Consider the following 46,623-nt stretch of genomic DNA (forward strand, 5'->3'; position numbering starts at 1 on the left):
CGCCGGGCGCCCCGGGATGTCGTACGGAAGTCGTCGTACGGTCAGTCCTTGATCTCGCAGATCGCGGCGCCGGAGGTGAGGGAGCCGCCGACCTCGGCGGACAGGCCCTTGATGGTGCCGGACTTGTGGGCGTTCAGGGGCTGTTCCATCTTCATCGCCTCGAGGACGACGATCAGGTCGCCTTCCTTGACCTCCTGGCCCTCCTCGACGGCCACCTTGACGATGGTGCCCTGCATCGGGGAGGCGAGGGTGTCGCCGGAGGCCGCGGGGCCGGACTTCTTCGCCGCGCGCCGCTTGGGCTTGGCGCCGGCCGCGAGGCCGGTGCGGGCCAGCGACATGCCGAGCGAGGACGGGAGGGAGACCTCCAGGCGCTTGCCACCGACCTCGACGACGATCGTCTCGCGGTCCGGGTCCTCGTCCGTCTCGGTGTCGGCGGGGGCCGCGAAGGGCTTGATCTCGTTGACGAACTCGGTCTCGATCCAGCGGGTGTGGACCGTGAAGGGGTTCTCGCTGCCGGTGAGTTCGGGGGCGAACGCCGGGTCGGTGACCACCGCGCGGTGGAACGGGATGGCGGTGGCCATGCCCTCGACCTGGAACTCGGCCAGCGCCCGGGCCGCGCGCTGCAGGGCCTGCTCGCGGGTGGCGCCGGTGACGATCAGCTTGGCCAGCAGGGAGTCCCAGGCCGGGCCGATCACCGATCCGGACTCGACGCCCGCGTCCAGGCGGACACCGGGGCCGGTGGGCGGGTCGAAGGTGGTGACGGTGCCGGGGGCCGGCAGGAAGTTGCGGCCGGGGTCCTCGCCGTTGATGCGGAACTCGAAGGAATGGCCGCGCAGCTCCGGGTCGTCGTAGCCGAGCTCCTCGCCGTCGGCGATACGGAACATCTCGCGGACGAGGTCGATGCCGGCGACCTCCTCGGTGACCGGGTGCTCCACCTGGAGACGGGTGTTGACCTCCAGGAAGGAGATCGTGCCGTCCAGGCCGACCAGGAACTCGACGGTGCCGGCACCGACGTAGCCGGCCTCCTTGAGGATGGCCTTGGAGGACGAGTACAGCTCGGCGACCTGCTCGTCGGAGAGGAACGGCGCGGGGGCCTCCTCCACGAGCTTCTGGTGGCGGCGCTGCAGCGAGCAGTCACGCGTCGACACCACGACCACGTTGCCGTGCCGGTCGGCGAGGCACTGGGTCTCGACGTGGCGGGGCTTGTCGAGGTAACGCTCGACGAAGCACTCCCCGCGCCCGAACGCGGCGACCGCCTCGCGCACCGCGGACTCGTACAGCTCGGGCACCTCTTCGAGGGTGCGGGCGACCTTCAGGCCGCGTCCGCCACCACCGAAGGCGGCCTTGATCGCGATGGGCAGGCCGTGCTGTTCGGCGAACGCGACGACCTCGTCGGCGCCGGAGACCGGGTCCGGGGTACCCGCCACGAGCGGGGCACCCGCGCGCTGGGCGATGTGACGGGCCGCCACCTTGTCGCCGAGGTCGCGGATGGCCTGCGGCGGCGGGCCGATCCAGATCAGGCCGGCGTCCAGGACGGCCTGGGCGAAGTCGGCGTTCTCGGACAGGAAGCCGTAGCCGGGATGGATGGCGTCCGCGCCGGACTCCCGGGCGGCCTTGAGGACCTTGTCGATGTCCAGGTAACTGGTGGCCGGGGTGTCACCGCCCAGGGCGAACGCCTCATCCGCGGCGCGGACATGCAATGCGTCCCGGTCCGGGTCCGCGTAGACGGCCACGCTCGCGATCCCGGCGTCCCGGCAGGCCCGGGCCACGCGGACAGCGATTTCGCCACGGTTGGCGATGAGCACCTTGCGCACGATTGAGGCTCCCTCCTTGAAACAAGCCGAGTTTAGGGACTGCCGACACGCCACATCGACCCGTCCCCGGTGGTGAGCTTGCCCACACGGAGCGTGATTCCGGGCTTGCTCAACCTGCGAAATCCCATGTCGCGCCTCGGCACGCAGGTCTCTCCCGGAAAACCCTAGCCCTCCGCTGTGGTCAAGGTCTCTGTCATCACGTGCTGCGGGCCACTTGGTTTCTTTGTGGAATCCCTACGAATGGCCCAATGATTCTTTGCCCCTGCTCGAACCCTTGTCCCGGGGTTTACCCGTTAGTAGCGTTCGCGGTGCCTCGAACGTACTTGTAGTAACAGGCGTCAGGCTCGGACGGCAGTCGAAAGTGGGTGGGGGCCGGTGGTGCGCAGGCCGTTGGCGTGGGTGTTGGCACTCGTGCTCTTCGTCGAGGCGCTCGGCATCGCGGGGCTGAACTGGCTCCTCGGGAACGTCGTGGACAGCCAGGACATGTCCCTGGCCGGTCTGGACCCGGACGTGATGTCGCTGTCCTCGAAGATCGGCGGCCTGGTCTTCGGTGCCTACTTCGCGCTGTGCGGCCTGGTCGCCCTGCTCGTGGGCCTGCGCAACCGCGCCCCGGCCGGCCTCGGCCGCGTCCTGCTGATCAGCGCGGCCGTGGTGCACGGGCTGCTGGGCGCCTTCAGCTGGGGGCTGGTGGGCTGGACGGCGTTCGTGTTCATGATGGTCGTCCTCGGCCTCATAGTGCTGCTGCTCATGACGTACGACGCCCGGAGCACCCCTGAGGAGCCCGCCGACGCCGTTCCCGACGGGGACAAGGGCGGCGACGGCTCCCCGGCCGGGGGCGCCCCGGTCACCCCTCCGCCGGCGCCCACAACTCCGTGATGCCGATGCCCAGTTGGCCGAGCAGCCTCCGCACCAGCGGCAGGCTGATGCCGATCACGTTGCCGTGGTCGCCGTCGATCCCGTCGATGAACGGGGCCGAGCGGCCGTCGAGGGTGAACGCCCCGGCGACGTAGAGCGGTTCGCCGGAGGCCACGTACGCCGCGATCTCCTCGTCGGTCGGCTCGCCGAAGCGGACGACCGTGGAGGCGGTGGCGGACGTGTACCGCCCGGTGGCGGTGTCGTAGACGCAGTGGCCGGTCTGCAGCGTGCCCGCCCGGCCGCGCATCGACTTCCAGCGGGCCGTGGCCTCCTCGGCGTCGGCCGGCTTGCCCAGGGCCTCGCCGTCCAGGTCGAGGACCGAGTCGCAGCCGATCACGATCGCGCCCTTGACCTCCGGCTTCGCGGCCACGACGGAGGCCTTCGCCTCGGCCAGGGCCAGCGCCAGGTCGGCGGGGGTGGGCGCGGTGACGGCGTCCTCGTCGACGCCGCTCACGATGACCTCGGGGTCCAGCCCTGCCTGGCGGAGCAGGTTGAGGCGGGCGGGGGACTGGGAGGCGAGGACGAGTCGGCGGCGCGGCTGATCAGTCATGCGGTCAGCGTATCGGCGGGCCCGGCCGGACTCACCGCGACCGGACTCACCACACTCCGAGCACGATCATCGTCAGCACCATGGCCAGCGCCATGAGAACGCCCAGCCGCCGCAACATCTCCTGCATCTCGCGCAGTTCCTCGGGCGGCTCGTTCTCGGGGTCGGACCACAGCATGCCTTCCATCGTCGGTCGGGGGGGCGCGGCGGCGCCTGAGTACGCGTACTCAACTTTTCTCCAAACGGTGCTAGCGTTCCATTAACTAAAGGGACCTCGGTCCCGTTTGATGGATGTCTGGAGGATGCGTCATGTTCACCGCTTCCTGGACCGCGTCACCTCAGCCGCCCAGCGAGGGCTTCACGCCCAACTGGTCCCGCGAGGGCTTCTGGCGCCAGTCGCTGCGGCAGGTCGTACGGCTGTCGGCGGGGGGTGGCCGGGTGCGGGTGCGGCTCTCGCACGCGTACGGCACCTCGCCCGTGCGGGTCGCGGGGGCGAGCGTGGGGCGTACGGCCGCCGGGGCCGGCGTGGAGCCGGGGTCGCTCACGCGGCTCACCTTCGGGGGTGCCGGCGAGGCCCGGATACCCCCGCGCGGGGAGATCGTCAGCGACGACGTCCCGCTCGCCGTCGCCGCCGGGGAGTCGGTGACCGTGACCCTGTACTTCGACGCCACGACCGGCCCCGCGACCTTCCACGCGCAGGCCTTCACCACCGGCTACCGGGGCGAGGGCGACCTGTCCGCGGACACCGGCGGTGAGGGCTTCGACGCGATGACCGAGTCCTGGTACTTCCTGACGGCCGTGGAGGTCGACTCCGGCCGCGCGGACGCCGTCGCCCTCTTCGGCGACTCGATCACGGACGGGTTCGGGTCGACACCGGATGCGGACCGGCGCTGGTCGGACGTGCTCGCCCGGCGGACGGGACGGCCGGTTCTGAACGCGGGTATCGGCGGGAACCTGCTGCTCAACGACTCCGCTTGGTACGGAGAGCGGGGCGTGGGCCGGTTGCGCCGGGACGTCCTCGACCAGGCCGGGGTGGACACGCTCGTCGTGCTGCTCGGCCTCAACGACATCGGCTTCAGCGAGACCGACGAGCAGCCGACCTACAAGCCGGCGCCGGTGGTGGAGGCGGAGGAACTCGTCGCCGGGCACCGGGAGTTGATACGGCAGGGCAGGGCGGCCGGGTTGAGGGTGATCGGGGCGACCCTGCTGCCGTTCGGGGGCTCGGACCACTGGGGTGAGCATGCGGCCAAGGTGAGTCACGAGCTGAACGAGTGGATCCGCTGCTCGGGGGAGTACGACGCGGTGGTGGACCTCAACCGGGCGCTGGCCGACCCCGCGGACCCCGACCGCCTGCACCCGTCGTACGACTTCGGCGATCACCTGCACCCGAACGATGCCGGGTACGAGGTGATGGCCGAAGTCGTGTCAACGCACCTTTAGGGCCTGTCGTTCGGATCATGCCGGCGTCGCGGGGCCTGGCACGCACATCTGCCGCGTTGTCGTCGGTTGCCGACGCTCCGCGTCGCCGCCCTCCTCCGCCTTGCAGCTGCACGCACCAGGCCCCGCTCGGGTCGGCTGAAGGGCGCAGTCTCTCTTAGCCGACCTGATCCGAACGACAGGCCCTAGCCAGGCCAGTAGGTACGGGCCCAGGTCGCCGGGCCCGGCTGCGGCAGGCGGTGTGCTGCGATGCGGGACGGGTCCGACCACCCGTCCCGCGGCTTGGGTGCGCCGGGCGGCGTGGCTGCCGCCGCCGCGGCGCGGGCGCGGACCACCGCCAGTGCGGCGGCCAGCTCCTCCGGTGTCGGGTTGCCCCGTACGACCTTGATGTTCATGACGGCTCCCAGCAGGCCTAGAGGGGGATGTTGCCGTGCTTCTTCGGAGGCAGTGATTCCCGCTTGGTACGCAGCTGACGCAGGCCGCGTACGACATGACGGCGGGTGTCGGACGGCATGATCACCGAGTCGATGTAGCCGCGCTCGGCCGCGATGTAGGGGTTGAGGAGGGTGTCCTCGTACTCCTGGATCAGCCGGGCCCGCACCGCCTCCAGATCCTCCCCGTTGGCCTCCGCCTCGGCGATCGTGCGCCGGTGCAGGATGTTGACCGCGCCCTGGGCGCCCATGACGGCGATCTGGGCGGTCGGCCAGGCGAGGTTGAGGTCGGCGCCGAGGTGCTTGGAGCCCATGACGTCGTAGGCGCCGCCGAAGGCCTTGCGGGTGATGACCGTGATCAGCGGCACCGTCGCCTCGGCGTAGGCGTAGATCAGCTTGGCGCCGCGGCGGATGATGCCGTCGTGCTCCTGGTCGACGCCCGGGAGGAAACCGGGGACGTCGACGAAGGTGATGACCGGGACGTTGAAGGCGTCGCAGGTGCGCACGAAGCGGGCGGCCTTCTCGCTGGCCTGGATGTCGAGGCAGCCGGCGAACTGCATCGGCTGGTTGGCGACGATGCCGACCGGGCGGCCCTCGACCCGGCCGAAGCCGGTGAGGATGTTCGGCGCGAACAGCGGCTGCGTCTCGAAGAACTCGGCATCGTCCAGGATGTGTTCGATCACCGTGTGCATGTCGTACGGCTGGTTCGCGCTGTCCGGCACGATCGTGTCCAGCTCGCGATCCTCGTCGTTGATCGCGAGGTCCGCCTCCTCCGGGAACGCCGGGGGCTCGGACAGGTTGTTGGACGGCAGGTACGACAGCAGCTGCTTGACGTACTCGATGGCGTCCTTCTCGTCCCCGGCCATGTGATGGGCCACGCCGGAGGCGGAGTTGTGGGTGCGGGCGCCGCCCAGCTCCTCGAAGCCGACGTCCTCGCCGGTGACCGTCTTGATGACGTCCGGGCCGGTGATGAACATGTGCGAGGTCTGGTCGACCATGATCGTGAAGTCGGTGATGGCCGGGGAGTAGACCGCACCTCCCGCACACGGGCCGACGACCAGGCTGATCTGCGGGACGACCCCGGACGCGTGCGTGTTGCGGCGGAAGATCTCGCCGTAGGCGCCCAGCGAGGCCACGCCCTCCTGGATGCGGGCGCCGCCGGAGTCGTTGATGCCGATGACCGGACAGCCGGTCTTCAGCGCGAAGTCCATGACCTTGACGATCTTCTGGCCGTAGACCTCGCCCAGCGCACCGCCGAAGACGGTGAAGTCCTGGGAGAACACGGCGACGGGGCGGCCGTCGACCGTGCCGTACCCGGTGACGACACCGTCGCCGTACGGGCGGTTCTTCTCCAGCCCGAAGTTGGTGGAGCGGTGCCGGGCGAACTCGTCGAGCTCGACGAAGGAGTCCTCGTCGAGAAGGAGCTCGATGCGCTCACGGGCCGTCAACTTGCCCTTGGCGTGCTGCTTTTCGACGGCGCGAGCGGAGCCGGCGTGCGTCGCTTCCTCGATACGGCGCTGGAGATCCGCGAGCTTGCCCGCGGTGGTGTGGATGTCGATCCCTTGGGGCTCTTGGATCTCGTGACGCTCTTCCGGCTCGGACATCGGGATGGCGCTCCCTGCCTGCTCAAAAGGGGGGACGGTTACTCATCCGTAGCGTAGTGGGGTGCCTACGAATCAGCAGTGCGGCGTTTACCACACCTAGGGTGGCTTGCATGACGCCGCGAGATGCATCAGATGACAGCCGTTGGTCCGATCTGGACCGTCCGCCGCTGAACGCCGCCGCGCTGCGGCGCGGGCTCGTGCGGGAGGGCGGGCTCTGGCGCGACGTGGAGGTGGTGCAGGCCACCGGCTCCACCAACACCGACCTGGTGGACCTCGCGACCGAGGGCAAGGCGGGCGAGGGCGCGGTCCTGGTCGCCGAGGAGCAGACGGCCGGAAAGGGACGCCTGGACCGGCAGTGGACGGCACCGGCCCGCTCGGGGCTGTTCTTCTCGGTGCTGCTGAACCCCGCCGAGGTGCCGGTGGCCCGGTGGGGGTGGCTGCCGCTGCTCACGGGCGTCGCCGTGGCGACGGGGCTGTCGCGGTCGGCGGGCGTCGACACGGCACTCAAGTGGCCGAACGACCTGCTGGTGACCGTCGGCGGCGAGGAGCGCAAGGCCGGCGGGATCCTCGCGGAGCGGGCCGGGAGCTTCGGAGTGGTCATCGGGGTCGGCATCAATGTCACCCTGCGTGAGGACGAGCTGCCGGTGCCCCAGGCGGGGTCGCTGGTGCTTGCCGGGGCGGTGAGCACGGACCGCGATCCGCTGCTGCGGGCGGTGCTGCGGTCGCTGGAGGAGTGGTACGGGCGGTGGCGGGCCGCGGTGGGGGATCCGGTGGTGAGCGGGCTGCAGGAGACGTACGCGGCGGGGTGCGCGACCCTGGGGAGGGTGGTGCGGGCCGAGTTGCCGGGGGAGCGGGCGATCACCGGGGAGGCGGTCGCGATCGACGGTGACGGGCGGCTGGTGCTGGCCACGGGCGAGGGCGTGCAGGAGCCCGTGGGGGCGGGGGACATCGTGCACCTGCGGCCGGCGTGACGTGCGTCGACCACCACGAAGACGCCGGTCATCTCACCAGCGCCGGTAGGTCACCGTCGGTCTTCCCTTACGGAGTGAGGTGGCCCACACCTGCCGTACAGTGAAGGCCGGTCGATTACTGACCGCGGCAGATCGGAAGGGCAGCAGGCGTGACCGTCGACGATTCGGGCTCCGGCACGGGCGCGGACGGCCGGGTGGACCCCCACGCCGCCGACCCCGGCGAGGATCCGCTCGCCCTGCGCCTCGAAGGCCTCATCCTCGGCGCAGAGCGGCGCTACACCCCGTTTCAGGCGGCCCGTAGCGCCGGTGTCTCCATGGAACTGGCGTCCCGGTTCTGGCGGGCCATGGGGTTCGCCGACATCGGGCAGGCCAAGGCGCTGACCGAGGCCGACGTACTGGCGCTCAGGCGTCTCGCCGGTCTCGTCGAGGCGGGGCTGCTCAGCGAGGCCATGGCCGTGCAGGTGGCCCGGTCCACCGGACAGACCACCGCGCGGCTCGCCGAATGGCAGATCGACTCCTTCCTGGAGGGGCTGACCGAGCCGCCCGAGCCGGGCATGACGCGCACCGAGGTGACGTACCCGATCATCGAACTGCTCCTGCCCGAGCTGGAGGAGTTCCTCGTCTACGTCTGGCGGCGCCAGCTCGCCGCCTCGGCCGGCCGGGTCATCCAGGCCGCCGACGACGAGGAGATGGTCGACCGGCGCCTCGCCGTGGGCTTCGCCGACCTGGTCGGCTTCACGCGGCTGACCCGCCGCATGGAGGAGGAGGAACTCGGCGAACTCGTCGAGGCCTTCGAGACCACCGCGGCCGACCTGGTCGCCGCGCGCGGAGGGCGGCTGGTCAAGACCCTGGGCGACGAGGTCCTGTACGCGGCCGACGACGCGGGTGTCGCCGCGGAGATCGCCCTGCGGCTCATCGAGACGATGGCGGGCGACGAGACGATGCCCGAGCTGCGGGTCGGCATCGCGTTCGGCACGGTGACCACCCGGATGGGCGATGTCTTCGGTACGACCGTGAACCTTGCCTCCCGGCTGACGTCGATAGCTCCGCGGGACGCCGTGCTCGTCGACAGCGCGTTCGCGGAGGAGCTCGTCCGAACGGGTGAAGCGCCGGTCTCCGAGGCGGAGGCCGCGGAGGCCGCTGCCGCTGCGGAGAAGGAGGGGGAGGAGCCGCCGGTGTACCGGTTTGCGTTGCAGCCGATGTGGCAGCGGCCTGTGCGGGGGTTGGGCGTGATCGAGCCGTGGCTCTTGACGCGGAGGGCGTCGACGGCGGACTGAGCGCCGTGGGGCTGACTGTGGATGGTCGGCTGCGGGTGCGTTGTGGCTGGGCGCGCCACGCGGCGAAGCCGCATATCGATACAGCCACGCGCCCCTGAACGTCAGTCGGTGGTGGTCAGGGGGTCCACACAGAGGCCGATGACCGGGACGCACACATTGCCGTCGTCCGGCCGATCCGGTTGTGGGGCTGGGGGATTCGGGGCGGTCTGGCTGGGTGCGGGCGTCGTGGTGGGGGCTGGGTGCGGTGCCTGGGTCGGCGGCGTCGGTGGGTGGGGTGTGGGGGTGAACGGCGCGGCGTCGCCCGTCGTGGGGCCTCGGCCGCCAGGCAGCGGCGTCGCCTTGGCGTTCGTGGTCGGTACGACGATCGTGCCCGTGGTCGGTGTCGCGCCCAGGCCGCCCATGGCCGAGGTGGCCGACGGGCTTGGATTCGGGGTGGTCGTCGGGAGCGTGGCGGCTGTGTCGGCCGAGCCGTCCGTGTCCGTGTCGCCGATCGCCAGGTCCGGGGTCGGGTCGGTCTCCGTGGTGCCGAGGCCGGTGACGTGGGAGTCCGGCGTCGGGCGTACGAGGCTCAGGGCGCCGGCCGCCAGGGCGAGGCCTCCCGCGGCCAGAAGGACCTTGCGGGGACGCGGGCGGCGATGGCGGCCCCGAGGGCCGAAGAGCGGCGACGCCTTCGGCGCCTCGGCTTCCCGCGCCGTCTCTCTCGCGTGCGGCCCTTCCGCCGTACCACCCATCACAACCCCTCCCAACACGCTCGCGCCCCCAATGCGCCGTGGTTCGCGCACGCTATGCGCTGTCGTAGGCGGTAGGGCGGGAGTTGGGCGGGATGTCACTCGAACGGGGTGTCGGGCCTCGGCTCGGCACCGTTGCGGAGTCGCTCGTGGTGGGCCTTTTCCCGGCGGGGCCCGGCTGCGATGATCGGGGCGAGAGTTGTTAACCCGCGTTAACCGGAGGGTGTCATGAGTGAGGAGCGGTACGGGGAGTTCGTGCTGGTGCGCCGACACGGCGACGGGGGAGACGGGGCCGTCGGGCCTGTCGCCGAGCTCGTCCTCGACCGGCCGAAGGCCATGAACGCCGTCTCGACGGAGATGGCCCGTTCGATCGCGGGGGCGTGTACGGCGCTGGGTGCGGACCGTGACGTACGGGTGGTGGTGCTGACCTCCACCCATGAGCGGGCGTTCTGCGTCGGGGCGGATCTGAAGGAGCGGAACTCCTTCAGTGACGCGGAGCTGGTCCGGCAGCGGCCGGTGGCGCGGGGGGCGTACACCGGGGTGCTGGAGTTGCCCGTGCCGACGATCGCGGCGGTGCATGGCTTCGCACTGGGGGGTGGCTTCGAGCTGGCCTTGGCCTGCGATGTGATCGTGGCCGACCGGACGGCTGTGGTGGGGCTGCCCGAGGTGTCGGTCGGAGTCATCCCCGGGGGCGGGGGGACGCAGTTGCTGCCGCGGCGAGTGGGGGCCGCTCGGGCGGCGGAGCTGATCTTCACGGCACGGCGGGTCGAGGCCGCCGAGGCTCGGGAGCTGGGGTTGGTGGATCAGCTGGTGGAGGAGGGGCGGGACCGGGAGGAGGCGCTCGCCCTCGGTGCTCGGATCGCGGCGAACTCGCCGGTCGGGCTGCGGGCCGCCAAGCGGGCGTTGCGGTTGGGGCAGGGGCTGGATCTGCGGGCCGGGCTGGAGGTCGAGGACGCGGCGTGGCGGGCGGTGGCGTTCTCGGGGGACCGGGCCGAGGGGGTGGCGGCGTTCAACGAGAAGCGGAAGCCGGAGTGGCCGGGGGAGTAGGGGAGCTGCCCCCACCTGGGCGGACACGGGAGTTCGGCGGCCGGCCCGGCCGCCGCGAGGGGCAGGGCGAAAGCGGGCGGCGTGCCCCCGGAGGTGTCGTGGCGCGGGTGGCCTCCGTGAGGCTGTCATCGTGCCCGGCGGCAGTGGCAGCGGCCCGAGTGCGGGTGCGGGTGCGGGTCCGGGTCGATGGTGCGCGTTCCGGCCGTCCGGGTGGTCGGTGCGATGTCGTACTTCTTCGGCGGGCCGTGGGTGAGCGTTCGCGTCGGCTTCCGTGGGCTTGCCCGTCACTCCAGCGCCGTATCAATGTCCCAGTTCGCCCTAAACCTCCTAGCCTGGAGTGATGGGTGAGGACAGACGGCTCGCGGCCGTGGTGGCGCTGGCGCAGGGGATGGCGGCGGCGCACACGCCGCGTGAGTCCTGGCGGGCGGCGGCGCTCGGGGCGTGTCGGGCGTTGGCCGGCAGCTTTGCCGCGTTGTCGGTGTGGGAGCGGGAGCTCGGGCGGTTGCGGGTGCTCGTGAACGTGGGGGACCGGGCGCAGGGGGAGGAGGAGTTTCCCGGCGACGAGGCCTATCCCGTGCATCAGTTTCCGGAGATCACCGAGTTCCTGCACGAGCGGTGGGCCTCCGGTGGTGAGCCCAACGCCTGGGTGGAGACGGCCGACGGTCCCGCCGCCGGTCAACCCGGGTACTGCCATCAGCGGGTCGCCGCGCTACGGCGGCGTGGGCGGGGGTGCTGTGTCGTCGCGCCGATCGTGCTGAACGGGCGGGCCTGGGGGGAGCTGTACGTCGCCCGTTCCGCCGGTGCGCCCGTCTTCGACCGGGGGGACGCCGACTTCGCCACTGTGCTGGCGTCCGTCGTGGCCGCCGGGATCGCGCAGAGCGAGCGGCTGGAGGAGGCCCGGCGGCTGGCGTTCACCGACGCGCTCACCGGGCTCGCCAATCGGCGTGCGGTGGATGTGCGGTTGGAGGAGGCCGTCGAGCGGCATCGTCGTGAGGGTGTCGTCGTCAGTCTCGTGGTGTGTGACCTCAATGGGCTCAAGCGGGTCAACGACACGCGGGGGCATGCCGTGGGGGACCGGCTGTTGGAGCGGTTCGGGTCGGTGTTGTCGCTGTGCGGGGCGATGTTGCCCGGTGCGCTGGCCGCGCGGCTCGGGGGGGACGAGTTCTGTCTGCTCGTTGTCGGGTCGCCTGCCGATGATGTGGTGAAGGCCGCCGATGAACTGTGCCGTCGGGCCGGTGAGTTGGAGCTCGGTGAGGGGGTCGCGTGCGGGGTGGCGTCGACCGGGGATGCGGTGGGGCCCGTTCGGTCCGCGCGGCGGTTGTTCCGGCTTGCCGATGCGGCGCAGTACCGGGCGAAGGCGGTGCGGGCGGACAGGGCGGTTGTCGCGGGGCGGGAGGGGCCGGACGATCCGGTGGTGCGGCTCGCTGACGCGGAGCCTTCGGAGGAGGGGGTTGTGGAGCGGCGGCGGTTCCGGGGGCGGGTGCCGTGACCTCGCCGGTGCGGCTTTGGGTGTTCTCGCCCCCGCCGCCCCTACCCGTCCCGTCTCTGGGGGCTGCCGCCCCCAGACCCCCGCTTCGGCCCTGAACGGGCCTCGTCCTCAAACGCCGGACGGGCTGAATTTGCCTGGGCCGGCGCCGAGGAGTCGTCCTCGCCCAGCTGGCGCCCTTGCCCGTGCGGCGTTGTAAGGGGTGTACCCCCCACCCACTAGTGACATCTTCGTCTTCAGTGCGTACGCTCCTGAATATGGATATGCACACTGTGGTGGTGGGGACCTCCGGGGTCACCGCGTCCGACGTTCTCTCCGTGGCGCGGGGTGGGGCGCGGGTCGAGTTGTCGGTGGAGGCTGTCGCGGCGCTGGGCGCCGCTCGCGAGATCGTGGACGCGCTGGCGGCCAAGCCCGAGCCCGTGTACGGCGTCTCCACCGGTTTCGGTGCCCTGGCGACCCGGCATATCAGCCAGGAGCTGCGGGCCCGGTTGCAGCGCAACATCGTCCGCTCGCACGCGGCGGGGATGGGACCCCGCGTGGAGCGGGAGGTCGTACGGGCCCTGATGTTCCTGCGGCTGAAGACCGTCTGCTCGGGGCGCACGGGCGTGCGGCCCGAGGTCGCGCAGACCATGGCCGATGTGCTCAACGCCGGTATCACGCCCGTTGTTCATGAGTACGGGTCCCTCGGCTGCTCCGGTGATCTGGCCCCCCTGTCGCACTGCGCCCTCACGCTGATGGGGGAGGGCGACGCCGAGGGGCCGGACGGGGTCGTGCGGCCCGCCGGTGAGCTGCTTGCCGCGCATGGCATCTCGGCCGTCGAGTTGCGGGAGAAGGAAGGGCTCGCCCTGCTCAACGGCACGGACGGCATGCTCGGCATGCTGATCATGGCCCTCGCCGACCTAGACACCCTGTACAAGTCCGCCGATGTCACCGCCGCCCTCAGCCTGGAGGCCCTGCTCGGGACGGACAAGGTCCTCGCGCCCGAGTTGCACGCCATTCGGCCGCATCCGGGCCAGGGTGCCTCCGCCGCCAACATGCTGGCCGTGCTGAAGGGTTCGGGGCTGACCGGGCATCACCAGGACGACGCGCCCCGCGTGCAGGACGCGTACTCGGTGCGGTGTGCTCCGCAGGTCGCCGGTGCCGGGCGGGACACCATGGCGCATGCGCGGCTGGTCGCGGAGCGGGAGCTGGCTTCGGCGGTCGACAACCCGGTCGTGCTGCCCGACGGGCGCGTCGAGTCCAACGGCAACTTCCACGGGGCGCCGGTCGCTTACGTGCTCGACTTCCTCGCCATCGCCGTCGCCGACCTGGCCTCCATCGCCGAGCGGCGCACCGACCGGCTGCTCGACAAGAACCGCAGCCACGGGTTGCCGCCGTTCCTGGCGGATGACGCGGGGGTCGACTCCGGGTTGATGATCGCCCAGTACACCCAGGCCGCCCTGGTCAGCGAGCTGAAGCGGCTGGCCGTGCCCGCGTCCGCCGACTCGATTCCGTCCTCCGCCATGCAGGAGGACCACGTCTCCATGGGCTGGTCGGCCGCGCGCAAGCTGCGTACCGCAGTCGACAACCTCACCCGTGTGCTCGCCGTCGAGCTGTACGCCGCCACCCGCGCCATCGAACTGCGGGAGGGGCTCGCCCCGGCACCGGCCTCGCGGGCGGTCATCGACGCCGCGCGGTCCGCCGGAGTCCGGGGCGCCGGGCCCGACCGGTTCCTGGCCCCCGACCTCGCGGCGGCCGACGCGTTCGTGCGCGGCGGGGAGTTGGTCGCGGCGACGGAGAAGGTCACCGGCCCGCTTCACTGACACGGAAGGGGCCCTGCCCGTCATACGAGAGGTGTGTGTCGTACGGCGGACAGGGCCCTGCTGTCGTTACTTCAGTTTGGCGCCCTGGGCGTCGACCACCGCGGCCGGGACCGTGTAGGCCTTGCCGGTCATCAACGCGCCGAGGTTCATCGTGTAGTACGTCGCGACGGTGTTCCCGTGGCGGACGACCTCGGCGTGCGCCTGGCCGCTGTCACCGTCCTCCAGGTCCGAGGTCAGGGCGAACGCCACCGACTCGTCGCCGGCGCCCGCGCCCTTCTCGGCGGTGACCTTGGTGAACTTGCCCTCGTCGCTCTTCTCGCCGGCGGTGAAGCCGCCCGCGCACTTCTCGACCGCGTCGGAGACGGACTTGAACGCCTCCTCGGCGCCGCCGCCGTCGTAGGACGAGAGCCCCACCACGGTGACGTCGACGCTCATCGACTCGTTGAGCGCGTCCTCGATGTCCCCCTCGGACAGGTCCTCCAGGGACTTGGAGGCGGCGTCCGTGGGCTTCTTCTCCTCCGTGGCCACGGTCCTCGTCTCGGCGGCCGCGTCGCCCGGGGCGAGGCCGCCGATGACGTAGACGAGCGGCTTGCACTGCTCGTCGCCGGTGATGGCGCTCTTCGCGGACGGAAGCTTCTTGGCCTCGACGTTCGAGACCTTGTGCCCGTCGACATCGCCCTCGGCGATGATCAACTTCTTCAACTCGGCGGAGCTGAGCGCCTTCGCGTCAGAACCGCCGGAGTCCCCGCCGCAACCCGTGACAAGGGCGAGCGACAGCGCGCTCACAACAACCGTGGCGGCTGCACGCACGCCCGATGATCTCTTCATGCGCGGACTATGAAGCCCAGGTGAAGAGAGCGTCAAGTGATTTCAAAACCCGAGACGTTCGCGGCGCACGGAGTAGGCGACGAAGCCCGCGCCCAGCGCGAGGGAGACGGTCCCGCCGACGATGTACGGCGTGGTGTCGAAGCTTCCGGTGTCGGCGAGCCGGGTGCCGTCGCCGGTCGTGTCGCCGGAGCTCACGGAAGCGGCCCGCGCCTGCTGGACGGTCTGCCCCGTGGGGGTCGCCGAAGGCTCCGTTCTGGCCGGCTCGTCGCCCGACGCGTTCGCGGAGGGCACGAACCACAGGGCGCCCAGCAGGGCACCCGCGGCGGTGGCGGTCAGCAGCGATCGGCGTGCGGTGGACGACGATCGGTGAGCGGCGGACACGGAATATCGATCCCCTTGTGGTGCTGGCGAATTGGCCGTGTGGGGCGATGTTAGTGAAAGTCGCGGGTCACGGGAAAGTCACGGGGGAAAAGTGCCGTACCGAGCCGTACTCTCCGGGCATGAGCAATCCAGAATCATCACGGTTTGTGCGGCTTCGCGTGGAAGTCGTCCTGGAAGTGGACGACGAGGACGCACTGACTCGGGCCGCGCTGCGACGCATCGCCGACGACAGCACCATGCCGCCCGACGAACGGGCCCACGCCGAGAGCAGTGTGACGGAAGACACCGCGGAGGCTCTCGCCTACCTCGTTGATCCGTTCGACCTGGTCAGCGAGGTGCCGGGGATCGAGCTCGCGCAGGCCTCCTGGTCCAGCGAGCGCATCGGGCACGACCCGGATTCGCCCGAGTGGGACTTCGACGACGATGATGTCGACGAGGACTTCGACGACGAAGCGGCGAGCAGGGTCGGCTGAGGCGTCTTGGGGAAATCGTGACCCCGGGCGGCAACCGCCGCCCGGGGTTTCGTCGTCTCATGGTGAGCACTGGCCGACACCCGCATCATCCGTCACGGCGAATGTGACGTGGTGCGCCCCACACATACCCGGTATGTGGAACGGGACGAACCGGTCGTAGCGTTGAAGATTCTTGACGGGGACTCTCGGGGTTTTTGGGATTCGGGAACTATGGAGAAGCGTGTGATGACGAACAGTAAGCGGCGCAAGGGCCTCGCGGTCGCGTCCGCACTGCTCGGCGGTGTCCTGGTGCTCTCCGCCTGCTCCGGCGGCGATGACAACGCCTCCGGAAGCGGCGACGGCGACACCTCGCAGTCCAAGGTCGACGAGGCGGCGGCCAAGAAGACCTCCGAGGCCCAGATCAAGATCACGCCAGAGGACGGCACCGACAACGCCTCCATCAACAACTCGGCCGCCGTCACCGTGAGCAAGGGCACGCTCACCGAGGTGTCGATGACGACCGCCGAGGGCGCCGCGGTCGAGGGCGAGATATCCGCCGACAAGACCAGCTGGAAGCCGAGCGCCCAGCTGGAGCGCTCCACGACCTACAAGGTCGCGGTGGCCGCGAAGGACTCCAAGGGCCTGGAGGCCCACGAGAACGCCTCCTTCACCACCGTCTCCCCGAACAACAGCTTCCTCGGCTACTTCACGCCCGAGGACGGCTCCACCGTCGGTGTCGGTATGCCTGTCTCGATCAACTTCGACAAGGCGATCAGCAACAAGGCGGCCGTCCAGAAGGGCGTCACCGTCTCCTCCACCAGCGGCCAGGAAGTCGTCTGCCACTGGTTCAACGACACGCGCATGGACTGCCGGCCCGAGGACTACTGGCAGGAGGGCGCCACCGTCACCCTGAAGATGGCCCTGGACGGCGTCGAGGGCTCCGACGGCGTCTACGGCGTCCAGGAGAAGACGGTCACCTTCAAGATCGGCCGCAACCAGGTCTCCTACGTCGATGCGAAGACCAAGCAGATGAAGGTCACGCAGGACGGCAAGACCATCAAGACCATCCCGATCTCGGCCGGTTCGCCGGAGAACAAGACCTACGAGGGCACCATGGTGATGTCCGAGAAGTTCAAGGAGACGCGCATGAACGGCGCGACCGTGGGCTTCACGGACGACGACGGCAAGGGCGAGTACGACATCAAGGACGTGCCGCACGCCATCCGCCTCTCGACCTCCGGCACCTTCATCCACGGCAACTACTGGGGCGCGAAGTCCATCTTCGGCAGCGTGAACACCAGCCACGGCTGTGTGGGTCTGTCGGACACCAAGGGCGCCAACGACAAGGGCACGGCGGGCTACTGGTTCTACAACAGCTCGATCGTCGGTGACGTCGTGGTCGTCCAGAACACCGGCGACAAGACGATCGCGCCGGACAACGGCCTCAACGGCTGGAACATGGACTGGGCGCAGTGGAAGGCCGGTTCGGCCGTCTGACGTACCGCCGTCCGACGCCCATCCGCGCGTAGGAGTCCTACAGCTGCCTCACAGCTGACCGATGCCGCCCCCAGGGGCGGCATCGGTGTTTCCTGGGGGCGTCTCAGTCTTCTCATCCATCTCTTATTTCGGCCTTATCCCTTCATCACGCGCCGTCCCTAGCTTGCGGCGCATGTTCTTCACCTACCTGAGGCGCGAGCTGCGCCGCCGCAGAAAGGCGGCCCTCGTCGTCGCCTCCGGACTCGCGCTGGGCATCGCGCTGGTCATCGTGGTCACCTCCGTGTCCTCCGGCATGAGCAAGGCCCAGGACAAGGTCCTGCAGTCCCTGTACGGCCTGGGCACGGACATGACCGTCACCAAGGCCGCCGAACCGGCCGCGAGCAGCTCCGAGCGGCCGCGCTTCGAGTTCGACGCGCGGGACAGCGACTCCGACGAGGAGCAGTCCAGCGACCGCGTCATGGTCCAGGGCTTCCAGACGCTGGCCGGCTCGACCGTGACCAAGGTCGGCTCGCAGAGCGGGGTCTCGGACGCCGTGGGCGGGCTGAGCCTGCAGGTCATCAAGGTCAGCGGGGAGTTCACGCGGGGTGAGTTCCAGCAGGACCAGAGCAGCGGGGGCCAGCAGGGCGGTGGCCCCGGGCAGGGCGGTGGCGGCAGCGGGCAGCCGCAGGGCGAAGTGCGCGGTGGCGGCGCCAACTTCGACGTCAACAACTACTCCGTCTACGGCACCGACGTCACCAAGCCGGCGCTCGGTCCGCTGACCTCCTCGAAGATCACCAGCGGGCGTACGTTCAAGACGTCGGAGACCGACGCCAAGGTCGTCGTCGCCGACACGTCGTACGCCAAGGAGAAGAAGCTCAAGGTCGGCTCTACCGTCACCGTCAAGGGCACCAAGTTCAAGGTGATCGGCATCGCCACGCCCGACAGCGGGGACGCGGCCGCCAACCTCTACATCCCGCTGAAGCAGGCGCAGACGCTCGCCGACGCGAAGGACAAGGTCACCACGATCTACGTCAAGGCGACCGACTCCCAGCAGATCGACTCCGTCAAGTCGGCCATCCAGAAGAACATCTCCGGTACGACGGTGACGACCTCCGCCGACCTCGCGGACACGGTGTCGGGCTCCCTGTCCACGGCGTCCTCGCTGGCGACCAGCGTCGGCAAGTGGCTGTCCATCGCGGTGCTGGTGGCGGCGTTCCTGGTGGCGGGGCTGCTGACGTCGTCGGCGGTGTCGCGGCGGGTGCGGGAGTTCGGCACGCTGAAGGCGCTGGGGTGGAAGTCGGGGCGGGTGACTCGGCAGGTGGTCGGTGAGGCGGTCGTCAACGGGCTGCTCGGCGGGGCGCTGGGTATTGCGCTGGGTCTCGCGGGTGCGTACGTCGTGACGGCGATCAGCCCGACGCTGCAGGCGCAGTTGGGCGGCGGCGGTGGCGGCGGGATGGGCGGCGGCCCGGGTGGCGGTGGCTTCGGGGGCGGCGGTCCTGGACGGCAGACGGCTTCCACCACCCTCGACGTCGCGCTGACGGCACCGGTCAGCCTTACGACAGTTGCCCTCGCGGTCGGCCTGGCGGTGACCGGTGGCCTGATCGCCGGCGCGTTCGGCGGCTGGCGGGCGTCTCGGCTCCGTCCGGCGGATGCGCTGAGGCGCGTCGAGTAGTAGGCCGGCTGCAACGCCCCCAGGGGCGCGGGGAACTGCGCGACCAGCCCCCACCCACCCGCAGCCGAGCAACGACTCGCACCACCCCGAACCCCACCCAGGAGCAAACCCGATGTACGAACTCAGAAACGTCACCAAGCGCTACACCCGAGGCAAGGAATCCATCGACGCCCTCGACGGAGTCGACCTCACCATCGCCGACGGAGACCGCCTCGTCATCCAGGGCCCCACCGGCGGCGGCAAGTCGACCCTCCTCCAGATGCTCGGCGCCCTGGACCGGCCCACCGCAGGTGAAGTCGTGCTCGACGGCACCGACCTGGCCAAGCTCTCCGAAACGCGGCTCACAAAGGTGCGCAGCGAAAACATCGGCTTCGTCTTCCAGTCCTTCAACCTGATCCCCACCCTCACCGCACAGGAGAACGTCGAGACCGCCCTCGTCCCCCTCGGCGTCAAGCCGAAGGAGCGGCGCGAGCGGGCCGCCGAGGCGCTCACGTCGGTCGGGCTGGGGGAGCGGCTCGGGCATCTGCCGAGCGAGATGTCCGGCGGGCAGCAGCAGCGCGTCGCCATCGCCCGCGCGCTCGTCAAGCAGCCCAAGGTGCTGCTGGCCGACGAACCCACCGGAAATCTCGACGAGTCGATGCGCGACGAGATCATGGACGTACTCGAACGCATGTGGAAGGAACTCGGGCTGACCTTCATCATGGTCACCCACGACTCGGCGATCGCGAAAAAGGCCCCGCGACTGGCGACCATCCGCAAGGGGCGGATCAGTGTCAAGGAGAATGCGGGGGCGTAACCCACCAACTTTGTAACGGAGTTCACGCCGTCGCGTAACAGTCGGCAGGTGTGCTTCTCATCTTCCTCTCATCTATTGAGGAGCCTGATCACCCCTCGGCATACTGCGTATTCCGGGGGGTGACGCGCATGCGTACGGGACCTCCCCCGGCCGGGTGAACGGGAATTCGCCCGGACCTTCTGCAAGGGGGAAACTTGCGCAGACAAGTCAAAAGAGTTGGCGTGGCCTCTGTGGCAACAGCGGCCGCCGTCGCCCTCGCCGCGGGAATGACCAGCCCGGCGTCGGCCGAACCGGAGCAGCGCGCGTCCGGCGCCGCTTCCTCGTTCACGTCTCCCCACCGCATCACCCTGATCACGGGTGACCGGATCTCCGTCGACTCCAAGGGCCGGGTGGTCGGCCTGGAGCGGGCGAAGGGGCGCCAGCACATACCCGTACAGATTCGCAAGGTGGACGGGCACACGCTCGCCATCCCGGCCGACGCGGTCCGCCTGGTCGCCGCCGGCAAGCTCGACCAGCGGCTGTTCGACATCACCGAGCTGGCCAAGTCCGAGACCCGCGCCTCCCAGGCCAAGGGCCTGAAGGTCATCGTCGGCTACAAGGGCGCCGCCGCCGGCGCCAAGGCGGACGTCCGGGACGCGGGCAACCTGCGCCGGACCCTGAAGTCCCTGAACGCGGACGCGGTGCAGACCCCGCACCAGGACACGCCCGAACTGTGGGACGCGCTCACCAACGGCGACAAGACCGCCTCCGGCATCGCACACGTCTGGCTCGACGGCGTCCGCGAGGCCAGCCTCGACAAGTCCGTGCCGCAGATCGGCGCCCCCAAGGCGTGGGAGGCCGGCTACGACGGCAAGGGCGTCAAGATCGCCGTCCTGGACACCGGCGTCGACGCGACCCACCCGGACCTCAAGGACCAGGTGATCGCGGCCAAGAACTTCACGCCGGCCGCCACCGCCGAGGACAAGGTCGGCCACGGCACGCACGTCGCGTCCATCGCGGCGGGCACCGGCGCCAAGTCCGGCGGCAAGTTCAAGGGTGTGGCCCCCGGCGCCGACATCCTCAACGGCAAGGTCCTCGACGACCAGGGCTTCGGCGACGACTCCGGCATCCTCGCCGGCATGGAGTGGGCGGCCGAGCAGGGCGCCCAGGTCGTCAACATGAGCCTGGGCGGCGGCGACACCCCGGAGATCGACCCGCTGGAGGCGGCGGTCAACAAGCTGTCCGCCGAGAAGGGCATCCTGTTCGCGATCGCCGCGGGCAACTCCGGCCCGGAGTCGGTCGGTTCGCCGGGCAGCGCCGAGGCCGCGCTCACCGTCGGCGCCGTCGACGACAAGGACGTCCTCGCCCCGTTCTCCAGCACCGGCCCGCGCCTCGGCGACGGCGCCATCAAGCCGGACGTCACCGCGCCGGGCGTGGACATCACGGCCGCGTCCGCCAAGGGCAGCCTCATCGAGCAGGAGGTCGGCGAGAAGCCGGCCGGCTACCTGACCATTTCCGGTACGTCCATGGCGACCCCGCATGTCGCGGGCGCGGCGGCGATCCTCAAGCAGCAGCACCCGGACTGGACGTACGCCGAGCTCAAGGGCGCGCTGGCCGGTTCCGCCAAGGGCGGCAAGTACACGCCGTTCCAGCAGGGTTCGGGCCGTATCCAGGTCGACAAGGCCATCAAGCAGACCGTGATCGCCGACCCGGTGTCGGTGAGCTTCGGCACGCAGGCCTGGCCGCACACCGACGACACGCCGGTCACCAAGGAGCTGACGTACCGCAACCTCGGCACCGCGGACGTCACGCTCACGCTCTCCGCGACCGCCACCGACCCCAAGGGCCAGGCGGCTCCCGCGGGCTTCTTCAAGCTCGGCGCGACGAAGGTGACGGTCCCGGCGGGCGGCAAGGCCTCCGTCGACTTCACCGTCAACACCAAGCTGGGCGGCACGCTCGACGGCGCCTACTCCGCGTATGTGACGGCGACGGGCGGCGGGCAGAGCGTCCGTACCGGCGCCGCGGTGCAGCGTGAGGTGGAGTCGTACGACGTCACCGTCAAGCACATCGACAAGGACGGCAAGCCGGCCCCCGAGTACAACACCGTCCTGCTCGGCTACTCGGGCCTGGCGACCGACCGCAGCTTCCAGGTGCCGCTCGCCGAGTCCGGCACCACCAAGATGCGCCTGCCCAAGGGCACGTATCTGCTGGACGCCTGGATCGCCAAGGACTGGGTGAACCTGGAGGGCGGCCTCGACTGGGTGGTCCAGCCGAAGCTGAGCCTCACCAAGAACACCACGGTGACGGTCGACGGCCGTACGACCAAGAGCGCCGACATCACCGTGCCGGACGCGCAGGCCAAGCAGACGTTCGCCGCCAGCAACTACTTCTACGACGCGGCGGGCATCGGCGTCGGGGTCGGCCTCGACTCCTTCGCCAACCTGCGGATGGCGCACCTGGGTCCGGAGATCGCGAGCGGTCTGATCCAGACCTGGAACGGCCAGTGGACCAAGGGCGCCGACGCCGAGTACGACGTCGCCACCACCGCCAAGGTCAAGAAGATCCAGGGCAACAAGGTCCGCCACTTCAAGGCGGGCGAGCTCGCCAAGGTGAAGAACAACCTCGGCGCCTCGTCCCCGAACAAGACCGGCTCCCTGCTTCCCCTCGGCATCTTCCCCGACGACGCGGCGCTCGGTACGCCGATCGAGCAGAAGCTGCCCGGTTCGCGGACGGTGTACCTGTCGACGTCCGACAAGATCAAGTGGACCTTCGACTTCCAGCAGTACGCCGGCAAGGACGCGGACGGCTTCCCGATCACCGACACGTTCTACACGCTGGGTGAGCCGCAGACCTTCAAGGGCGGCCAGAGCTACACGAAGACCTTCAACACGGCGGTCTTCGGCCCGCACATCAACAAGGAATTCGGTCTGTTCCGCGAGGCCAACGAGATCTACGGCTACCTGCCGCTGTTCGCCGACGCCAACAAGCACGCCGGGTCGTCGGACTTCACCGCGGTGACCACGAACCTGTACCGCAACGGCACCAAGATCGGCACCAACAAGGACCCGCTGTTCGGCGAGCCGTTCAAGGTCCCGGCCGGGGACGCCGAGTACAAGCTGACGACCTCGGTCAAGCGGAGCGTCAAGGTCGCGGCCGCGTCCACGCGGATCGACGCGAGCTGGACCTTCCGCTCCAAGAAGTCGGCCGCCGAGCAGGTCAAGCTCCCTGCCTCCACGGTCCGCTTCAACGCCAAGACCGGCCTGGACAGCCGCGTCGAGGCCGACAGGAAGGTGACCTTCCCGGTCACCGTCGTGGGTGCGGCCGCGGGCAGCAACCTCAAGTCGCTGCACGTGTACGTGTCGTACGACTACGGGCAGACCTGGAAGAAGGTCGAGGTCAAGGACGGCAAGATCACGGTGAAGAACCCGGCGAAGGGGAAGGCCATCTCCTTCCACGCCAAGGTCGCCGACAAGAAGGGCAACAAGTCGACGGTCTCGATCTACAACGCGTACTACGGCAAGTAGGCCGTAGGGCGCCGAGTAGGCCCTGAGCACGCGAAAGCCCCGCCGGAGGTGCTGCCTCCGGCGGGGCTTTCCCCGGTCCGCGGGGCCGCCCCCGGCGTTCGGCGTCGCCGGGAGCCGGGGATTCTGAGCGCCTCAGTCGCCGGAGGACGAGCGTCCGCTCGGATTTCGTGTTTCCGTGAGGCCATGACGGCTCACACGGTCGAATACATCCGATACCGCATACCCGAGCAGAAGTCGGCGGAGTTCCTGGCCGCCTACACCCGCGCCGCGGCTCAGCTGGCCGCGTCCCCGCACTGCGTCGACTACGAACTCGCCCGCTGCGAGGAGGACTTCGAGCACTACGTCCTGCGCATCACCTGGACCTCGACGGAGGATCACCTCGAGGGCTTCCGCAAGTCGGAGCTGTTCCCCGACTTCCTCGCCGAGATCCGCCCGTACATCACGCACATCGAGGAGATGCGCCACTACAAGCCGACGACGGTGCGCGGCGCGGGCGCCTCGGTGCCGACGCTGTACGCCTGGGCGGGCGGAGCGGAGGCGTTCGCCGGCCTGACATCGGTCTTCTACGACAAGGTGCTCAAGGACGACCTGCTGGCCCCGCTGTTCGCGCACCTGGACCCGGAGCACGCGCGGCACGTGGCGCTCTGGCTCGGCGAGGTCTTCGGCGGCCCGCGCGCCTACTCCGAGACCCAGGGCGGCCACGGCCACATGGTCGCCAAGCACATGGGCCGGGGCATCACCGAGCCCCAGCGCCGCCGCTGGGTCAACCTCATCCAGGACGCCGCCGACGAGGCGGGCCTGCCGACGGACGCGGAGTTCCGCTCGGCGTTCCTGGCGTACGTCGAGTGGGGGACGCGGCTGGCGGTGTACTTCTCGGGGCCGGACGCGGTGGCGCCGCCGGAGCAGCCGGTGCCGAAGTGGAACTGGGGGGCGGCGCCGCCGTACCAGGGCTGACGGCAGGCCGGGCGCACGGTCCAGCAGCCTCCCGTGGCGAGAAGTCGCGCGTCAGCCGCCGCTGCCGTACGGCCTCGTAAGGATCTCCAGGTTGTGGCCGTTCGGATCGTCGAAGTAGGTGCCGCGGCCGCCGTCATTGCGGTTGATCTCGCCGGGGCGGCTGTGGAAGGGGTCGGCCCAGTAGGTCAGGCCGGCTTCCCGGATGCGGCCGAAGATCGTGTCGAAGTCGTCCTCGGACACCAGGAACGCGTAGTGCTGCGGCGTGATGGCACCGGGCGATTCCAGATAGTCCAGGGTCACGCCGTTCGGGATCTCGACCGGGATGAAGGGGCCGTACTGCGGACTCACCTCCAGGCCCAGGATGTCGGCGAGGAACCGGGCGGACGCCTGCTTGTCGTGCGCGGCGACGATGGTGTGGTTGAGCCGGACGGTCATCGGGGCTGCCTCCTCGTGTGCACGGGTCACGGTTCGGACTGGCCTGGTTTCACACTAGGCGCGGCCGTCGCGCGGCACATCGGCCGTGGGGAGGGGCGGCGCTCCTCCTCCGGTACTCCGTCTCCGGAGCCGCGAGTTCCTCTTGCGATCGCCCGGGTTAAGGTAAGGCTTGCCTTATCCCTGGTGATCGTGGTTGGAGTGCTCGTGCGTGCAGTCGGAATGAAGGCCGTCCTGGCCACGGCCGTCGTCGGAGGGCTGCTCGTCGGCTGCTCGACCTCGTCGGACGGCGGTGGCGGCGGCGCCGCGAAGGGGGAAGGCTCGCGCAGCCAGGTGATCGGCTCCGGCGCGGGCGACGGCCCCTCCGCCGCGCCCAGCGCCCTCGCCGACGGCATGGGCGCCGACACCGGCAAGGACGGCGACTTCCCGCGCACCGTCAAGCACTTCAAGGGCAGTACGACCCTCGAGGCCGAGCCCGAGAAGATCGCCGTCCTCAGCACCGGCCAGCTCGACGACCTGCTCTCCCTCGGCATCGTGCCCACGGCCACCACCCGCGCCGACAACGCGGGCCTCGTGCCGGACTACCTCGCCGACGCCTTCCCCAAGGACAAGGCACGGCTCGACGCAATGACCGACGCGGGCACCCGGCAGGCGCCCAACCTGGAGTCACTGGCCGCCGCGAAGCCCGACCTGATCCTCGCCAACGACTCTCTCGGCGAGCTCTACCCCAAGCTGTCGAAGATCGCCCCCACCGTGATCACCGCCGGCAACGGCATCAACTGGAAGCGCGACCTGCTGCTCGTCGGCGAGGCCGTCGGCAAGGGGCAGCAGGCGCGGGAGCTGCTGGATGACATCGTTGCCGAGGCGCAGGAGAAGGGCCAGGGGATCGACGGCGACCCGGCCGTCTCCATGGTGCGGTTCACGCCCGACCGGACCCGGATGTTCGGGGTCTCGTCCTTCACCGGGTCCATCGCCGTGGACATGGGGCTGAAGCGACCCAAGTCGCAGCGGTTCAACGCCATTTCCGAGGACATCGGCCCCGAGAGCATCGACACCGCCGACGGCGACTGGATCTTCTACTCCGTCCAGGGGGACGCCGCGAAGACGGACGCCGCGAGCGTGGTGGCCGGGCCTCTGTGGAAGTCGATGAAGGCCGTAGAGGCCGGGCACGCGGTGAAGGTGGACGACGATCCGTGGTACCTCAACGCCGGTCCCACGGCGGCGCGTCTGGTGGTACGGCAGCTCGCCGAGAACGTCGGCAAGTGAGCCCCGTACGCAGCCGATGAGTTCCCGTCTGGCCTTTCCGGCGGCCGCCCTCGCGGTGGCCGCCGCGGCCGTGCTCAGTCTCGCCGTCGGCACCCGCGCCGTGCCGCCGTCCGCCGTGCTCGACGCCCTGCTGCACGGCGGCGGTTCGCCGGACGCCCTTGTCGTACGGTCGCTGCGGCTGCCGCGCACCGAGGTGGGGCTGGCCGCCGGTGCCGCGCTCGGGATGGCCGGCGCGGCGCTGCAGGCGGTCACCCGCAACCCGCTCGCCGATCCCGGCATCCTCGGGCTGAGCCAGGGGGCCGCGGCCGGGGTCGTCCTCGCCATCGCCCTCGGTCTCGCAGACGGCTTCGGGGGCCACGTTCGGTACGCCTTCGCCGGTGCCGTCGTCGCCGCGTGCCTGGTGTACGGGATAGCGGCGCGCGGGCGGGGTGGTGCGTCGCCGGTGAAGCTGGCGCTGGCCGGGACCGCGCTGTCGGCGATGACGGCCGGCGGCACCACCGTCGTCCTCACCTCCAGCTCGGCCACGCTCGACCAGTTCCGGTTCTGGCAGGTGGGGGCGCTGAGCGGGCGGGACGCGGGGACGGTCGTACGGATGCTGCCGTTCCTCGCGGCCGGGGCGGTGCTGGTGCTGGCCTGTGCTCGAGGGTTGGACGCGCTGGCCCTCGGCGACGAGACGGCCCGGGCGCTGGGGCACCGGGTGGCCGTCGTACGGGGATGTGCGGCGCTCGGGGCCACCTTGCTGACCGCCGCCGCGGTGGCCGCGGCGGGGCCGATCGCGTTCGTGGGATTGGCGGTACCGCATCTCGCCCGGCGGTTGGTGCGGGGTGGGTACGGGGCCGTACTGCCGTTGTCCGGGTTGCTCGGGGCCGCGCTGCTGCTGGGGGCCGATGTGGCGGGGCGGGTGGTGCGGGCGCCGGCCGAGGTGCCGGCGGGGGTGATGACGGCGCTGGTCGGGGTGCCGGTGCTGGTGGTGCTGGTGCGGAGGAGAGGTGCGGTGTCGTGAGTGGTCGTCCGGCTCTGGCCGCGGGTGTCACTCTCGTCCGCCCCCACCCCCGGGTCTCCCTGCTCCTCCACCGCCGTTCCGCCGCCGTGGCCGTCGTCCTCCTCGTCCTGCTCGCGGCCGTGATGGTCACCTCGGCCTGCGTGGGCCAGACATACGTCGCACCCGTCGAGGTCTGGCGCACCCTGCGCACCGGAACCGGCCCCCACGACCTCGTGGTCAACGAGCTGCGCGTCCCCCGTATCGCCGTCGGCGCCCTCGTCGGCGCCGCGCTCGGCCTGGCCGGGGCTCTCGTGCAGACCGTCACCCGGAATCCGCTGGCCAGCCCGGATGTCATCGGCGTCGGACACGGCGCCGCCGCCGCGACCGTGCTGGCGCTCGCGACCGGTGCCGTGAGCTCGCCGGGAGCCATGCCCGTCGTATCCGTCCTCGGGGGACTCGCCGCGGCCGCCCTCGTCTACGTACTCGCCTGGCGACAGGGCATGCAGCCGAGCCGCTTCGTGCTCACCGGCGTCGGTATCGGGGTCGCGCTGTCCGCCGTGGTGCAGCTCTACCTCACCGACAGCGAGCTGGAGGCCGCCGAGCAGATCAAGCTGTGGCTGACCGGGAGCCTCAACGGGCGGGGCTGGGCGCAGGCGGTGCCCCTGGCCGTCGTCCTGGGGCTGTCCCTGCCTGCCCTGGTGTGGGCGAGCCGGGCCCTGCGGCCGCTCGGGCTCGACCCGGACACGGCGGCCGGGCTGGGCGTACGGGTCGACCGGGTACGGCTCGGCCTCACCGTCCTCGGCGTCGTCCTCGCCGCCACGGCGACCGGGGCCGCGGGACCGATCGGGTTCGTGGCGCTGACCGCTCCGCAACTGGCCCGGCGACTCACCCGTACGCCCCAACTCCCGCTCCTGAACGCCGCGTTGACCGGCGCGATCGTCCTCGTCGCCGCCGACCTCGCCGCCCGTACGCTCCTGCCCCCACTGGAGATTCCGGTCGGCGCGCTCACCGCCCTCGTCGGCGGGCCGTATCTGCTGTGGCTGCTGGGGCGTCGTACGGGGACACGCTGAAGGCCCCGGAGCAGTGCGGCTCCGGGGCCCTCGGTATTCAGCGGCCGTTCAGGCCGTCGGCGTCACCGCCGCCGGCGTCAGATCGTCGCCGTGTCGATCACGAACCGGTACCGCACATCGCTGCTGAGCACCCGCTCGTACGCCTCGTTGATCCGGTCCGCGCTGATCAGCTCGATCTCGGCGCCGAAGCCGTGCTCGGCGCAGAAGTCCAGCATCTCCTGGGTCTCGGCGATGCCGCCGATCATCGAGCCGGCGAGCGTCTTGTTGCCACCGATCAGCGAGAAGAGGTTGAGCGCGATCGGCTCCTCGGGGGCGCCGACGTTCACCAGGGCGCCGCCGGTCTTCAGCAGGCTCAGGTAGGCGCCGAAGTCGAGCGGGGCCGACACCGTGGAGAGGATCAGGTCGAAGCTGCCGGCCAGCTCCTCGAAGGTCTTCGGGTCGCTGGTGGCGTAGTAGTGGTCGGCGCCCAGCTTCAGGCCGTCGTCCTTCTTGCGCAGCGACTGGGAAAGGACGGTCACCTCGGCGCCCAGCGCGTGCGCGATCTTGACGCCCATGTGGCCGAGGCCGCCCAGACCGATGACGGCGACCTTCTTGCCCGGGCCCGCGCCCCAGTGCTTGAGCGGCGAGTACGTGGTGATGCCGGCGCAGAGGAGGGGCGCGGCGACGTCCAGGGACAGGCCGTCGGGGATGCGGAGGACGAAGTTCTCGTCGACGACGACCTTCTCCGAGTAGCCGCCGTAGGTGGGCTCGCCGTCCTTGCCGATGGCGTTGTAGGTGCCGACGCCACCGCCGGTGCAGTGCTGTTCGAGACCGGCCTTGCAGTTCTCGCACTCACGGCAGGAGTCGACCAGACAGCCGACGCCCACCCGGTCGCCGACCTTGTGCTTCGTCACGCCGGAGCCGACCTCGGAGACGATGCCCGCGATCTCGTGGCCGGGGACCATCGGGAAGATCGCCTCGCCCCAGCCCTCCTGGGCCTGGTGGATGTCGGAGTGGCAGATACCGGCGAACTTGATGTCGATCAGGACATCGAACTCGCCGACCTCACGGCGCTCGATGGTGGTGCGCTCCAGCGGAGCCTTGGCGGCGGGTGCTGCGTATGCGGCGACGGTGGTCATGCCGGGATCTCCTAGCGGGGGTTTTTGCGCCCGGCTGCCTTCTGGTCCTGCTTCACGTCCGGGCACGGCACCCAGCCTGCCGGGATGTTCCCAGGTCACCCAGGCCTCGGTTGTACGTACGTCCGCCGGTCCTACCACTGACGGGGTCAGGCTCGTGTGCGTACGACCGGGAATACTTGAGGCATGGACGACAAGCCCGAATCCGTGACGGGGCCCGCCGCCAGTACGGCCTCCGCCACCGGTGCCGAGACCGGTGGCGGCCTGGACCGGCGCGCCGAGCTCAGCGAGTTTCTGCGCACCCGGCGTGCCCGGCTGAAGCCCGAGGACGTCGGGCTGCCGGACTTCGGGCGGCACCGCAGGGTGCCCGGGCTGCGGCGCGAGGAGCTGGCGCAGCTGGCCGGGGTGTCCGTGGCGTACTACACGCGCCTGGAGCAGGGCAACGGGCGCAACGTCTCGGCGGAGGTCCTCGACGCGATCGCCCGGGCGCTGCGGCTGAGCGACGCCGAGCACGCGCACCTCACGCACCTCGCGAAGCCGAAGCAGAACAAGAAGAAGCCGACGGCGCGGCCGGAGCAGGTACGGCCGGCGCTGGCGCAGCTGCTGGACTCGATCGACGGGGTGCCCGCGTACATCGCGGGCCGGCGCTCGGACATCCTCGCCTGGAACCGGATGGCGGCGGCGGTGTTCGGCGACTGGTCGGAGCTGCCGGCGCAGGAGCGGAACTGGGCGCGGCTGGTGTTTCTGAAGCCCGAGTACCGCGATCTCTTCGTGGAGTGGGACCAGAAGGCGTCCGACATGGTCGCCTACCTGCGCATGGACGCGGGCTGCCACCCGGACGACCCGCGGCTGTCCGCCCTGGTCGGCGAACTCTCCGTCAAGAGCGAGGAGTTCCGGCAGCTGTGGGCCACGCACGACGTCAAGGAGAAGACCTACGGCGTCAAGAACATCCGGCATCCCCTGGTGGGCGAGCTGACCCTGAACTTCGAGTCGTTCCGCCTGTCCGACGGCACGGAACAGTCCCTGATCACGTACCACGCGGAGCCGGGGTCACCGTCGGCGGAGGCGTTGCGGCTGCTGGCGAGCTGGGGGGCGGATGCGACGAAGGCGGGGGCTACTGGGAGGTCGGCGCCGTCGGTGTGAGGGGGCTCCTTGGAGGGGCTCTCCGGGAGGGCCTCCGGCGTGCTCCGAGGGGCTTCCGGCGTGCTCCGAGGGGCTGGCGAGGCTCAGCGGCTCAGCCGCCGCGGCGTTCGACCGCCGAGGCGACCTCCTCCAGGTCCTTCGCGATCGCCTTGCTCACCGCCCGTGCGCCCAGGCCGCCCAGAATCCTGGCGAGCAGGCCCGCGACGCCGCCGGAGGCCACGGCGGTGAAGGTCATCCGGACCGTCGTCGCCGACGGCCCGTCCGCCCGTAGCACCCACTCCGAGATGTAGTGCGTGCCGTGCGACTCGGCCTCCACCACATAGCGCTCGGGCGGATCGCTGGCGGTCACCCACATCTCCTCGGTGGCCTCCTTGCCGAACATCCGCCGGGTCTCCCGCCACCGCGTCCCGACACCGAAGGCCCCGTCCGTGAGGACCTCGACCTTCGTGACACCGCTGAGTACCCGCTCCATGCCCCGAAGGTCGGTCAGGGCCTCCCACACAGGCCCCTGACCCGCGGCGATACGCCGCTCCACGACGACGCTTCTGCTGGTCATGCCCCCATGAAAGCAGCAGGGTCCGACAATCGCTCGACGACTGAGGCGTCGGCCGAGATGAAGGCCGAGGCTGCGGATTCCACCCAGCTGGGCCGACCTGGCGATCTGTCGGCGCCTGGACGTACGACCCCGGGGTTCGGGGGATTTGGACCGGGCCGGAGTCAAGGTTCGGCTCCCGTTCGGCTCCCGAGGTTCCAGGATGAGGGGGCGCGATCCGGGTACACGTGTGGGTGATCTGGAGGATCTGGGCTGTGGAACTCACCGACTGGTTGCTGACCTCGGGCGAACGCGGCAACAGCGCCACCCGTCTGGACAGCCGCCGATCGGATCGAACGGCTTGGTCGTACGGCAACCTGGTGCGGCCCCTCGTCCATGGCGCGACGTACTTCCCGGAACTCCTCAGCGCGATCCGCGCGCAGCACGCCGGAGACCTGCTCCTGTTCACCGACTGGCGGGGCGACCCCGACGAACGGCTCGCCGGTCCCGGCAGCGAAATCGGCACCGTCCTGTGCGAGGCGGCCGAGCGCGGTGTGATCGTCAAAGGGCTGGTCTGGCGCTCCCACCTGGACCGTTTCCAGTTCAGTGAGGCCGAGAACCGCCACCTCGGCGAGGAGATCGAAGCGGCGGGCGGCGAGTGCCTGCTCGACATGCGGGTGCGCCCCGGCGGTTCGCACCACCAGAAGCTCGTCGTGCTCCGGCATGCCGGCCGACCCGAGCGCGACATCGCGTTCGTCGGCGGCATCGACCTGTGCCACAACCGCCACGACGACGCGACGCACCGTGGCGACCCGCAGTCACTGCGCATCGCCGCCCCGTACGGACCGCACCCGCCGTGGCACGACATCCAGCTCGCGATCCGCGGACCGGCCGTCGGCGACATCGAGGCCGGCTTCCGCGAGCGCTGGGACGACCCGGCGCCGCTCAGCCGCAGTCCGCTCGTCCGCCTGCGGGAGCTCGCTCACCACGAGGACACGCGGGCGGACCCGCTGCCGCCCCAGGCACCTGACCCCTCGCCCTGCGGTACACACACCGTCCAGGTCCTGCGCACCTACCCCAACCGGCTGCTGCGCGGCTACGACTTCGCCCCCGACGGCGAGCGCAGTATCGCGCGCGGCTACCGCAAGGCGTTGCGACGGGCCCGGGCACTGATCTACCTGGAGGACCAGTACCTGTGGTCTCCGCAGGTGGTGGAAGGTTTCGCCGAGGCGCTGATCGCCAGCCCCGGCCTTCGCCTGATCGCGGTCATCCCCTCCTTTCCCGAACAGAACGGCCGGCTCACACTGCCGATGAACCTGATCGGCCGGATCACCGCCCTGGACAGGCTGCGCCGCGCCGGTGGTGGGCGGGTCGCGGTGTACGGGCTGGAGAACCACGCCGGGACACCGGTGTACGTGCATGCCAAGGCGTGCGTGATCGACGACGTGTGGGCCTCGGTCGGATCCGACAACATCAACCTCCGCTCCTGGACCCACGACTCCGAACTCACCTGCAGCGTCCTGGACGAGAGCACAGACCCGCGCGAGCCGCGCGACCCCGGAGGGCTCGGGGACGGCGCGCGCAGCTACGCCAGGAACCTGCGCCTGGAGCTCTCGCGCGAGCACCTGGACATGGAAGCACTCCAGACGCCGCCCACGCCTGACCCGCTCTGCGATCCCGTGAGCGCCTTCGACGCCTTCGCGGCGAGCGCCGCCGCACTGGACTCCTGGCACGACAACGGTCGCCGCGGCACGAGGCCGTCCGGGCGCCTGCGCACCTATCGTCCGCCGAGCCTTTCCCGCACGGTCAAGACGCTCTGCACGCCACTGCATCGCCTTCTCGTCGACCCCGATGGCCGACCCTTCAGGCTGCGGCGCCGCAACGAGTACTGATCACCGGGCCGGTGCGCAGGGCCGGTCCGACGGGCACGGAATCGCCTGGAACCCTTGCGCGTTGAGGAGGGTGGGCAGGGGATGCCGGTGGTGTGCGAGCCGAGTAGCCCGAGTGACCGAGCTGACAGATATGGGAGGGCCACTATGGCTGCGCAGACGCAGAGGGCCGTGCTGGCGGGCGGATGCTTCTGGGGGATGGAGGAGCTGATCCGCCGGCTTCCGGGCGTGACGGCGACCCGGGTGGGATACACCGGGGGTGACGTGCCGAACGCGACGTACCGTAACCACGGCACGCACGCGGAGGCCATCGAGATCCTTTTCGACCCTGCGAAGACAGACTTCCGCGCGATCCTGGAGTTCTTCTTCCAGATCCACGACCCGAGCACGAAGAACCGCCAGGGCAACGACATCGGCACCAGCTACCGCTCGGCGATCTACTACGTGGACGACGAGCAGAAGCGGATCGCCGAGGACACGATCGCGGACGTGGACGCCTCCGGTCTGTGGCCGGGCAAGGTCGTCACCGAGGTGGAGCCGGTGGGCCCCTTCTGGGAGGCCGAGCCCGAGCACCAGGACTACCTGCAGCGTTACCCGGACGGCTACACCTGCCACTTCCCGCGCCCGGGATGGCGGCTGCCCGCCCGCGCCGAGGGCTGACCGCGAGGCGGCCCGGCGGACGGCGGAGTCTGACTGGCAGCTGACTGGCAGAGGCTCCGCAGCCGGGCCGCGCTTGCCTCCGCGGGGTCGGCCGTACCGGCCGCGTACGCGGCAACCCGGGCGAGAGCCGTCACCGTGCGTCGCGCAGCTGGAGAAGGTACGTCGCCGTCAGAGCAACGGCACGGTCCCCGTCGCGCGACAACTCCACGAGGGCACGCGACGCCGTGGTCCCCGGGATGTCCGCCAGCGCCTGGGTCAGCCGTACGCGTGCGGGTGCTTCAGTGGTGTCGTGGGTGAGGCGGCCGACGAGCCTGGTGGCGATCTGATCCGCCGTCGCCGTGTCGCTCGCCAGCACGCTCAGCGCATCGGCGGCGTCGGTGTCGTTCCTTCCCGCCACGATCATGTCGACGAGTGTCGGGCCCGCCTCGGCCACCCCACGCGTCCCGAGCGCCAGAGCCGCATGGCCGCGGACCACGACATCGGGGTGCGCGAGGGCGTCCCGCAGCCGGGCGCCGGCCTCGTCACCGGGCATCTCCGCGAGGGCCTGAACGGCACGTTCCCGCACCGCGGCCACCGGTGAGCCGAGGCCCTCCGCCAGCAGCGCCGTGCCACCGTCGCCCGATCGCGCCAGCGCCCATCGCAGGGCTCCGGCGACATTCGGCTCCGTCTCCCTCAGCACCGCCTCGACCAGGGCCTCCACCGGCACCGGAACCCCGTCGGCCGAGGAAAGCGCCGCCCGCTGGCGCGCGGCGGCGCTCTTCGACCCCAGCGCCTGGAGGAAGGCGACGACCTGGAGGACGTCCTCCCAGCCGGCGGGTTCCGCGGCGTCGATCCGGCGGAGCCGCGTGAGCAGCTCGGTCTCGGCGGCGATGCGTTCGCGCGTCTGGCGGATGAGGTCGTCGACGAGCGCCGACGGCGTGAAGCCGGGATCGTCGAGCGCGCGCCCGATCTCACGCAGCGACAGCCCCAGCGACCGCAGGCTCTCGATGTGGAAGATCCGCCGGATGTCCTCGCCGGAGTACTCCCGATAGCCGGAGCCCGTACGCCCCGAAGGCCGCAGCAGGCCGAGCGACTCGTAGTGCCTGAGCATGCGGGCACTGACCCCGGACCGTCGCGCCACCTCACCGATCAACACGTCCTATCGTCCCTCCTGACCGGACCCGCCGAGGGCCACGATGCGCTTCGCCTCCTCGATCGCGAACTCGAATCCGGCATCCGGGTCGCGCAGCAGCCGCTCCGTGGCGAGCGCGTGCGTACGCACACGCCGGGACGGGGCGGTCGCCGCAGCACGCAGAGCCGGCAGCACGACCTCACCCAGCGCGACCAGCGCCCGGCTGAGACTCAGCTGCGTCTCCCGCTCCCCGCGCCCGAGCTGCGTCGCCAGCACCGCGGCCAACCCGGCCTCCTCGCCTTCCGGCACGAGGACGACCGCCGCCCGCCAGGCACTCCGCGCCACCTCGTCGTCGGCGTCGGACAGCAGCGCCCGGGTGATCGCCGGCCAGGCCTGCCGGTCCCCGATCTTGGACAGCGTGTGCAGCGCCTGGCTCCGTGCCTGCGCACGCTCCGAGCGGACTTCGCGGAGCAGCCCGGGGAGCGTCAGGGACACCGGGTGGCGGGTGAGCGCCCAGGTCAGCATGTCGCGGACGAAGAACTCGGGCTCGATCGCGCAGCGCTCGACGAGCTTGTCGACGAAGCGCGGATCCGGCGTCGTGCCGACCGCCAGAGCCGCCCGCAGCCGCACGGACGAACGGCCGTCCTCCAGGCCCTGCAGCGCTCGTATCGCATCCGCGTCCTGTCCCGTCATGGTCACCGAGACCACCTCCTCGGCAAGCAGTGAAGGCCTTGTCACCGTGTCAAGGTCAAAGCCTCACCGGGCGACTTCACACCTGCGCCTGCCTTGAGGGCTCACCTGGGGGACGAATCGACGTCAGCTCTCGGCCTTCGCGACGCCGATCGGGCACGACACACCCGTACCGCCGATCCCGCAGTACCCCGCCGGGTTCTTGTCCAGGTACTGCTGGTGGTACCCCTCCGCCGGATAGAAGGTCCGCCCCTGCGCCGGAAGGATCTCCGTCGTGATCGTGCCGTAGCCGGAGCCCGTCAGGACCTGCTGGTACGACGCGCGGGAGGTCTCGGCCGTCTTCGCCTGGTCCGGGGTGTGGGTGTGGATCGCCGAGCGGTACTGCGTGCCGACGTCGTTGCCCTGACGGAAGCCCTGCGTGGGGTCGTGGGCCTCCCAGAAGGTCTTCAGGAGGCGTTCGTACGAGATCACGCTCGGGTCGAAGACCACACGGACGACCTCCGTGTGGCCGGTCAGGCCCGAGCAGACCTCCTCGTAGGTGGGGTGCTCGGTGTAGCCGCCCTGGTAGCCGACCAGAGTCGTCCACACACCCGCCGGGAGCTGCCAGAACTTGCGCTCGGCGCCCCAGAAGCAGCCCAGCCCGAAGTCGGCGACCTCCAGGCCCTCGGGGTAGGGGCCGAGGAGCGGGTTGCCGAGGACCGTGTGGCGGTCGGGGACCGAGAAGGCCGGTTCCGGACGGCCCTGCAGCGCCTGCTCGGGCGTGGGCAGGACGGGCGTACGGCCGAAGAGCATGAGGGTTCCTTCCTCGCGGGCCGGGGCGGCGGCTGCGGGACGCCGCGACGGGGTACCTCCGCACCGGGCGGTACCCCGTCAACGTACGGCCGGGACCTCAGATTCCGCGCCGTGCCTTCACCACCTGCGCCGCACTGAAGTCCCGCTGCTCCACATACGCCTTGATCTTCCCTTCCCGGCTGCCGCGGTACGCCCACGGCACGGTGTCGATGTACCCGTCGACCAGCCGGAACTGCTCGACCGCCGCCTCGTACCGGTCCTGCCAGTACAGCAGGCTGGCCAGCAGGTGGCGGACCGGCGGGATCCGCCAGTCGTCGGGGTTGGCGGCGGCCGCGGCCGCCACGTCGACCAGGGCGGCGTCGACCGCCGCGACGATCTCCGGGCGCTTGTAGAACTCGTCCTGCTCGAGGTCGTCGTGCGCGATCTCGTACTCGAAGTACGCCTCCAGCGGCAGCACGCTCAGCAACTGGCCCGGCGTCCCCTTCTCGGCCGCGGACCGGGCGAAGGACTCCGCCAGTTCGTACGAGCCGCGCCACTTCTTGCACCAGTACTGGAGGGCGGAGGTGTGCGCGGCCAGGTGGTGCGGGTCGCGCTTGACGATCTCGGCCCAGATCTCCTCGAACCGCTCGTGCGGGTAGCCGAGGCCCTTCGCCAGCGGGATCTCCACGATGAACGGGCACGGGTCGTCGCCGGCCAGCGCCTGCGCGGCCGCGACCGCCTCGCGGGCCTGGTCCAGGATCCGGTGGAAGCCGGCGAACTGCTCCTGGGTGGTGTGCCGGGCGGTCGACGAGCCCCGTACCTCCCAGGCGAGATAGATCAGCGACTCGGCGAGCACCAGGGCCACGTCGGCGTCCTCCGGACGCTCCTTGCGCCAGGCCAGCAGCCAGGAGTCGTCCTTGACGGCCTCCGTCGCCAGCACACTGGAGCGCCGGTCGCGCTCCTGCCAGTCCCGCCCTGCCTCGGCCAGGAACTCCGCGGCGGCCTGCCAGTTCCCCGCCCGTACGGCTTCCCGTACGGCCGTGATCCGCGGGTCGGGCGGGTAGGCCCGGTCGGTGTCGAGCTGCTCGCCGGGCAGGAAGCCCAGCTCGGCGGCGGCCTTGGGCAGGTCCCGGTTGCGTATGGATCCGCCGGTTCCGTTCGGGGCCGCCTTCTGGCGCGTGCGGTACCAGGAGTAGATCGCGAAGAGGATCAGGGCGATCGGGATGATGTGACTCATGGGTTTCTGTCTGCGTCCTTGAGCAGTGAGGGGGCGTGGGGTGTGTGGCCTGAGGGAGCGCGCCCGAGTCAGCGCGCCTGCGCCAGCAGCCGCCGCAGTTCCTGTGTGTCCGGTACGTCCGCCACCGCCGCGTCCAGCGCCTGCTTCAGCTCCTCCTCGTAACCGTCCGGCAGGCTCAGCCGCGCCGCGTCCGTCCAGGACAGCTCCCAGTGGGCCCGGCCGAGGCGGGCCAGCTCCACGACGGTCATGCGGGAGAGCCGGGCGCGCACCTGGGGGCGCGCGAACTCGCGGGCGGCGCGGCCGGTGGCGGCCTGCGCCTCCTGCGACTTGGGGAGCCGGTCGGCCACCTCCCACAGCCGGCCCGCGTCGACGGCGTCCAGGAAGGCGGCCAGGGAGCCGTCGCTGCCGTGGACCTCGGTGACGGCCGTGCGCAGCGGCTCGGCGTCCTGGTCGGCGTGCCAGAGCATCGAGTCGTTCACCAACTGGGGCCAGTCGGCGGCGCGGCGCAGCCGATGGGCCTCGGGGGTGAGGGCGGAGCGCTCCAACTCGGCGAAGGAGAGGGCCGGGTCGGTGAGCAGGGCGAGCGCGGGGCGGGCGCCGGTCAGGGCGCGGCCGTCGTCGGGGAGCTGCTCGATGTGGGCGATGCGCTCGGCGATCGGCGGGTGGGAGTCGTACGGCGACTGCTCCTCCTCCGGCAGGGCCCGGCGCATCTCGTCCAGCTCGTCGGCGCGCCCGGCCAGCAGATGGCGCAGCCCGCCGAAGACTTCGCCGGACGGCGGCAGCAGGCCGGCGCCGGTGCCGAGGGTGGCGTACGACTGCATGTAGAAGCCGTGCGCGGCGTCCAGGACGGGGATCTCGCGCAGCGCGGACGCGGTGGCGTCGCGGCCTGCGATGCGTGCGGCGGCCACGTCGGCGGCGAGTTCCTGTCGCCGGCCCACGCCCTGGGAGGCGCGCAGGTAGAAGGTGCCGTACCAGAGGAAGGGCTTGGCGGCGAGGCGGTAGCTCAGGCCGGCCGACCCGGCGTCGACCTCGCCCGCCTCCTTGCCCTTGGCGAGCCGCTTGGCGTTCTTCTTCTCCTGCTTGGCCTCCTCCTTGGCGACCTTCTTGCGGGAGCGCTCGTGCAGGCTGGCCACGGTGCGCATCACCTGGAGCCGGCCGCGCAGGGTGATCGCGGCGAGGCGGGTGTCGTGGTTGGTGTAGTGCCCGAACTCATGGGCCAGGACGGCCTGCAGCTGCGGTTCGCTCAGCCCCGCCATCAGCGGCAGGCCGATGTACATGCGTCGTCGGCCGGCCTTGAGGCCGAGGAGGGTCGCGTCCTCGGACACGGCCGCGTTGACGTCCGGGGTCAGGAGGATCTCGTCGGGCGCGCGGGTCCCCGTCTGCTCGGCGAGATTCCGTACGGCGGCCCAGAGCGCGGGCTCCTGCTGCTCGGTCACGGACAGGCCGGGCAGCGGTTCGTCCTTGGGTGTGCGCAGCGCGAACATGCCCTGCACGATCGGGATCGCCAGCAGTGCGCTGACGATCCACACCTTCGCGGTGACGCTGCCGACACCGCCCTCCGCGACCGCCCAGTCCACGGCGACGAGCACACCGAGCATGACGAAGCCGAGCAGATAGAACCCGGCGAGCAGGACGAGCGCGCGCACCGCGCGCAGAGTTGCCCCCATGTTGGGCAAATCCCCCCACTAGAAATGGACATGACCAAGTGGTGTGGGGGGAAGCGGAGTATGCCCTACTGCAGGTCAGTGCGGCAATGCGGATTCCGGGGGCGGGCACCTGGAGGTGGCGTCGGTTCGCATCGGGCCGCGCCGCGCACGCGGCAGGGCGCTCGGCTCAGCGCACGCGGCGTGGCGCTCGGCTCAGTGCGGGAGTGTCGCCGGGCTGCCGCCGTTCGCCTCGTAGCCCGCCACCGCCAGCGCGCGGTAGACCGCGAACTCCGCCGCCGGGTCGCCGGACAGGGTCCAGGGGAGGGCGCCGACATGGCCGTCGACGTGTATCAGCTGGTTCATCGCCTCCGCCCAGCGCTCGCCGCGGACCAGGAAGAAGACCAGCAGATGGCGCACGTGCGCCATCATCGGGTCGTCGGAGCGGGCCGAGTGCACCGCGAACAGCGCGCCGTGCATCGCCTTCGTCACGACCTCGCTCTGGTAGAAGCCGCTGACCAGGTTCACCTCGGGCAGGTGCTCGAACACCGCGAAGAGCGGCATGGCGGCGAGGAGGGAGCCCTGGGGAGCGCGGGCCGCCGCGGCCTCCGCGAAGTCGTACGCCTGCGCACGCGAGCCGTGCCACTTCTCGCACCAGTAGTGCAGGGCCGCCAGGTGCGCGCCCATGTGGGCCGGGGCGCGGTCCAGGATCTTCAGCCAGAGCTGCTCGAACTCCGGCCGGGGGTAGGCCAGTCCACGAGCCACCGACAGTTCGATGATGTACGGGATCGGGTCACCGGGGGCGAGCAGCGCCGCGTCGGCGCACGCAGACCTCGCCTCCTCCATGATGATCCGGAACTCGTCCGTGCCCGGCGCCGCCGTGCGCCACGCCTGCTGCACGAGGAACTCCGCGTGCACGGCCGCGCCGCCCGCGTCCTTGGGCTGCTCGGTCCGCCACACCCGCAGCCACTGCCCGCCCGGCGACTCGCTGACCCCGCCCGGCCGCTGCTGCAGCTCCAGCGACGCGGCGCCGGCGAAGGCCTGCACGCGCTGCCAGCGCAGCTCGCCCTCCGCCTCCGTGCCGGCCAGCAGCTGCGAGGCCGCGCGGTAGTCCTGGGTGCGCTGCACCAGGTCCAGGACGTCCAGCAGGTCCTGGTCGGGGCCGGGCATGCGGACGTCCAGCTCCTCCTGCCGTACGAAGCCGTAGTTCGACGGGTCCGCGGCGTCCGGGTGGCCCGGCGGGACCTGCTCGATCATGCCCCGCCTGCGCCTCATGAACGGCAGCACCACAAAGCCGAGCATGACGAGCGCGATCAGGACCCAGAGAATCTCCATGCCTCCAGCGTTCCAGACGCCGCGGACAATTGGCCAACGAGGTCGGATGCCTGTGGAGAAAGGGTTCTGTGGGGTCGGTCCTGTGGAATACGGCGACGAGGCCCGTTCACGGCCGCAGCAGGGGTCTGGGGGCCGCAGCCCCCACCGGGGCCCGGGCCGACGCCGGAGACCGGAATCCGGCCGCAAGCGGTGCTCCGGCTGAGCCGACGGAGTCATCCGCCCCGTTCGCGCACTACGCTCGGTGCACATGAGCGACAGGCACATCAGTCAGCACTTCGAGACGCTCGCCATCCACGCGGGCAACACGGCGGACCCCCTCACCGGTGCGGTCGTCCCGCCGATCTACCAGGTCTCGACCTACAAGCAGGACGGCGTGGGCGGCCTGCGCGGCGGCTACGAGTACAGCCGTAGCGCCAACCCGACGAGGACCGCCCTGGAGGAGAACCTCGCCGCCCTGGAGGGCGGCCGCCGCGGCCTTGCGTTCGCGTCCGGGCTGGCGGCCGAGGACTGCCTGCTGCGTACGCTGCTCAGCCCGGGCGACCACGTGGTCATCCCCAATGACGCGTACGGCGGCACGTTCCGCCTCTTCGCCAAGGTCGTCGCCCGGTGGGGGGTGGAGTGGTCGGTCGCCGACACCAGCGATCCGTCCGCGGTCCGAGCCGCCATCACCCCGAAGACCAAGATCGTGTGGGTGGAGACCCCCTCCAACCCGCTGCTCGGCATCACCGACATCGCCGCCGTCGCGCAGATCGCCCGGGACGCCGGCGCGAAGCTCGTCGTCGACAACACGTTCGCCACGCCGTATCTGCAGCAGCCGCTGCACCTCGGCGCGGACGTCGTGGTGCACTCCCTGACGAAGTACATGGGCGGTCACTCGGACGTCGTCGGCGGCGCCCTGATCGTCGCCGACTCGGACCTGGGCGACGAACTCGCCTACCACCAGAACGCGATGGGCGCGGTCGCCGGGCCCTTCGACTCCTGGCTGGTGCTGCGCGGCGCCAAGACCCTGTCGGTGCGTATGGACCGGCACAGCGAGAACGCCACGAAGATCGCCGACATGCTCACCCGGCACGCGCGCGTGACGCGCGTTCTGTACCCGGGCCTGCCCGATCACCCCGGTCACGAGGTCGCCGCCAAGCAGATGAGGACGTTCGGCGGCATGGTCTCCTTCCGGGTCGCGGGCGGCGAGGAGGCGGCCGTCGAGGTCTGCAACCGCGCCAAGGTGTTCACGCTGGGTGAGTCCCTGGGCGGTGTCGAGTCCCTCATCGAGCACCCGGGACGCATGACGCACGCGTCCGTGGCCGGCTCGGCCCTGGAGGTCCCCGCCGACCTCGTCCGCCTCTCCGTGGGCATCGAGAACGTCGACGACCTCCTGGAGGACCTCCAGCAGGCGCTCGGCTAGTCCAGGGGCTTGCCTGGGGGACTGCAGGAAGGTCTCACCAGCCGGTCAGCGGTGGAGTCGTCTCCGACGGCGGCTCCACCCACGGGCGGGCCATCACGGCCCACACCACGAAGGCCACCGTCGCGGCGAACAGCAGCAGCCACATCAGCCGTACGGCGACCGTCCTGCGGCGCAGCATGCGGGCACCGCGTCGCACGGCCTCCGCGTACAGCTCCGGCGGCACGGGCGGCGGCGTGCCTTCCATGATCCGCCGTACGGCCGCCTCCCGTTGGGGGCGACTCACGGCGACACCGCCTTCGCTCCCAGCACGGCCGGTGCGGGCCCCCGCGGCGGATGCAGCAGGGTCGCCGTCGCCCGGTCGCACATCGCGTGGACGCGTTCCCTGGGCAGGCCGAGCAGCGCCGCCACTGGCTCTTCGGCGACCCCCTCGTACAGCCGCAGGACCAGGATCAGGCGTTCCTGAGGGGAGAGTCGGGCGAGCGGGCCGTCGGCATGCGGTCGGAACCGGCCGAGCGCACCCAGGCCGCCGTACTGGTGCCAGGCGGCCCGGGAGAAGCGGGTGGCCAGGTACTGACGGGCGTGGTCGTACGGGTCCTCGCCGCGCAGCCGGTCCCAGCAGGCGTACGTGTGCGCGAGGGAAAACGTCAGCAGGCGCCTCGCGCGCGGGTTCTCCTCAGGCGGCTCCGCGGTGAGCAGCGTGGCGGCATGCAACAGCCGCCCTGCCGCGCCCGCGACGAACGCCTCGAACTCCCGGGCCCGGCGGGCGTCCTGGGCCGCACGCCGTCCTCCCACCGCCCCTCCCGCCTGAGCTAGCCCCGAGGAACCGGCCCCCGGACCAGGTACGTGACACGTCGCCCGCGTACGAGAAGAGGACCCGGTTTCATATGAGGCCAGCGGCGGCCCAGGGTCAAGAGCCGGGACCCGACCACACGACCACACGCGCGTGCCGCCCCTGGAACGCGCAAGCCGCCATCTTCGGGGGCGTGGTCGTTGGGCGGCGGCACCTTCGGGTGCCGGCCCAGGCATTCCAGCCCGTCCGGCGTTTGAGGACGAGGCCCCTTAAGGGCCGAAGCGGGGGTCTGGGGGCGCAGCCCCCAGAAAGGGGGCTGGGGTCGAAGGGGCGAGCCCCTGGAGGACGGGACGGGTAGGGGCGGCGGGGGCGAGACACACTGCGGCCTCCCACGACGCGCTCGGCGAGACGCCCCGCCGAACAGCCGCCCCTCAGGACGCCGTAGTCGCCTCCGCACCCGAGATCCCCTGTGCCGCCATCCGCGTGGACAGCGCGGTGTTGAAGCGGGTGAGCAGCGTGCAGAACGCCTCCCGCTCCTCGGGCGCCCAGTCATGGGTCAGCTCGGCCATCAACTGACGCCGGGACGAGCGCACTTCCTCCAGTCGCGACTGCCCGCGCGGGGACAGCTGGAGCACCACCGCACGCCCGTCCTCGGGGTGCGAGGTCCGCTTGACGAGCCCCGTGTCGACGAGCGGCGCCACCTGCCGGGTGACCGTCGACGAGTCGATCCCCATGCTCGCGGCGAGCGCCTTGACGCCCATGGGGCCTTCCTTGTCGAGGCGGTTGAGCAGCAGGTATGCGGCGCGGTCCATGGAGTTGCGCACCTGCCCGACCCCACCGAGCCGGGTCTGTTCGGCACGGCGGGCGAACACCGCCACCTCGTGCTGCAGCGTGTCGAGGAGACCGCTGTCAGCGACGGTCGTCATGTCCATCGACATTTCAGGTGTTGTGGGCATGGCCGGGGGCTCACTTCATGAAGGGGGTGCTGGGTTGGGGGACAGGGTACGCGGCCCGGACGCGGGGCGTACCAGCGCTGGCGAAACCCATCTCGGTGCTTGGTCACACCAGGGCCTTGCGCCTGTGAACTGCGAGACTTGAGTCATGAGCTACAGCACGTCTGACTCCTTGCCTCCCGTCACGCTCGACGATGTGCGCGGCGCTCAGAAGATGCTGACGGGCGTGGCGCGGGTGACGGCGATGGAGGGCAGCAGGCACCTGTCCCAGCTGGTGGGCGCGCCGGTGCACTTCAAGTGCGAGAACCTCCAGCGGACGGGGTCGTTCAAGCTGCGCGGCGCCTACGTCCGGATCGCCGGGCTGCTCCCGGAGGAGCGGGCGGCGGGGGTCGTGGCCGCGAGCGCCGGCAACCACGCGCAGGGCGTCGCCCTGGCGTCGTCGCTGCTCGGCGTGGGCTCCACCGTGTTCATGCCGAAGGGCGCCCCGCTGCCGAAGATCAGCGCCACCCAGGACTACGGCGCCGAGGTGCGCCTGCACGGCCAGGTGGTCGACGAGACGCTGGCCGCCGCGCAGGAGTACGCGGCCGAGACGGGCGCGGTGTTCATCCACCCCTTCGACCACCCCGACATCATCGCGGGGCAGGGCACGGTCGGCCTGGAGATCCTCGAGCAGTGCCCGGAGGTGCGGACGATCCTCGTCGGCATCGGCGGGGGAGGGCTCGCGGCGGGTATCGCCACGGCGGTGAAGGCACTGCGGCCGGACGTGCGGATCGTGGGCGTGCAGGCCGCGGGCGCGGCGGCGTACCCGCCCTCGCTGGCGGCCGGGCACCCGGTCGCGGTCGACAACCCGGCGACGATGGCCGACGGCATCAGGGTCGGCCGGCCGGGTGACGTGCCGTTCCGGATCGTCGAAGACCTGGTGGACGAGGTCCGCACGGTCACCGAGGACGAGCTGGCCACCGCCCTGCTGCTGTGCCTGGAGCGGGCGAAGCTGGTCGTCGAGCCGGCCGGGGCGAGCCCCGTGGCGGCGCTGCTGAGCGACCCCGGCGCCTTCGAGGGCCCGGTCGTCGCGGTGCTGTCCGGCGGCAACGTCGACCCGGTGCTGCTGCAGCGCGTCCTGCGGCACGGCATGGCCGCACAGGGCCGCTACCTGGCCGTACGGCTGCGGCTGACGGACCGGCCGGGCGCGCTCGCCACGCTTTTGGGTGTGTTGTCAGTGGTGGACGCTAACGTCCTCGATGTGAGCCACGTACGGACCGACCCACGGCTCGGGCTCACGGAGGCGGAGGTCGAGCTGCACCTGGAGACGAAGGGCACCGCGCACTGCGTCGAGGTCGGCCAAGCCCTGCGCGAGGCGGGCTACACCGTCATCGGCTGAGGCGCGAGTCGGCGAAAGCCCAGGTCAGAGGCCCTTTGTCACCCGTTCGGGTAAATCCGGTAAATCTCATTGAGAGACGCGATACATCGCGTTATGGTGTGTCTTGTTCTCGCATCGCAGCACTGAGTCACGGCACGGAACGAAGAGTACGAACCTACGCTTTCCCAACGCTTTCGAATGCTTCCCCGACGACGTGGAGATTCATATGCCAGGCGCCATCTATGCCGAAGGCCTGGTGAAGACCTTCGGTGACGTAAGGGCTCTGGACGGCGTCGACCTCGATGTCCCCGAGGGCACGGTCCTCGGTCTGCTCGGGCCGAACGGCGCGGGCAAGACGACGACCGTCCGCTGTCTGACGACACTGCTGAACCCCGACAGCGGCTCGGCGGTCGTCGCGGGCATGGACGTCCTGAAGAACCCTGATGCCGTACGCCGCTCCATCGGCCTGTCCGGCCAGTTCGCGGCGGTCGACGAGTACCTCACCGGCCGGGAGAACCTGCAGATGGTCGGCCAGCTCTACCAGATGAGGGCGAAGGAGGCGAAGGCCCGTGCGGTGGAGCTGCTGGAGCAGTTCGACCTCACCGACGCCGCCGACCGCCCCACCAAGACCTACTCCGGCGGGATGCGCCGCCGCCTCGACCTGGCGGCCGCCCTGGTGGTCTCACCGCCCGTGATGTTCATGGACGAGCCGACGACGGGCCTCGACCCACGCAACCGGCAGCTGCTGTGGGACGTCATCAAGCGACTGGTCTCCGGCGGTACGACCCTGCTGCTGACCACCCAGTACCTCGAAGAGGCCGACCACCTGGCGCACGACATAGCGGTGGTCGACCACGGCCGCGTCATCGCCCAGGGCACCTCCGACCAGCTCAAGGCCCGCACCGGCGGCGAGCGCGTCGAGGTCGTGGTGCACCAGCGCGAGGACATCCAGCCGGCGTCCGAGGTGCTGCGCGGTTTCGGCAAGGGCGAGACGACGGTCGAGGACCACATGCGCAAGCTCACCGTGCCCGTGACCGGCGGCGCCAAGCTTCTCGCCGAGGTCATCCGCGAACTCGACACCCGGGGTATCGAGATCGACGACATCGGCCTGCGGCGCCCGACCCTCGACGACGTGTTCCTGTCCCTGACGGGACACGTGGCCGAGGCGAAGAGCGAGGAGAACGGCAAGGAGGCCGTCAAATGAGCGCTCTCCACGCCCTGCGCGTCGCTCCGTCCATCAGCCTCGTTCGCCCGTGCCGGTCAGGGTTCATCTCGCCGCCCGACCGGTGGACGACCGTCAAGAAGGAGCAGGTGAAGTGAGCGCCACGAACGACTCCCTGGTCATCGCCCGCCGGAACCTGATTCGCATGGGCCGGATTCCCGAGATGATCATCTTCGGGCTGATCCAGCCGATCATGTTCGTCGTGCTCTTCACCTATGTGTTCGGCGGTTCGATCCAGGTCGGCTCGTCCACCTCCACCCAGGCGTACCGCGAGTTCCTGATGGCCGGCATCTTCGCCCAGACGGTCACCTTCGCCACCGCCGGCGCGGGCGCGGGCATCGCCGACGACATGCACAAGGGCCTCATCGACCGGTTCCGCTCCCTGCCCATGGCACGTGGTGCGGTGCTCACCGGGCGGACGCTCGCCGACCTGGTGCAGACGACGCTCACCCTCGTCGTCCTGGCGGTCGTCGCCCTGATCGTCGGCTGGCGCACGCACGAGAACTTCGGCAAGGTGCTCGCCGGATTCGGCCTGCTCCTGCTGCTCGGCTACGCGTTCTCCTGGATCGGCGCGCTCATCGGCCTGTCGGTGCGCACGCCCGAGGCGGCGACCTCGGGTGGTCTCATCTGGCTGTTTCCGCTGACGTTCATCTCGAACGCGTTCGTGGACGCGAACCAGATGCCGACCTTCCTGCGGCACATCGCGGAGTGGAACCCGTTCAGCGCCACGGTGCAGGCGAGCCGCGAGCTGTTCGGCAACCTTCCCCCGGGCTTCCAGCCGCCCGACGCCTGGCCGATGCAGCACCCCGTGTGGGCGTCGCTGATCTGGTCGGTCGTCATCATCCTGACCTTCCGTACGCTCGCGGTCCGCAAGTACCGCCGGGCGCATGGCTGACGGCGCA

The 46,623-nt window shown here is 70.8% G+C and carries 43 protein-coding genes; 23 read left to right on the top strand and 20 right to left on the bottom strand.

All coding sequences use genetic code 11. From position 1 onward, the window contains the following. Nucleotides 1–41 precede the first annotated feature (41 nt). The gene (locus tag ABD932_RS25490) at nt 42–1,814 is read right to left on the bottom strand and encodes an acetyl/propionyl/methylcrotonyl-CoA carboxylase subunit alpha (RefSeq protein ID WP_345015837.1); all 1,773 of its coding nucleotides are present in this window, start codon (nt 1,812–1,814) and stop codon (nt 42–44) included. A 375-nt stretch (nt 1,815–2,189) separates the two neighbouring features. On the opposite strand from ABD932_RS25490, the gene ABD932_RS25495 reads away from it, so the two are divergent. Further along, on the top strand, nt 2,190–2,690 hold the full coding sequence (locus ABD932_RS25495; RefSeq protein ID WP_345015838.1) for a hypothetical protein: 501 nt from the start codon (nt 2,190–2,192) through the stop codon (nt 2,688–2,690). Here the strand turns inward: ABD932_RS25495 and ABD932_RS25500 are convergent. Both ABD932_RS25500 and mmpB read right to left on the bottom strand, forming a co-directional pair. Further along, nucleotides 2,659–3,279 carry a Maf family protein gene (locus ABD932_RS25500; protein ID WP_250084855.1) on the bottom strand — a complete coding sequence of 207 codons (621 nt, stop codon included), beginning with the start codon at nt 3,277–3,279 and terminating at the stop codon, nt 2,659–2,661. The genes ABD932_RS25495 and ABD932_RS25500 overlap by 32 nt on opposite strands. 46 nt (nt 3,280–3,325) lie before the next feature. Further along, nucleotides 3,326–3,454 (bottom strand): morphogenic membrane protein MmpB, encoded by a 129-nt coding sequence (mmpB, locus tag ABD932_RS25505; protein ID WP_345015839.1) that lies wholly within the window; start codon nt 3,452–3,454, stop codon nt 3,326–3,328. Nucleotides 3,455–3,585: 131 nt separating this feature from the next. Between mmpB and ABD932_RS25510 the strand changes: the two genes are divergently transcribed. After that, nucleotides 3,586–4,716 (top strand): SGNH/GDSL hydrolase family protein, encoded by a 1,131-nt coding sequence (locus ABD932_RS25510; RefSeq protein ID WP_345015840.1) that lies wholly within the window; start codon nt 3,586–3,588, stop codon nt 4,714–4,716. A 182-nt stretch (nt 4,717–4,898) separates the two neighbouring features. On the opposite strand, the gene ABD932_RS25515 is transcribed toward ABD932_RS25510, so the two are convergent. Together ABD932_RS25515 and ABD932_RS25520 are read right to left on the bottom strand one after the other, a co-directional pair. Next, nucleotides 4,899–5,108: an acyl-CoA carboxylase epsilon subunit gene (locus tag ABD932_RS25515; RefSeq protein ID WP_345015841.1), complete on the bottom strand. Its 210-nt coding sequence runs from the start codon at nt 5,106–5,108 to the stop codon at nt 4,899–4,901. Between the two features lie 17 nt (nt 5,109–5,125). Beyond that, a complete protein-coding gene (locus tag ABD932_RS25520; RefSeq protein ID WP_345015842.1) occupies nt 5,126–6,748 on the bottom strand; it encodes an acyl-CoA carboxylase subunit beta in 1,623 nt (540 codons plus the stop codon). A 110-nt stretch (nt 6,749–6,858) separates the two neighbouring features. On the opposite strand from ABD932_RS25520, the gene ABD932_RS25525 reads away from it, so the two are divergent. Continuing rightward, nucleotides 6,859–7,719 carry a biotin--[acetyl-CoA-carboxylase] ligase gene (locus tag ABD932_RS25525; protein WP_345015843.1) on the top strand — a complete coding sequence of 287 codons (861 nt, stop codon included), beginning with the start codon at nt 6,859–6,861 and terminating at the stop codon, nt 7,717–7,719. 149 nt (nt 7,720–7,868) lie between these two features. Beyond that, a complete protein-coding gene (locus tag ABD932_RS25530) occupies nt 7,869–8,996 on the top strand; it encodes an adenylate/guanylate cyclase domain-containing protein (protein ID WP_345015844.1) in 1,128 nt (375 codons plus the stop codon). Nucleotides 8,997–9,097: 101 nt separating this feature from the next. On the opposite strand, the gene ABD932_RS25535 is transcribed toward ABD932_RS25530, so the two are convergent. Next, nucleotides 9,098–9,727 carry a hypothetical protein gene (locus ABD932_RS25535; protein ID WP_345015845.1) on the bottom strand — a complete coding sequence of 210 codons (630 nt, stop codon included), beginning with the start codon at nt 9,725–9,727 and terminating at the stop codon, nt 9,098–9,100. A gap of 225 nt (nt 9,728–9,952) precedes the next feature. Between ABD932_RS25535 and ABD932_RS25540 the strand changes: the two genes are divergently transcribed. From ABD932_RS25540 to hutH, 3 genes are all read left to right on the top strand, one after another. Beyond that, on the top strand, nt 9,953–10,771 hold the full coding sequence (locus ABD932_RS25540; RefSeq protein WP_345015846.1) for an enoyl-CoA hydratase/isomerase family protein: 819 nt from the start codon (nt 9,953–9,955) through the stop codon (nt 10,769–10,771). A gap of 340 nt (nt 10,772–11,111) precedes the next feature. Next, nucleotides 11,112–12,260 carry a GGDEF domain-containing protein gene (locus ABD932_RS25545; RefSeq protein ID WP_345015847.1) on the top strand — a complete coding sequence of 383 codons (1,149 nt, stop codon included), beginning with the start codon at nt 11,112–11,114 and terminating at the stop codon, nt 12,258–12,260. A 260-nt stretch (nt 12,261–12,520) separates the two neighbouring features. Continuing rightward, on the top strand, nt 12,521–14,059 hold the full coding sequence (hutH, locus tag ABD932_RS25550; protein ID WP_345016405.1) for a histidine ammonia-lyase: 1,539 nt from the start codon (nt 12,521–12,523) through the stop codon (nt 14,057–14,059). 66 nt (nt 14,060–14,125) lie between these two features. Here the strand turns inward: hutH and ABD932_RS25555 are convergent, their stop codons facing one another. Beyond that, on the bottom strand, nt 14,126–14,887 hold the full coding sequence (locus ABD932_RS25555) for a hypothetical protein (protein ID WP_345015848.1): 762 nt from the start codon (nt 14,885–14,887) through the stop codon (nt 14,126–14,128). Nucleotides 14,888–14,929: 42 nt separating this feature from the next. Beyond that, complete coding sequence (locus tag ABD932_RS25560; RefSeq protein ID WP_345016407.1) at nt 14,930–15,226, bottom strand: hypothetical protein; 297 nt, start codon at nt 15,224–15,226, stop codon at nt 14,930–14,932. 161 nt (nt 15,227–15,387) lie between these two features. On the opposite strand from ABD932_RS25560, the gene ABD932_RS25565 reads away from it, so the two are divergent. From ABD932_RS25565 to ABD932_RS25590, 6 genes are all read left to right on the top strand, one after another. Next, nucleotides 15,388–15,741 carry a hypothetical protein gene (locus tag ABD932_RS25565; protein ID WP_126394525.1) on the top strand — a complete coding sequence of 118 codons (354 nt, stop codon included), beginning with the start codon at nt 15,388–15,390 and terminating at the stop codon, nt 15,739–15,741. A 225-nt stretch (nt 15,742–15,966) separates the two neighbouring features. After that, a complete protein-coding gene (locus ABD932_RS25570) occupies nt 15,967–17,217 on the top strand; it encodes a L,D-transpeptidase (RefSeq protein ID WP_345015849.1) in 1,251 nt (416 codons plus the stop codon). Nucleotides 17,218–17,389: 172 nt separating this feature from the next. Then, entirely contained in the window at nt 17,390–18,868 is a 1,479-nt protein-coding gene (locus tag ABD932_RS25575; protein ID WP_345015850.1) for an ABC transporter permease, read from the top strand. Between the two features lie 112 nt (nt 18,869–18,980). Then, the gene (locus tag ABD932_RS25580) at nt 18,981–19,664 is read left to right on the top strand and encodes an ABC transporter ATP-binding protein (RefSeq protein WP_250084866.1); all 684 of its coding nucleotides are present in this window, start codon (nt 18,981–18,983) and stop codon (nt 19,662–19,664) included. Between the two features lie 266 nt (nt 19,665–19,930). Next, nucleotides 19,931–23,167: a S8 family peptidase gene (locus ABD932_RS25585; RefSeq protein WP_345016409.1), complete on the top strand. Its 3,237-nt coding sequence runs from the start codon at nt 19,931–19,933 to the stop codon at nt 23,165–23,167. A 183-nt stretch (nt 23,168–23,350) separates the two neighbouring features. Beyond that, nucleotides 23,351–24,121, top strand: coding sequence for a group II truncated hemoglobin (locus ABD932_RS25590; protein WP_345015851.1), 771 nt, complete (start codon nt 23,351–23,353; stop codon nt 24,119–24,121). A gap of 51 nt (nt 24,122–24,172) precedes the next feature. Here ABD932_RS25590 and ABD932_RS25595 read toward each other — a convergent pair whose 3' ends face one another. Beyond that, nucleotides 24,173–24,556 (bottom strand): VOC family protein, encoded by a 384-nt coding sequence (locus ABD932_RS25595; protein ID WP_345015852.1) that lies wholly within the window; start codon nt 24,554–24,556, stop codon nt 24,173–24,175. Nucleotides 24,557–24,760: 204 nt separating this feature from the next. On the opposite strand from ABD932_RS25595, the gene ABD932_RS25600 reads away from it, so the two are divergent. From ABD932_RS25600 to ABD932_RS25610, 3 genes are read left to right on the top strand one after another with little or no spacing between them, the layout of a single operon-like run. Next, nucleotides 24,761–25,819 carry an ABC transporter substrate-binding protein gene (locus ABD932_RS25600; RefSeq protein WP_345015853.1) on the top strand — a complete coding sequence of 353 codons (1,059 nt, stop codon included), beginning with the start codon at nt 24,761–24,763 and terminating at the stop codon, nt 25,817–25,819. A gap of 16 nt (nt 25,820–25,835) precedes the next feature. After that, nucleotides 25,836–26,822 carry a FecCD family ABC transporter permease gene (locus ABD932_RS25605; RefSeq protein WP_345015854.1) on the top strand — a complete coding sequence of 329 codons (987 nt, stop codon included), beginning with the start codon at nt 25,836–25,838 and terminating at the stop codon, nt 26,820–26,822. Further along, nucleotides 26,819–27,871 (top strand): FecCD family ABC transporter permease, encoded by a 1,053-nt coding sequence (locus tag ABD932_RS25610; RefSeq protein ID WP_345015855.1) that lies wholly within the window; start codon nt 26,819–26,821, stop codon nt 27,869–27,871. Before ABD932_RS25605 ends, ABD932_RS25610 begins: the two co-directional genes overlap by 4 nt. Nucleotides 27,872–27,948: 77 nt before the next feature. Here the strand turns inward: ABD932_RS25610 and ABD932_RS25615 are convergent, their stop codons facing one another. Further along, a complete protein-coding gene (locus ABD932_RS25615) occupies nt 27,949–28,989 on the bottom strand; it encodes an NAD(P)-dependent alcohol dehydrogenase (protein WP_345015856.1) in 1,041 nt (346 codons plus the stop codon). 183 nt (nt 28,990–29,172) lie between these two features. Here ABD932_RS25615 and ABD932_RS25620 point away from each other — a divergent pair, with 183 nt between their 5' ends. Continuing rightward, nucleotides 29,173–30,129 (top strand): helix-turn-helix transcriptional regulator, encoded by a 957-nt coding sequence (locus tag ABD932_RS25620; RefSeq protein ID WP_345015857.1) that lies wholly within the window; start codon nt 29,173–29,175, stop codon nt 30,127–30,129. 91 nt (nt 30,130–30,220) lie between these two features. Here the strand turns inward: ABD932_RS25620 and ABD932_RS25625 are convergent, their stop codons facing one another. Beyond that, complete coding sequence (locus ABD932_RS25625) at nt 30,221–30,685, bottom strand: SRPBCC family protein (RefSeq protein ID WP_345015858.1); 465 nt, start codon at nt 30,683–30,685, stop codon at nt 30,221–30,223. A 251-nt stretch (nt 30,686–30,936) separates the two neighbouring features. Here ABD932_RS25625 and ABD932_RS25630 point away from each other — a divergent pair, with 251 nt between their 5' ends. Together ABD932_RS25630 and msrA (ABD932_RS25635) are read left to right on the top strand one after the other, a co-directional pair. Next, nucleotides 30,937–32,553 (top strand): phospholipase D family protein, encoded by a 1,617-nt coding sequence (locus ABD932_RS25630; RefSeq protein ID WP_345015860.1) that lies wholly within the window; start codon nt 30,937–30,939, stop codon nt 32,551–32,553. A 144-nt stretch (nt 32,554–32,697) separates the two neighbouring features. Next, entirely contained in the window at nt 32,698–33,210 is a 513-nt protein-coding gene (gene msrA / locus ABD932_RS25635; RefSeq protein ID WP_345015861.1) for a peptide-methionine (S)-S-oxide reductase MsrA, read from the top strand. Nucleotides 33,211–33,340: 130 nt separating this feature from the next. Here msrA (ABD932_RS25635) and ABD932_RS25640 read toward each other — a convergent pair whose 3' ends face one another. The 6 genes from ABD932_RS25640 to ABD932_RS25665 form a co-directional block, all read right to left on the bottom strand. Then, nucleotides 33,341–34,345, bottom strand: coding sequence for a MerR family transcriptional regulator (locus ABD932_RS25640; RefSeq protein WP_345015862.1), 1,005 nt, complete (start codon nt 34,343–34,345; stop codon nt 33,341–33,343). A 3-nt stretch (nt 34,346–34,348) separates the two neighbouring features. Further along, nucleotides 34,349–35,014, bottom strand: a complete 666-nt coding sequence (locus tag ABD932_RS25645; RefSeq protein ID WP_425587523.1) for a HEAT repeat domain-containing protein — start codon at nt 35,012–35,014, stop codon at nt 34,349–34,351. 123 nt (nt 35,015–35,137) lie between these two features. Further along, the gene (gene msrA, locus ABD932_RS25650) at nt 35,138–35,803 is read right to left on the bottom strand and encodes a peptide-methionine (S)-S-oxide reductase MsrA (RefSeq protein ID WP_345015863.1); all 666 of its coding nucleotides are present in this window, start codon (nt 35,801–35,803) and stop codon (nt 35,138–35,140) included. Between the two features lie 97 nt (nt 35,804–35,900). Next, nucleotides 35,901–37,019 (bottom strand): hypothetical protein, encoded by a 1,119-nt coding sequence (locus ABD932_RS25655; RefSeq protein WP_345015864.1) that lies wholly within the window; start codon nt 37,017–37,019, stop codon nt 35,901–35,903. 68 nt (nt 37,020–37,087) lie between these two features. Continuing rightward, complete coding sequence (locus ABD932_RS25660; RefSeq protein WP_345015865.1) at nt 37,088–38,686, bottom strand: M48 family metalloprotease; 1,599 nt, start codon at nt 38,684–38,686, stop codon at nt 37,088–37,090. A 192-nt stretch (nt 38,687–38,878) separates the two neighbouring features. Continuing rightward, on the bottom strand, nt 38,879–39,997 hold the full coding sequence (locus ABD932_RS25665) for a hypothetical protein (protein ID WP_345015866.1): 1,119 nt from the start codon (nt 39,995–39,997) through the stop codon (nt 38,879–38,881). 247 nt (nt 39,998–40,244) lie between these two features. On the opposite strand from ABD932_RS25665, the gene ABD932_RS25670 reads away from it, so the two are divergent. Beyond that, nucleotides 40,245–41,399, top strand: a complete 1,155-nt coding sequence (locus tag ABD932_RS25670; RefSeq protein ID WP_345015867.1) for a cystathionine gamma-synthase — start codon at nt 40,245–40,247, stop codon at nt 41,397–41,399. A gap of 34 nt (nt 41,400–41,433) precedes the next feature. Here the strand turns inward: ABD932_RS25670 and ABD932_RS25675 are convergent, their stop codons facing one another. The 3 genes from ABD932_RS25675 to ABD932_RS25685 all read right to left on the bottom strand — a co-directional run bounded on the left by ABD932_RS25675 (nt 41,434) and on the right by ABD932_RS25685 (nt 43,127). Continuing rightward, nucleotides 41,434–41,682, bottom strand: coding sequence for a hypothetical protein (locus tag ABD932_RS25675; protein WP_345015868.1), 249 nt, complete (start codon nt 41,680–41,682; stop codon nt 41,434–41,436). Beyond that, nucleotides 41,679–42,191 (bottom strand): sigma factor-like helix-turn-helix DNA-binding protein, encoded by a 513-nt coding sequence (locus tag ABD932_RS25680; protein ID WP_345015869.1) that lies wholly within the window; start codon nt 42,189–42,191, stop codon nt 41,679–41,681. The genes ABD932_RS25675 and ABD932_RS25680 overlap by 4 nt, the downstream gene beginning before the upstream one ends. Nucleotides 42,192–42,620: 429 nt before the next feature. After that, a complete protein-coding gene (locus tag ABD932_RS25685) occupies nt 42,621–43,127 on the bottom strand; it encodes a MarR family winged helix-turn-helix transcriptional regulator (RefSeq protein ID WP_175647562.1) in 507 nt (168 codons plus the stop codon). A gap of 163 nt (nt 43,128–43,290) precedes the next feature. Between ABD932_RS25685 and ilvA the strand changes: the two genes are divergently transcribed. From ilvA to ABD932_RS25700, 3 genes are all read left to right on the top strand, one after another. Beyond that, entirely contained in the window at nt 43,291–44,520 is a 1,230-nt protein-coding gene (ilvA, locus tag ABD932_RS25690; protein ID WP_345015870.1) for a threonine ammonia-lyase, read from the top strand. A 205-nt stretch (nt 44,521–44,725) separates the two neighbouring features. Then, nucleotides 44,726–45,703, top strand: coding sequence for an ATP-binding cassette domain-containing protein (locus ABD932_RS25695; protein ID WP_345015871.1), 978 nt, complete (start codon nt 44,726–44,728; stop codon nt 45,701–45,703). A gap of 112 nt (nt 45,704–45,815) precedes the next feature. Beyond that, nucleotides 45,816–46,616, top strand: coding sequence for an ABC transporter permease (locus ABD932_RS25700; RefSeq protein WP_345015872.1), 801 nt, complete (start codon nt 45,816–45,818; stop codon nt 46,614–46,616). The last annotated feature ends 7 nt before the right edge of the window (nt 46,617–46,623 follow it).

This window comes from Streptomyces shaanxiensis (assembly GCF_039537145.1).
Lineage (GTDB): Bacteria > Actinomycetota > Actinomycetes > Streptomycetales > Streptomycetaceae > Streptomyces > Streptomyces shaanxiensis.

Bases quoted from the DNA above. Each gene is read 5' to 3' on its own strand.
- mmpB (WP_345015839.1), bottom strand. From the start codon at position 3,454: ATGCTGTGGTCCGACCCCGAGAACGAGCCGCCCGAGGAACTGCGCGAG.
- ABD932_RS25605 (WP_345015854.1), top strand. From the start codon at position 25,836: ATGAGTTCCCGTCTGGCCTTTCCGGCGGCCGCCCTCGCGGTGGCCGCC.
- ABD932_RS25645 (WP_425587523.1), bottom strand. From the start codon at position 35,014: ATGACGGGACAGGACGCGGATGCGATACGAGCGCTGCAGGGCCTGGAG.
- ABD932_RS25660 (WP_345015865.1), bottom strand. From the start codon at position 38,686: ATGGGGGCAACTCTGCGCGCGGTGCGCGCGCTCGTCCTGCTCGCCGGG.
- ABD932_RS25545 (WP_345015847.1), top strand. From the start codon at position 11,112: ATGGGTGAGGACAGACGGCTCGCGGCCGTGGTGGCGCTGGCGCAGGGG.
- ABD932_RS25520 (WP_345015842.1), bottom strand. From the start codon at position 6,748: ATGTCCGAGCCGGAAGAGCGTCACGAGATCCAAGAGCCCCAAGGGATC.
- ABD932_RS25670 (WP_345015867.1), top strand. From the start codon at position 40,245: ATGAGCGACAGGCACATCAGTCAGCACTTCGAGACGCTCGCCATCCAC.
- ABD932_RS25665 (WP_345015866.1), bottom strand. From the start codon at position 39,997: ATGGAGATTCTCTGGGTCCTGATCGCGCTCGTCATGCTCGGCTTTGTG.
- ABD932_RS25655 (WP_345015864.1), bottom strand. From the start codon at position 37,019: ATGAGTCACATCATCCCGATCGCCCTGATCCTCTTCGCGATCTACTCC.
- ABD932_RS25515 (WP_345015841.1), bottom strand. From the start codon at position 5,108: ATGAACATCAAGGTCGTACGGGGCAACCCGACACCGGAGGAGCTGGCC.
- ABD932_RS25615 (WP_345015856.1), bottom strand. From the start codon at position 28,989: ATGACCACCGTCGCCGCATACGCAGCACCCGCCGCCAAGGCTCCGCTG.
- ABD932_RS25580 (WP_250084866.1), top strand. From the start codon at position 18,981: ATGTACGAACTCAGAAACGTCACCAAGCGCTACACCCGAGGCAAGGAA.
- ilvA (WP_345015870.1), top strand. From the start codon at position 43,291: ATGAGCTACAGCACGTCTGACTCCTTGCCTCCCGTCACGCTCGACGAT.
- msrA (WP_345015863.1), bottom strand. From the start codon at position 35,803: ATGCTCTTCGGCCGTACGCCCGTCCTGCCCACGCCCGAGCAGGCGCTG.
- ABD932_RS25510 (WP_345015840.1), top strand. From the start codon at position 3,586: ATGTTCACCGCTTCCTGGACCGCGTCACCTCAGCCGCCCAGCGAGGGC.
- ABD932_RS25695 (WP_345015871.1), top strand. From the start codon at position 44,726: ATGCCAGGCGCCATCTATGCCGAAGGCCTGGTGAAGACCTTCGGTGAC.
- ABD932_RS25525 (WP_345015843.1), top strand. From the start codon at position 6,859: ATGACGCCGCGAGATGCATCAGATGACAGCCGTTGGTCCGATCTGGAC.
- ABD932_RS25570 (WP_345015849.1), top strand. From the start codon at position 15,967: ATGACGAACAGTAAGCGGCGCAAGGGCCTCGCGGTCGCGTCCGCACTG.
- ABD932_RS25575 (WP_345015850.1), top strand. From the start codon at position 17,390: ATGTTCTTCACCTACCTGAGGCGCGAGCTGCGCCGCCGCAGAAAGGCG.
- ABD932_RS25540 (WP_345015846.1), top strand. From the start codon at position 9,953: ATGAGTGAGGAGCGGTACGGGGAGTTCGTGCTGGTGCGCCGACACGGC.
- ABD932_RS25555 (WP_345015848.1), bottom strand. From the start codon at position 14,887: ATGAAGAGATCATCGGGCGTGCGTGCAGCCGCCACGGTTGTTGTGAGC.
- ABD932_RS25620 (WP_345015857.1), top strand. From the start codon at position 29,173: ATGGACGACAAGCCCGAATCCGTGACGGGGCCCGCCGCCAGTACGGCC.
- hutH (WP_345016405.1), top strand. From the start codon at position 12,521: ATGCACACTGTGGTGGTGGGGACCTCCGGGGTCACCGCGTCCGACGTT.
- ABD932_RS25535 (WP_345015845.1), bottom strand. From the start codon at position 9,727: ATGGGTGGTACGGCGGAAGGGCCGCACGCGAGAGAGACGGCGCGGGAA.
- msrA (WP_345015861.1), top strand. From the start codon at position 32,698: ATGGCTGCGCAGACGCAGAGGGCCGTGCTGGCGGGCGGATGCTTCTGG.
- ABD932_RS25590 (WP_345015851.1), top strand. From the start codon at position 23,351: ATGACGGCTCACACGGTCGAATACATCCGATACCGCATACCCGAGCAG.
- ABD932_RS25595 (WP_345015852.1), bottom strand. From the start codon at position 24,556: ATGACCGTCCGGCTCAACCACACCATCGTCGCCGCGCACGACAAGCAG.
- ABD932_RS25500 (WP_250084855.1), bottom strand. From the start codon at position 3,279: ATGACTGATCAGCCGCGCCGCCGACTCGTCCTCGCCTCCCAGTCCCCC.
- ABD932_RS25625 (WP_345015858.1), bottom strand. From the start codon at position 30,685: ATGACCAGCAGAAGCGTCGTCGTGGAGCGGCGTATCGCCGCGGGTCAG.
- ABD932_RS25685 (WP_175647562.1), bottom strand. From the start codon at position 43,127: ATGTCGATGGACATGACGACCGTCGCTGACAGCGGTCTCCTCGACACG.
- ABD932_RS25565 (WP_126394525.1), top strand. From the start codon at position 15,388: ATGAGCAATCCAGAATCATCACGGTTTGTGCGGCTTCGCGTGGAAGTC.
- ABD932_RS25585 (WP_345016409.1), top strand. From the start codon at position 19,931: ATGACCAGCCCGGCGTCGGCCGAACCGGAGCAGCGCGCGTCCGGCGCC.